Here is a 54725-nt window from a genome sequence, read left to right as displayed (position 1 = left end):
ACATCGAAGACAAGGTCTGGGACCACTCCACTTTCAGCGCCAACCGCGAACGTCTGTTCAACGAAGACCTCGCCCGCACCTTCTTCGAGCGCGTCAAGCTCAGTGCCCAGTGGGGCAAGCTCGCCAGCGACGAGCACTTCAGCGTGGACGGCACGCTCATTGACGCCTGGGCCTCGCACAAGAGCTTCAAGCGCAAAGATGACGACAGCGGCACGCCGCCTGGGCGCAACCCCGAGGTGGACTTCAAGGGGCAGGAGCGCTGCAACGACACCCACAAGAGCACCACGGACGCCGATGCCCGGCTGTTCAAGAAGAGCCGGGGCGACAAATCCCGCCTGTGCCACATGGGACACATCCTCATGGAGAACCGCAACGGGCTGATCGTGGATGTCGAGATCACCCATGCCAGCGGCACGGCCGAGCGCGAGGCGGCACTGGCCATGTTGGAGCGTCGGGGCAACAGGAACAAACGGGCCACGGTCGGTGCCGACAAGGGCTACGACAGCAAGGCCTTCATCAAAGGCTGTCGCAAGCTCAAAGTCACGCCCCACGTGGCGGCCAAGGACAGCCGCTCTATCTCGGCCTGCTCAGGCTTCATCACGCCCTTGCCGGGGAATGCCTGCCGCGAGTCAGCTTTCAGCTCGCGCATCCATGCCCTCAGCCGCGTCTCGTGCACATCTAGGTCGCGCGCAGCTTGCGCCACTGCAACGCCTCGCTCGGTCACCAGCTTGACCGCTTCAACCTTGAATTCCCGGCTGAACTGCCGTCTCGTTCCCATAAACCACCTCCGGTTTCATCTTCCACCTTAACAAGGTGTCTTTGAAACCGGCAGCAGCCCATCCCCATTCAATGCAGACAGGAGGCACCATGACCGACCCCACCCAGCCGAGCCAGCCCACCTTGCCGATCCGCAGGATCGTCCAGGGCAAGAACCCCCGCGAATACTTCGACCCCGCCGAGATGGCGGAACTGGAGGAGGGCACCGGTGCCGCTGGAATGTGGCGGAAGGCGGGGCGCCTGCGCGGGCCTGCCTGCTGGACCCACTGCATTTCTACCCATCCACCGGCGCTGATCTGGTGGTCATGAGTACCTCCGCGCGACAAGCGCTTCCCGCGCAATTCCCGATAGACGACATGGCCATGATCGCCAACGGGGTGGCGACGGTGGAGCGCCCGCTGCGCGTAGAGATCGGCAAGCCCATCGCACCAGAGGTGTTCGAGGTTCCGGCGGATGCCAAGGCGTTTCCCCTCAGGGGCGTGTCCGAATTTTTGTGTAAACGGGTCGGACTTCAATTGACGGAGATGCGGTCTCCGAACTGAATGGTAAAGCGGGTCAGCGCGGCCTTCCAATCCCGGATGGGCATGGTCCACTTCTGGCTGATGTTGCGCAGCGCCAGGTAGAACAGCTTGGTCAGCGCCTCGTCGCTGGGGAACGAGCCCCGGTTCTTGGTCAGCTTCCTCAGGCTCATGTTCACCGACTCGATGGCATTGGTGGTGTAGATGACCTTGCGGATTTCCGGCGGGTAGTCAAAGAACGGGGTCAAGCGGCTCCAGTTCCTGCGCCAGGACTGGCCGATGGGCAGGTACTCGGCATCCCATCGGGCCTCGAACTCTGCGAGCATCAGTTCGGCCTCCTCGGCGGTGGCGGCCGTGTAGATACGGCGCAGGTCGGCCGCCACTTCCTTGCGGCGCTTCCATGAGACGTAGTTCAGGCTGTGACGCACCATGTGAACGATGCACAGTTGCACCACCGCCTTGGGGAAGACTGCCTCGATGGCGTCAGGGAAGCCCTTGAGCCCATCGACGCAGGCGATGAAGATGTCCTGCACGCCCCGGTTGCGCAACTCGGTGACCACCTGCAGCCAGAACTTGGCGCCCTCGGTCTGGGCCAGCCACAGGCCCAGCACCTCCTTGTCGCCCGTCATGGTGATGCCGATGGCCAGGTACGCCGCCTTGACCCGCACCGCGCCCTCGCGCACCTTCACATGGATGCAGTCCAGATAGACGATGGGATAAATCGGCTCCAGCGGTCGGGCCTGCCAGGCCTTGACCTCGTCGGCCACGGCATCTGTCACCGAGGAAATCAGGCTGGGTGAGACCTCGGTGCCGTACATCTCTTCGAGGTGGGCCTGTATCTCGCGCACCGTCATGCCACGGGCGTACAGCGAGATGATTTTGTCGTCGAAGCCGGCCCAGCGGGTCTGGTGCTTGGGGATGAGCTGAGGCTCGAAGCTGCCATGGCGGTCGCGTGGCACTTCGATGGGCAATTCGCCGAACTCGCCCTTGAGGGTCTTCTTGCTCTTGCCGTTGCGGGTGTTGCCAGCGGGGTTGGCCACCGCCTCGTTGCGTTCATGGCCCAGGTGCTCAGTCAGCTCAGCGTCCAGGGCTCGCTCGACCAGCAGCTTGGTAAGTTGCTTGAGCAGACCGTTCTCGCCGATGAGGTCTTCGGGCTTCTTGTAGTTGGCCAGCAGGCCAGACAGCAGTTCTTCGGGTACGTCGTGTTTCTTGGTGTTCATTGTGCTTACGGACAGGCCGGCTTACGCCGGCGGTGGATTGTCCGTTTACACAAAATTCTGCACACCCTCCCCCTCAGCGACGGCAGGGGCTGACGCGGCATGTCTTTACCCGTGATGCGACAAGCACTCTCATGATCATCACCGCACCAAACCGGCAGCGCGGCCAGGCGACGACGGAGTTCATCGTCAGCCTGTTCGTGCTCATTCCTCTGTTCTTTGGTGTGTTCTATTTTGCGCGGTATGCCGATGTGAAGCACTCTGCCATTCAGGCCAGCCGCTATGTGGCTTTCGAGCGCAGTTGGGATCCCTACAGCCGCGCCAAGACCGCGGGTCAACTGGCAGAGGAGACGCGCGCGCGGTTCTTCATGTCCGTGGAGCGCAATGGTGGGCAGATCAAATACCGCGATAGCACGATGGGGCAGGACGCCACGGCGAAGGGCAACCGTGTGCCCTTGTGGAGCGACGCCGCCTACCAGCCGCTGCTGCAAAGCTATGCGGATGTGAGCATCCGCGAGGTCGATACCGGCCCGCTGGCCACGGGGCTGGTCGGTAAGTTGCAGCAAACCGTGGCGACGCCCGTGTTCAAGCTGCCGACCAGCGGCATCGTCAAGGCCGAAGTGACGGTGCCTCTCAGCAATATTGCGCATTACGACGCGCTGCGCGATGTCAATGTGGGAATGCCGGGTGCGACGGCGCTGGGCGCTGGGGTCTGGAACGCTAGCGGTGCGAACAACGGCAGCGAAAGCGTTTGCGCTCGGGTAAAGCCGACCGTGTTGGGTTCTTATATCAAGCCGGTGGCGGATGTGTTGGGAATGCTCATGTCCCCGTCCTTCGAAAAGAAGGCGCCCGACGTGGGGCTCATCCTGCCTGAGTACGACATCCCGGGCAGTGTGCGCGACAAGGCGGACAACGCCGTACCTTACAGCCGCCAGGCGCGCACGCGCTGCTGAGTCCCGTCATGTTCGTCCGACTGATTGCCCTGCTGCTGACCATGACCTGTGCGACCGTATTGGCGCAGGAGTCGTTCACGCGCACCGCCACGCCTTGGCCCGATGTGCCGCCGCCGCCGAGGGCTCAGGTGCAGTGGGTGTCGGACGACATGCGCGTCAACGGCGTGCCTATGAAGGTGCAGGCGTTCCAGAGCCGAGCTTCCAAGGACGAGGTGGTGGCGTTCTACATGGCGCATTGGCGCATTGCGGTCAATGCGGTGCCGGATCCGGCCAAACCCCCCGCATCTGTCACTGCCCACGGACCGGACACCCTGGTGGCGCGTGCGCATGGGCCGTATTACAGCCTGGTGAAGGTGCGTAGTGCCTCCGATGGAGGCTCCGAAGGCACGATTTCTACCTCGCTGCTGCTGGGCGTGGAGCCGCGTATCGATGCCAGCGGCATTCCGGCGCCACGCAGCGCCACGCCTGTCAATGTGGTCGAGTCGATCGATAACGGCAAGCGCAACAAGCAGGTGATGTTGGTGAGCCGCGAGCCGCTGGACAGCATTGCCAGCTACTACCAGACGCAGCTGGCGGCCAGCGGCTGGTCGTTGCTGCAGGAGCAGAACGCTAGCGCGAAGGGGAGCCAGGGGCCCGCCATCGTACGGATGTACGGACGTGACAAGCAGCAACTCGATGTGGCAATGGGGGTGGACGCAGAGCGGCGCCTGACCATCGTCACGGTCAATCTGGTGAAGTTCTGACTGCAAGGCGCACAGACATGCAACGCTCCGCACGCATCGTTTTTTCAGTTTCCCGTGGCTTTGCAACGGTGGAGTACTGCATCGTCTGCGCGCTGGTGGTGATGGTGCTCTTCGCGGCACCGAATACGCCCCAGATGCTGGTGGATGCCGTCAAAGCCTTCTATCGCACGCTCACTTTCTTCGTTTCACTTCCTTGAGGCTTTTTCCGTGGCTGTATCACTCAACAAAAATTGGCTGCTGCTCGCAACGGCACGCAGATCAACTATGAAGTGACGGTGAGCGCGGACCACCATGCCAAGACGGCCATGGAACTGCGCCAACTGCTGAGCCATGACAAGGGCATCAACGTTAGTGCCGTTGGCGACAAGGTCGTGCTGGACGGCATGTATGCGAACCAGGACTCGGCCGCCAAGATCCAGAAGATCGTCAAGGCTTATCCGCAGGTGCTCAATCTGGTGCGCGAGCGGCCCGAGGATCAGTTGGTGGTGCCCGAGCAGATGGTGCAGTTGGACGTGAAGGTGGTCGAGGTGCGCAAGCAGGCGCTCGACAACATCGGCGTGAAGTGGAGCAACCTGGGCGTGGCTGGCCCGACGTTTGCCACGTCGGGATACTTCTATGCCAACTCGGCCAACTTCCGGGGACTGAACCAGGAGGGATACCCCATCACTACGCCGGCGCGACCCTTCATCTCCTATCTGGGGCTGGCCACGCAGATCACTTCAGTACTGAACTTCTTGGAGTCCAACGGAGACAGTTGGACGTTGGCAGAGCCGCGCATCAGCAGTGTTAGCGGTGGATCGTCAAAGGTGCAGGTGGGTGGCGAGATACCCATCCCGGTAAGTTCCGGTTTCGGCCAACTGTCGGTGGTCTACAAACCGTATGGCGTGATTTTGGAGTTCAAGCCGGTGATCGACAAGGCGGGCAACGTGCGCTCGTCCATCGTGGCGGAGGTGAGCCAGCCGGATCGCAGTGCAGGGCAGGGGCAGTTCGTAGCGTTTACTACCAACCGCACTGAGACCGAAGTCAGTCTGAAGCAAAACGAAACGCTGGTGATTTCCGGCCTGCTCAAAAGCGTGGGAGCGCGTAACAAGGAAGGCATTCCCGTCATCGGGCGTGCGCCGGTGCTGGGCCGGCTGTTTTCCACGCAGGAGATGACCAACGAACAGACAGAGATGCTCGTGGTCGTGACGCCGCGCATCCATACGCCGGCGGCAGACCGTGCCCAGGTGCTGGCGAGCGAGAACGCTTACCAGCGCTTGAATGAAGTCAAGGACATGATCGAAAGCAAGCTGGCACGCTGATCCCACGGAATAACCACGATGCTGCATCTGCAAGTCATGACCGCCGAAGGACCCGCCGATACCCGGGTCATCAATGCCACGCGATGCATGGTCGGGCGCGGCGAGAGAGCCGACGTCACGCTTTCCGGCTGGAAGGTGCACAAGGAACACGCGGAGATTTTTGTCTCCAATGAACAGGTGTTCGTGCGCGACCTGGGCTCGATGTTTGGTACTTATGTGGACGACACCAAGGTGACCACCTTCGGGCCGCTCAAACCCACCGATGCCATCCGCATCGGCTCGCACCAGTTGCACGCGCGCTGGGCGCGCATGCGAGAAGGCGGAGGTGAAGAGCCTGCCGACCCGCCACGCGCGACCCAGGCGATGCCTGCTGCTCCCGCGTCGGCTGCCAGTGCGCACACGGCGACTCGCATGCCTGCACCGGTAACCCAGCGCATGGCATCAACGCCCGAGCGGACCAGGGAAGAGCCAGTGCACAGCGGGGCACCCATTGCTCCCTCGGAGGTGCGGACGGCCAGTGTGCAGATCGACCAGGACTGGCTGGGCTACCGCCGACTGATCCAGGAAAAATTGATCGAATCCTTCGACATGCGCCGCACCGACGTGCACCGCATGGGCGACAAGGAGTTGCGCGAGCATACCGAGCAGGCCATCCGCGAGATTTTCCTCCACATGCCGGCGGGCATCCCCGCCGACGTGGACAAGCAGCGTCTGCTGGAGGAGGTGCGGGATGAGGCCATTGGGCTGGGCCTGCTGGAGCCGCTGCTGGCGGACCCTACGACCACTGAAATCATGGTCAATCGGGTGGACGAAATCTTCGTCGAGCGCGCCGGCCGACTGGTGCGAGTGCCGCTAGCGTTCTCCAGTGAGAAGGCCATGATGGGGGTGATCGAGCGCATTGTGGCCCCGGTGGGCCGGCGCATCGACGAAAGCTCTCCGCTGGTGGATGCGCGGCTGAAGGACGGGTCGCGCTTCAACGCCATCATTCCGCCGCTGGCCCTGAAAGGGCCGTCGATGACGATTCGCAAGTTCTCCAAGCGCAAGCTGGGCGCCGAGGATTTGATCAAGTTCGGCTCCGCCAACGCGCAGATGGTGGAGTTCCTGCAGATGGCCGTGAAGCAGCACAAGAACATCATCGTTTCGGGTGGCACCGGCTCCGGCAAGACGACGCTGCTCAATATCCTGAGCAACTTTATTCCTGAAGGCGAGCGTATCGTCACCATTGAGGATGCGGCCGAGCTGCAACTGCACCACGAGCATCTGGTGTCGCTTGAGTCGCGCCCGGCCAATGCCGAGGGCAAGGGGCAGATCGCCATCCGTGAACTGGTGAAGAACTCGCTGCGCATGCGGCCGGACCGTATCGTGGTGGGCGAATGCCGTGGCGGAGAGGCGCTGGACATGCTGCAGGCCATGAACACCGGCCATGATGGATCGCTGACCACCGCCCACGCCAACAGCCCGCGCGACATGCTGGCACGCCTAGAAGTGATGGTGCTGATGGCCGGTATGGATCTGCCCGTGACGGCTATCCGTGAGCAGGTGGCATCGGCCGTGGACATCATCGTGCAGCAAACGCGCTTTGCCTGCGGCAGCCGCAAGATCACTCGGATCACCGAGGTCACAGGGGTGGAGAGCGGCAAGATCCAGTTGCAGGATCTGTTCGAATTCGTCGAGACCGGTTTCACAGCGGAGCGCAAGACCGACGGCTACTTCACCGGCTGCGACGCCGTGCCCGAGTTCTACGAGAAGCTGCGCCAGATCGGAGTGGCGGTGGATCTCGAAATCTTCAAACGGGCGAAGTAAATGAACCCCTCCCTGCTTGTCTCCTTCGCGGTTGCGGTCAGCGTGGTGATGTTGGTGTTCTTCGTTGCACGCTCGTGGGGCCACTACCGCGCGCGCTTCACCTCGGACGCACGGGTATCGCTGGAGGATATGTTCCTGTTCATCGATCCGCAGCGCCTGTTCTTCATCAACGTGGGCGTGGTGCTGGTGCTGCCGGCGCTGGTGCTCCTGCTGACGGGAGCCGTGCCCCTGGCAGTATTGGCGGCGGTGGGCATCTTCGTGCTGCCACGCATGGCCTATGGCTATCTGAAGCGTCGGCGCGAAGCCAAGCTGATCGAGCAGATGCCTGATGCACTCAACATGCTGGCGGGGTCGCTGCGTTCGGGGGCCAGCCTGGCCATTGCGATGGATCTGGTCGCAACGGAGACGCCGCCGCCGTTCAGCCAGGAGCTGTCGCTGGTGCTGCGCGAGCAGAAGCTGGGCGTGTCGCTGGAAGACGCCTTCGAAAGTTTCGCCAAGCGGGTCAACTTGGAAGACGTGAACCTGCTGGTTTCCGCCATCACCATCTCCAAGGATGTGGGCGGCAACCTGTCCGAGGTGCTGGAGCGTCTGGCAAGCACGCTGCGCGCCAAGGCCGCCATGGAGGGCAAGATCCGGGCGCTGACATCGCAGGGCAAGCTGCAGGGCATCGTCGTCGGCCTGTTGCCGGTGTTCCTGGGGTTCGTATTGTTCCAGATGGAACCCGAGGCCATGGCGCCGCTGTTCAGCACGTATTACGGCTGGGCCGTCATGGCCGTGGTGGCTGTGCTGCTGATCATGGGGGGCGTCTTCATCAAGAAGATCGTGACCATCGATGTGTAACCCCCTGATCACGGAGCGGCCATGCTGGGCCTGATTTCTTCTCTGGTATTGGCGCTGGCCATTCTGGTCGGTCTGTGGTCGGTCTACAGCCTGTTTCGCCAGGCGCCTACCGAAGACCGTACCTACAAGGACAAGCCGCCGCTGCTGTTCCGGGTGCTGTGGCCGTTGATCAATCTGCTGGCCAACAGTCTGGGCTGGGCGCTATCGACCAAGGCCGAGGAGCGCTACACCACCGCACTGCGCCGTGCCGGTCAGGACTACGCCCTGACACCCCGACAGTTCTTTGCGGGCAAGGTGGTGTCGGCCGTGGCGGGCGCGCTGCTGGGGGTGATGCTGTCGGGCATGCTTGAGGGCGGTCTGTCCATCATCGTGGTGATTGCCATGCTGGCGTTCTTCTACCCGGATTTGTGGCTCAAGGAAACCACCAAGCAGCGCAATCTGGCCATCCTGAAGGCCCTGCCGTTCTTCATCGACCTGTTGACGCTGTCGATCGAGGCGGGCCTGAATCTGTCGGGCGCGATGCAACAGGCCGTGGCCAAGAGCGCCGGCGGGCCGCTGATGGTGGAGATCAACCGCGTACTGCGTGACGTGCGTGCCGGCAAGGCGCGCATCGATGCCTTGCGAGATTTTTCCGCACGCCTGGATTTCACGCCCATCACCAGCTTCGTGAGTGCGCTCGTGCAGGGCGAGAAAACCGGCTCCAGCCTGGGCCCCATCCTGCGTGCGCAGGCCGAGCAGCGCCGCACCGAGCGTTTCCTGCGTGCGGAGAAGCTGGCCATGGAGGCTCCCGTGAAGATGCTCGGTCCGCTGATTTTCTTCATCTTCCCTTGCACCTTCATCGTCATCGGCTTTCCGATCGCGATGAAATTCCTGGCGTCGGGCTTGTAAGGAGGGATGGTCGTGGGCAGTGCTTTCCATGCGGGTGCCTTGTATGCCGATGGCCGCGACATGGGTTGCGACGTGGCGGTGGCACGCAGCTTTCTGCAGCGCGCCTTGGGCTTACTGGCGCGCCCGCCGCTCACGCCGCGCCAGGCCTTGTGGATCACGCGTTGCAACAGCGTGCACACGGTAGGCATGCGCTACGCGATCGATGTGGTGTTCCTCAGCCGCAGCGGCCAGGTGCTGCGTGTGGTGCACGCGGTACCGCCGTTGCGGTTCCGGCTGTGCCGCGGAGCAGCTGCGGTCGTGGAACTGCGTGCGGGCGCGGCGCATGCGCTGGGCATTTTGGCCGGGCAGGTGCTGGCGGTCGTGCCACCAGACGGGGTGACGCGCACATCTGCCGCGTCCTCGCCGGGTGGTGGCGCCGCCAGCGCAGCCACCCGTTTCATTGTTTGATGGGTTGACTACACCATGTATCCATACCGCACGTTCCTCGCTCCGCTGGCCGCCGTGCTGGCGGCATCTGCTTTGGCGGGCTGTGCTGCGCCTGTCGCAGTCCCCACCGACCCGCTGAGCGGGATGCCCGGCGTGCTGGGCGCCCCTGCGCAGGCGCTGCCAGCGCCCCAACCCAGTGCCACGGCGGCGCCGGCACTTTCACAGGAAGCCGTGCAGCAGGCTGCTGCGGCCGCCAGGGCTTCGGCCGACGCGCAGGGGGCCTTGCGCTCGGCCGAGAATGCTTACGCCCGGGGCGATTGGGTGACGGCAGCGCGCGAGTTCAAGGCGCTCACCAACAGCTACCCGCGTAATAGCCAGGTGTGGTTTGGCTATGGCGCGGCGGCGGCCCTGTCGGGTAGCCTGGAGGATGCCGCGCAGGGCTTCGAGGCGGTGCTGCGCATCGATCCGCAGGATGCGCGTGCTGCATACAACCTTGGCCTGGTTCGCTTGTCACAGGCCGAGCTCGCCCTGAACGCGGCGCGCAGCCACAGCGCCGCGGCACCTGCGGATATTCAGCAGGAGATTGCCCGCCTGTCCCGCGACCTGGCGCCCGTGTTCAGCCGGCCCGCAGCATCGGCGCCACAGGCGCAACTGCCTGCGATCCCTGCGGCGGTGCAGCAGGGCTTTCGCACCCAGGACCCAGCGCGTGCTGGGGCGGGCGGCGCGCGTTCGGGCGCCTTGCTGGGCATGCCACCGTCGGAAGTGCGCGTGCAACTGCCCACTGCTTCTGTGACCCCGCCGCAGCAATGACGGGCCGCGCCGTGTGCTTCGCCAGTCCACAACCGCCTCGGAGAACCTAGCCATGGCTATCGCTGCACGCAATACCCGCCGGCCGCAACGCCAGCGCCAGAGGGGAGCGTCGCTGACGGAGTTCGTGATCGTCGGCCCGCTGGCGATCCTGATCACCTTCCTCATCATCCAGGCGGGCATGCTCTACATGGCCAAGCTCACCCTGAACAACGCAACGTTCATGGCGGCGCGCCACGGCTCCATGGCGAATGGCAATGCGCAGTCGATCCGTTTGTCGCTGATCAAGGGGCTGGTGCCGTTCTATCAGAACGCCTTCGACACGAACGATGTGAGCCGCCTCACGGCCGCGGCGGCCAAGGCTGCTGTGGACACCTCGCTGGGGAATCTGAAGCTGGAGGTGCTCAGCCCATCCGAGGAGGCCTTCCGGGTGTATGGCATCCGCAAGGGGGGAACGACCTACATCCCGAATGACAACCTGGAGTTCCGCACCCCCACGCCGATGGGGGGCGCCGGCATCTCGATCCGCGACGCCAACATCCTGCGCATCAAGGTCACCTATGCGTACGAGCTCAAGGTGCCGTTGATGCAGGCCATCATGAAGCGCGTGATGTGTCCCGGCGTGGCGGACTCCGACGTGCGTGCCTGGAGCCGCCCCAGCCTGCTGCCGCTGGGTAATGTGTCGGACTGCATCTACTACCTGCGGGGGCGCGTGCCCATCGTGTCATTCGCTACGGTCCAGATGCAATCGCGGGCCGAGCGCAGCTAGCCGCGATATGCCTTCTTTACTTACTCCTTTGATATTGCCCATGGAACGCTTTCTGCTCCTACCTCTGGTTCTGTCATGTGCCGCCGTCTTTACCCTGTCGGGCTGTGGAGGGGGCGGCTCCATGGATGATGGCCAGACCCCGCTGTCGGTTTCTCCCGAGACTGTCACGCTGACCAGCTCTACCGATGTGTGTTTGCCAGCGGCGGGGCCTACGGTATTTGCGCTGGGCGGAACGGCCCCTTACAGCCTGCGCAATCCGCTGCCGGATGCCATCGGCCTGAGCAGCGACACGATTGCCCGCTCGGGCGAAGGGGTAACGATCACGTTCAAGGGCGGGTGCATGCAGGCCATCCCCATTGTCATCATTGACAGTATCGGGAACACAGCCACCTTCAAGGTGAATTACGTCGCTGGCCGGTGATGATCGTGAAGGGCTCCGTGCTGCTCGCGCTGGCAGGGGGTGTGCTGGCCGCCTTGCAGCCCAGTGCTGCCGGTGCACAGCTTCGCTGCACTGAGCAGCGGGTGGAATACCTGGTGGGGGGTACGGGGGCTGCAGGTGCGCGCAGCCGGATGTGCGCGCATGCCTCGGCACCAGGCGGTGGCGGACTGCGCAAGGGACGCGCCGTGGACCAGGTGGGCAATGCCGCTTCGCCAGGGCACAGGCCCGTGATCGTGCAGCCCGATGATGATGGGCGCCGCGCGATCCTGAACCACGAACTGGACAAGGAGCGCGACGCCTTGCGGCGCCTGCAGGCGCAGGAGGGGGCGGGTGGTGCGGATGCGCAGCTGGCGGTGAACCGCCACCAGAGCAACATCCGCGCCTTGGCGGCTGAACTGCAGCGCTTGCCTGCGTCCGTGCGCCGCCAGCCCTAACCGCAGTTACTCACCGACTGCGTCCGCATTGGTTTCGTTAAGAAAATATACGAAATCGGGCTCGAACCCAATACAGACAAGCGCAAGGCGCTATCAAAAAATCACTTCGGTGCAAGGCGGATCGCGCCATCCAGACGAATCACTTCGCCATTGAGCATGTCGTTCTCGAAGATGTGGCGCACCAGCTTGGCGTAATCCTGCGGGGTGCCGAGGCGGCTGGGGAATGGGACGCCGGCGGCCAGCGCGTCCTGTACCTCCTGGGGCATGCCGAACAGCATGGGGGTGCCGAAGATGCCGGGGGCAATGGTCATGTTGCGGATGCCGTTGCGTGCCAGGTCGCGAGCGATGGGCAGTGTCATGCCCACGATTCCGCCCTTGGAAGCAGAGTACGCCGCCTGCCCGATCTGCCCGTCATAGGCCGCCACACTGGCGGTGGAGATCATCACCCCGCGCTCGCCGGTGGCTTCGGGTTCGTTCTTGCACATGGCCTCGGCGGCCAGGCGGATCATGTTGAAGCTGCCGATCAGGTTCACCGTGATGGTCTTGGTGAACGAAGCCAGCGCATGCGCGCCGTTCTTGCCAACGGTCTTTTCCGCAGGGGCGATGCCGGCGCAGTTCACCAGGCCCATGAGCTTGCCCATCGATACCGCTGCGGCCACCACGGCTTGGCCATCGGCCTCGCTGCTCACGTCGCAGCGCACGAAGCGCCCGCCGATCTCGCGCGCGACGGCTTCGCCCTTGTCGGCCTGCATGTCGGCAATCACCACCAAGCCGCCCGCTGAAGCCAGCATGCGTGCCGTGCCTTCACCCAGGCCTGACGCGCCGCCGGTGACGATGAACACCTTGCCCTTGATTTCCATGGTCTGTCTCCAAAGTTACGTTAACGTAAACGTTAATTATCACCGAGCGATCCGGCACTCCCTAGAAAAGCAACAGCCCGGCAGGGCCGGGCTGTGCGCAAGGGACAGAGGGCTTACCGGAAACCGACGCGGTCCAGCATCTGCTGCACCTTGACGGTATTGGCGCCGACCGCGCCAATGGGGATGGTTTCACTCTTGAACGGTTGGCCGCCCGTCATGGCCTTGAGGGCCGGGTTGCCCGGATCCACGTCTTTGGCGGCGGGCCATTCGTTGTTGCCGTTGGCAAAGTAGTTCTGAGCCTCAGGGCTGGCCAGGTATTCCAGGAACTTGATGGCGTTGGCCTGGTTCTTGGTGTGGCGGGCCACTGCGCCACCTGCGATGTTCATGTGCGTGCCCCACGATTGCTGGTTGGGGAACACCACCGCCACCTTGTCCACCACGGCCTTGTCTTCGGACTTGTCCGAGCGCATCAGGCGGGCGAGGTAATAGCTGTTGGTCACGGCGATATCGCATTCGCCGGCTGCGACGGCCTTGATTTGATCGGTGTCGCCCCCCTTGGGCGCGCGGGCGAGGTTGTTCACCACGCCCTTGAGCCATGCTTCGGCTTTCTGTTCGCCCACGTGTTCCATCACGGCGCCGAACAGGCTCAGGTTGTAGGGGTGCGAGCCGGAACGGATGCAGACCTTGCCTTTGTTTTTGGGGTCGCCCAACTCTTCGTAGGTGTCCACATCGTCCTTGTTGACCTTGGTCTTGTTGTAGACAACCACACGCGCCCGCGTGGACAGGCCAAACCAGGGAATACCACCGTCGGCGACCGGTGTTGCGCGCAGGTTCGCGGGAATGGCGTCCTCCAGCACCTTCGAGCGCACGGGCAGGAACAGGCCGTCGGCCTCGCCACGGTAGAGGCGGGCGGCATCCACCAGCAAGATCACGTCGGCAGGGGATGCGGCTCCTTCTGCCTTGAGACGGGCCATGATCCCGGCGTCATCAGAATCCACGCGATTGATCTTGATGCCCGTGGCCTTGGTAAAGCCGCTGTACAGCGCTTCATCGGTGGCGTAGTGGCGGGCGGAATACAGGTTGACCACCTGGTCCTGCGCACTTGCAGCGCCTGCAGCGGCCAGAACACATGCAACAACCAAGGATTTCATAGGCATGGACATGAGGCTCAAGTCTTTCTCGGCAATAAGGTGGTGGGATGATAAAGCAAACGAGAATCGTTATTAAGAATCCATCTTCGCGCCGGGAGAATTTCCGTCGTGCAGCCTCGACAATGCGCAGGCGTTCGGTTTGAGACGAAAAAAATGCCCGCGGACGCGGGCATTTGCTTATCGAGCAGCGGCTGGCTATTTCGCCCAACTGTCCTTCAGTCCGGTGATCTTGTTGAACACCGGGCGGCTAGCGCTGTGGTCCACCCGGTCGGCCACGAAGTAACCGAAGCGCTCGAACTGGAACTTATCGTCGGGCTGGGCGGCGGCCAGTGATGGCTCCACATAGGCAGTCACCACCTTCAGGCTGTCGGGATTGAGCAGGGCCAGAAAGTCTTTACCACCCGCGTCGGGTTGGGCGTCGGTGAACAGGCGGTCGTAGAGGCGCACCTCGGCCTGCACGCCGTCCTGCACCCCCACCCAGGTGATGGCGGCTTTTACCTTCACGCTATCGGCGCCGGGCGTGCCGCTCTTGGTGTCGGGCACCACGGTGGCGAGCACGCGGGTGACGTGGCCGCCCGCATCTTTCTCGCAGCCGGTGCATTCGATGACGTAGCCGCCCTTCAGGCGCACGGTGTTGCCCGGGAGCATTTGCCCGTCCGCCCCGAGCCGGGGCGGATAAAGACGCTTGTAGCCCTTGGGTGGCACTTCGGCGAAGTCTTCGCGTTCGATCCAGACCTCGCGGCCCAGGGTGAAGTGGCGCTCGGGAACAGCCTGGCCTTCGTGCGCGTGGGGCAGGGCGGGTAGGCTGCAGGCCTCGACGTGGCCGTCGCTGCCGAAGACTTCGGCCCAGTTGGTCAGCGTGAGCGGGAGCGGGTCGAGCACGGCCATGGCGCGGTGGGCCTTGGATTCCAGGTCCTCCCGCAGGCAGCCCTCCAGCGTGCCGTAGTCGATCCAACTGTAGTCCTTGGTCACGCCAATGCGCTCGCAGAACATCTGGATGGAGGCCGGCGTATAGCCACGCCGGCGCAGGCCCACGATGGTGGGCATGCGCGGATCGTCCCAGCCGCTCACGATGCCGCTGTCCACCAGGTGCTTGAGCTTGCGCTTGCTGGTGATGACGTAGGTGAGGTTCAGGCGCGCGAACTCATACTGGCGCGGCTGGGGGCGGGCGATCAGGCCGCCTTCCCCCAGGCGGTCCAACAGCCAGTCGTAAAAGGGGCGCTGGTCTTCGAACTCCAGCGTACAGATGCTGTGGGTGATGCACTCCAGCGCATCCTCGATCGGGTGCGCGAAGGTGTACATGGGGTAGATGCACCACTGGTTGCCGGTGTTGTGGTGCTCGGCGTGCTTGATGCGGTAGATGGCCGGGTCGCGCAGGTTGATGTTGGGGTGCCCCATGTCGATCCTGGCGCGCAGCACGGCGGCGCCGTCGGGGAGCTTGCCGTCACGCATCTCGCGAAAGCGCGCCAGGTTCTCCGCAGGGGTGCGGTTGCGATAGGGGCTGTCTACCCCGGGCTTGCCGAAGTCGCCGCGGTTGGCGCGCATCTCTTCGGGCGTTTGCTCGTCCACGTAGGCGTTGCCGGTCTCGATCAGGTACTCGGCCGCGCGGTACATGAAGCCAAAGTAATTGCTGGCGTAGTACAGGTTCTCGTGACCGTCGCGGTCTTTCCAGTCGAAGCCCAGCCAGTGCACGGCATCGATGATGCTGTCTACGTACTCCTGATCTTCCTTCTCGGGGTTGGTGTCGTCAAAGCGCAGGTGGCAGACGCCGCCGTAGTCGCGCGCCAGGCCGAAATTCAGGCAGATGCTCTTGGCATGGCCCACGTGCAGGTAGCCGTTGGGTTCGGGCGGAAAGCGCGTGCGGATCTTGGCAGGGTCAACCGCTGCGGCGGCGTGGTGGGCTGCGTCGCCTGGGCTGCCCGCCCAGTGTTTTTGGGCATGCACACCGTGCGACAGGTCGGATTCGATGATCTGGCGCAGGAAGTTGCTGGGTTTTGCGGCTTCCGCAGAAGTGTCGTGATGGACGGGGGTGCTCATGCGGGGGATTTTAGGCGGCATAGATGCGTACTACCGGCGCGAGCGCTTGTTGAGCGGCCGCTGCGGTTACGCATGGAAACGGTGCGGGGTACGTTCGGAAACAACCTGAACATCTGTTCATGCCATCCTTTCACGGTGCTGGCGCGTTAGACGTCCAAACGCCTTGTGTTCAAGCGCCCGGGTGCCGCGGCACCTCTATATAGGAGATTTTCATGATCCAACATCGCTCTTGGTTTGCCGCCGCCGCCTCGGCCGGTGTGGCGCTGGCCCTGTTGGTGGGCACAGGCACCGCCCAGGCACGCAGCGACGTGTACTGGTCTGTCGGCGTGGGCGTGCCCGGCGCCGTCGTGGGGGTGGGCAACGCCGCTCCTGTGTATTACTCGCCTCCACCCGTGTATTACGCCCCGCCGCCCGTGGTGTACGCACCGCCCGTATACAGGGCTCCTCGCCCGGTCTATTACGCGCCACCCGTGGTCGTGGCACCGCCCGTGGGGTATTACCGCGGATACGGGCACGGGTACCGCCACGGCCATCGGCACCATCGCGGCCATCGCGATTGGCGCTGACACGGGCACGCCAGCCGGAGTGCTGGCCGCGATAATGCGCATTCGCGGGTCCGTTGCGGCGGGTAGAACCGCGCTAGCACTCCATGACGAAAACCGTTTACGTTCTCAACGGCCCCAATCTCAACCTGCTGGGCACGCGCGAGCCGCAGGTGTATGGCTCCCAGACTCTGGCGGATGTCGAGCAGCTCTGCACGGCCGCATGTGCACGTCACGGGTTGGCCCTGGTATTTCGCCAGAGCAACCATGAAGGCGCTCTGGTGGACTGGATCCACGAGGCCAGCCGGCTGCATGCGGCGGGCCAACTGGCCGGCGTCGTGCTCAATGCTGCCGCCTACACCCATACCAGCGTGGCACTCCTGGATGCCGTGAAGGGCACGGGAGTGCCCGTTGTAGAGCTGCACATCAGCAACGTGCATGCGCGCGAGAGCTTTCGCCACCACTCCTATCTGGCCGGCGCGGCCCGCGCGGTGATGTGCGGGTTTGGGGTGCAGGGCTACGCCCTTGCCATTGACGGGCTGGCCCAATGGTGAAGGCGCCATCGCTCGCCACGCTGCCCTTGCCTCCTGAAGTCACCGCGTTGCAGCAACGCGCACGGCGCGAGTCCACCCCCTGCGGTACCGGCGACATCGTCTGGCATGTCTGGGGGGCATCCCAGGATGGTGCGCTGCCTCTGGTACTGCTGCATGGCGGCAGCGGCAGCTGGACGCATTGGGTGCGCAACATCCACGATCTGGAGGACAGTGGTCGCGAGGTCTGGGTCCCCGATCTGCCGGGATTCGGAGATTCGGCCGCACCACCCGTGGGGGGCGATGCGGACGCCCTGGTGGAGCCGCTGGCCGAAGGCCTGCGTACGCTGTTCGGGCCACGGCCGTGTGACCTGGTGGGATTTTCCTTTGGTGGATTGACGGCGGGCCTGCTGCTCGCAACCCACCCCGAACTGGCCCGCCAGCTCGTATTGGTAGGAGCCCCGGCGATGGGGGTGGTGCCCCAACGGCAATTCGAGCTCAAGGCCTGGCGCCACCTGCCGCAGGAGGGGCAGATTGCGGCGCACCGCTACAACCTGGCGGCGCTGATGCTCCAGGACACTTCGCTCATCGACGGTTTGGGCGGCCTGGCGTTGAACACGCACGTGGCCAATGTGGTGCGCGACCGCATGCCCCGCCGCCGCCTGGCGCACACCGATGCGTTGGCGCGCGCTCTGCCGCTGGTGCCGTGCCCCGTGCATGCGATCTATGGCCGCAGTGACGCTCTATACAAGGAGTGGATTGGTGCATTAGAGGGCGCTTACGCGGCGGCGGCTCCGGACTTTCGCGGCATGGCGCTGATCGAGGAAGCCGGCCACTGGGTGCAGTTTGAGCGCCCGCAGTGCTTCCTGAAGGCGCTGGACGACGCCCTGCGCGCCGGGGCCGCCTGACGGACGGGCATGGCCTCCGGCAATCCTTCTTCCGGCGTGCGCGTGGACCCGGCCGAGGTTGAACTTACCGCCATGCGCGCCCAGGGGGCGGGCGGGCAGAACGTGAACAAGGTGTCCAGCGCCGTGCACCTGCGTTTCGACATCGCGGCCTCTTCATTGCCTGAAGATGTGAAACAGCGCCTGCTGGCCCTGCGCGACAGCCGCATCACCCAGCAGGGGGTATTGGTCATCAAGGCCCAGCAATACCGCACCCAGGAGGCCAACCGCCTGGATGCGTTGGCGCGCCTGCAGGCGCTGGTGGACAGCGTGGCGCGGCCGCCGCGCGTGCGACGTGCCACGCGGCCCACGCTGGGATCGCAGCAGCGGCGGCTGGAGTCCAAGAGCCGGCGCGGAGGTGTCAAGGCATTGCGCGGGCGGCCCCATCTGGGGGAGTGACGCTGCTTTCACATCGCATTGGTGCGATGGATGGGACGCTGTGATGGGGTCTATGGCGCTTGGCATCAAGCGTGTCGCTCCCACATGATTGCAACCTGGACTGAGGTTTTGCCATGAACACCCCCCATACCCCTTCTGTCACCTCTTCGACGACCGCTGCCGCGCTGCCCGTGCTGTTCGTCTCGCACGGCGCGCCGCTGTTTGCGCTGGAGCCCGGCAGTACCGGCCCGGCGCTCACCCGCTGGGGCGCTGAACTGAAGGCGCAGTACTCCCGTTTGCGCGGCGTGGTCATCATGTCGCCGCACTGGGTGGCGCGCGGCGCCACCGTCATGACCGGGGCGCAGCCCGAGACCTGGCACGACTTCGGCGGTTTTCCTCGTCCGCTCTATGCGCTCCAGTACCCGGCTGCCGGAGCACCCGCCCTGGCACAGGAGGTGTTGGCCCTGCTGGAGCAGGCTGGCATCGACGCGCGAGGCGACGCGGCGCGCCCCTTCGACCATGGCGCCTGGGTGCCGCTGATGCATCTGTTCCCACAGGCCGACGTGCCCGTGGTGCAGGTCGCGCTGCCCGTGGGTGCCGGTCCGGCAGAGGTGCATGCCATGGGTGTGGCGCTGCGCGGTCTGCGCGAGCAGGGCGTGCTGGTCGTGGGCTCCGGCAGCATGACGCACAACCTGGCCGAGTTCTTTGGCGGTGCCGACCAGCCCGCGCCCTATGTGGTGGAATTCAGCCGCTGGATCGAGGCGCAGCTGGAGCAGGGCGACACGGCGGCCCTGCTGGACTACCGCGCCCGTGCGCCGCATGCCCGGCGTGCGCATCCCACGGAAGACCACTTCCTGCCCATCTTCTTTGCGCTGGGCGCTGCCGGCGAAGGCGCCGAGGCGCACTATCTGAGCCGCGAAGTCATGCATGGCATGCTGGCTATGGACGCCTTCGCGCTGCAGGCTGCCTGACACTTCCCCCATCACGACGTTGCCCATGCTCGACCTACCCCTTTCCTTCCTTCACCGCCCCGCGACGCCCGGCTCCGAGCCGTGGCTGCTGGTGCTCATGCACGGCGTGGGCAGCAACGAGCAGGACCTGTTCGGCCTGGCCCCGTATGTCCCCCCGCAATACCACGTGCTGAGCCTGCGCGCACCGTACCGCATGGGGCCGACGGCCAATGCCTGGTTCGAATTCACCGTGGCAGCAGATGGCGCGCGCAGCATCAACGAGCCGCAGGAGGCCGCCAGCCGCGCCCTGGTGGCGCAGACCGTGGACGCCGCGGCGCGCCAGCTGGGTATTCCCGCCGCGCGCGTGGTGGCGGGCGGCTTCAGCCAGGGCGGCATCATGGCGCTGACCCTGCTGCTCACGCGGCCTGAACTGCTGCACGGCGCGATGGTCTGGCACAGCCGGCTGCTGCCGCAGGCGCTGCCCCATGCGGCGCAGCCGGCCGCGCTGGCGGGGCGCCAGCTCTGGGTGAGCCATGGCGTGCAGGACAACGTCATTCCGCTGGCCAGTGCCCAGGCCATACGCGACCATGTCCGGACGCTGCCGCTGGCGCTGAGCTACCGCGAGTACCCGGGCATGCACGAAATCCGCCCGGAGGAACTGCGCGATTCCATGGCCTGGCTGCACGGCCTGGCCGCAGGCGCCGCCGGTTGACCCCGGTGGTAAGCCTCGTAACCTCTGGTGGTTTAACGTGGTTTTATATGAAACAGGGCTGTAGCATAGGCGGGTCAAGCGCTAATAGCTATCAATATTGAAGCGAAGGTGCCTCTTGCACGGTGCGAGGGGGCCTCGTGGAGAAAGGACCGCCATGCCTGTACGAGACCCCGCCGAATTCCATCCCCGGCAGGAGTCCTCGGTCTCTGTCTGGACCGTCATTGCCCTGGTGGCGATCGCCGCCGCGGGCGCCGCCTGGTGGTTCGGGTGGCGCCACACCCAGGCCCCCGAGCCCGCGCCCGCGGCCCCCGCCGTCGAGGCCGCACCCCCCGCCGCCGCGCCGCAGGTACCCGCGTCGGGCCCGCAGAACCCGGTGGAAGTGCTGGAACCCCCGGCCGACGCGCTGCCCGCGCTGGCCGATTCCGACGCCTACGTGGCCCGCGCGCTGGCGGAACTGCTGGGGTCGCAGGCGGCGGCGCTGCTGCAGCCCGAGGGGCTGGTGCGCCGCATGGTGGCGACCATCGACAACCTGGCACGCGCCCAGGCACCCTCGCGCATGTGGCCCGTGCAGGCCACGCCCGGCCGTTTCACGGTGGAAGGGGCGCAGGATGCGCCTGCGCAGACCATCGCGTCTGCCAACGCGGCGCGTTACCAAGCCTTCGTCACGCTGGCCGAAGCCGTGCCCGTGGACGCCGCGGTGAAGCTCTATGCCCGCATGTATCCGCTGTTCCAGGCGGCCTATGAAGAGTTGGGCTTTCCCGGGCGCTACTTCAACGACCGCCTGGTGGCGGTACTCGACCACCTGCGCGCCGCGCCCGAGCCGGCGGGGCCCTTGCAGGTGCGGCTGGTTCCCGTGGTGGGCGAGGTGCCCTCCACCCGGCCCTGGGTGCGCTACGAATTCGTGGACCCCCAACTGCAGGCACTCTCCAGCGGTCAGAAGATGCTGGTGCGCATGGGCCCTGAGAATGCGCGCCGCCTGAAGGCCGTGCTGGCCGAGCTGCGCCGCCGCGTGGCAACCGGAGACATGGCGGCGGGCAACGTCGCGCGCATACCGGCGCAGGCGACGCCGCCTGCCAGCCGCTGACCGCTACGGCGTGGGCAGAGGCAACGCCGTCTTGTAGCGCACCTGCTTGAGCGTGAAGCTGGTGCGGATCTTCTCGATGCCCGGGATGGGCGTGAGCTGCTCGAGAATGAAACGTTCCAGCGCTGCGATGTCGGGCAGCGCCACGCGGATCAGGTAGTCGCTGTCGCCCGTCATCAGGTAGCACTCCATCACCTGGTCATGCTCGGCGATGCGCTGTTCGAAGGCCGAGAGCGCTTCCTTGCTCTGGCTTTTCAGGCTGATGTTGATGAACACATTGAGCCCCAGCCCCAGCGCCGTGGCATTGGCCAGCGCCACATACCGGCTGATGACGCCAGCGGCCTCCAGCGCCTTGACCCGGGCCAGGCAGGGCGAAGCCGACAGGTGCACGCGCCGCGCCAGCTCCACATTGGACAGCGCGCCATCGGCCTGCAATTCGGCCAGGATGCGCAAATCGGTAGCGTCAAGCTTCATATGCTGAAAACCATTCCGTGAACGGCATATTGTGCCGATGAAGGGTGAAACATCGTGTGAATCGGCATCCTATTTCGGTATGCGGGGCCTACAGTGGCGCGATGAACGCCCCCACGCCCCTCGCAACACTGGCTACCCTCGCTGCCGCGGCCAGCCCCGATACCGACCCCCAGGAAACCGCCGAATGGCGCGACGCCCTGCAGGCCCTGGTGGCCACGGGAGGGCCTGAGCGCGCGCGCTTTCTGCTGGACGAGCTGAACCGGCTGGCCGGCCAATTGCGCGTGGACTGGCGCCCCGGCTTGAATACGCCCTACGTGAACACCGTGTCCGTGCAGGAGCAGGGGGTGTTCCCCGGCGACCTGGCGATCGAGGAGCGTCTGGCGTCCATCATGCGCTGGAACGCGCTGGCCATGGTGGTGCGCGCCAACCAGGCGTACGGCGAACTCGGCGGCCACATTGCCAGCTACGCCAGTGCGGCCGACTTGTTCGAGAGCGGCTTCAACCATTTCTTCCGCGCCCGCGAGGGTCTGGGCGAAGGCCAGCACCGGGGCGACCTGGTCTTCTTCCAGCCGCACAGCGCGCCCGGCGTGTACGCGCGCGCCTTCCTCGAAGGGCGTTTAAGCGAGCAGGACCTCATGCACTACCGCCAGGAAATCACCGCCCCGGCGCAGGGCGCGCGCGGCCTCAGCAGCTACCCGCACCCCTGGCTCATGCCGGACTTCTGGCAGTTCCCCACCGGCTCCATGGGCATCGGCCCCATCAGCAGCATCTACCACGCGCGCTTCATGCGCTACCTCACGCACCGCAACCTGCTGGATAGCTCCGCACGCAAGGTGTGGGGCGTGTTCGGCGACGGCGAGATGGACGAACCCGAATCCATGAGCGCCCTCACGCTCGCCGCGCGCGAGGGGCTGGACAACCTCGTCTGGGTGGTCAACTGCAACCTGCAGCGCCTGGACGGCCCAGTGCGCGGCAACGGCCGCATCATCGACGAGCTGGAGCGCCTGTTCGCTGGCGCGGGCTGGAACGTGGTCAAGCTCGTCTGGGGCAGCGACTGGGACGGCCTGTTCGCCCGCGACCTCACGGGCGCGCTGGTGCGCACGCTCGAAGGCACGGTCGATGGGCAAATGCAGACCTTTGCCGCCAAGGATGGGCGCTACAACCGCGACCACTTCTTCGGCCAGAACCCTGCACTGGCCGCGCTGGCGCAAGGCATGACCGACGAGCAGATCGACCGCTTGAAGCGCGGCGGGCATGACCTGGTGAAGATCCACGCGGCCTATGCTGCCGCCGCGCGCCACCGCGGCCAACCCACGGTGATCCTCGCGCACACCAAGAAGGGCTACGGCATGGGCCAGGCCGGCCAGGGCAAGATGACCACGCACAGCCAGAAGAAGCTCGACGACGCCGACCTCATCGAATTCCGAAACCGCTTCAACCTGCCTTTGAGCGACGCGCAGGCCACCGGACTGGCGTTCTACAAGCCGGGGGGCGACAGCCCCGAGATGCAGTACCTGCGCCGCCAACGCCAGGCCCTGGGCGGCTACCTGCCCCGGCGCGAAACGGTGTGCGATGTGCTGCCCGTGCCGCCCCTCGCCAGCTATGCGCAGTTCGCGCTGGCGGCCGATGGCAAGGAAATGAGCACCACCATGGCCTTCGTGCGCATGCTCGGTACGCTGCTCAAGGACGCCACCTTGGGCCCGCGCATCGTCCCCATCGTGGCCGACGAGGCGCGCACCTTCGGCATGGCCAACCTGTTCAAGCAGGTGGGCATCTACAGCAGCGTGGGCCAGCGCTATGCGCCCGAGGACATCGGCTCGGTGCTTTCGTACCGCGAGGCGCTGGATGGGCAGATCCTGGAGGAAGGCATCAGCGAGGCCGGTGCCATCGCCAGCTGGACGGCCGCCGCCACCAGCTACAGCGTGCACGGCCTGGCCATGCTGCCGTTCTACATCTACTACTCGATGTTCGGCTTTCAGCGCGTGGGCGACGCCATCTGGGCCGCCGCCGATCAGCGCGCCCGCGGCTTCCTGCTGGGCGCTACCTCGGGTCGTACCACGCTGGGCGGCGAGGGTCTGCAGCATCAGGACGGCTCCAGCCACCTCGTGGCCGCCACCATCCCCAACTGCAAGGCCTACGACCCGGCCTTCGCGGGCGAGTTGGCCGTGATCGTGGACGCCGGCATGCGCGAGATGGTCACCGAGCAGCGCGACGTTTTCTATTACGTCACGCTCATGAACGAGAACTACGCCCAGCCGGACCTGCCGGCCGAGGCGCATGCAGGGGTGCTGCGTGGATGCTATGTATTTAATAGCTATTTGCGCCCGTCGGAAGGACGTGAGGAGCCGATTCCATCTCAAAAATCGGTGACCCTGCTGGGCTCCGGCGCGATCCTCACCGAGGTCGTGAAGGCGGCGCAACGGCTGGCCGATGAGGGCATCGCGGCCACCGTGGTCAGCGTGACGAGCTGGAGCGAGCTGGCGCGCGACGGCATGGCCTGTGAGGCCGGGCGTGACAGGGGGGATGCAGGCGATGCCAAGCCCTGGCTTACGCAGGTACTGGAGGGAACGAGCGGCCCGGTCATTGCCGCCACGGACTATGTGCGGGCCGTGCCCGAATCGGTGCGCGCCTATGTGCCCGCGGGGCGCCGCTACCGCACGCTGGGCACGGACGGCTTTGGCCGCAGCGACACGCGGGCCGCGCTGCGCGCGTACTTTGGGGTCGATGCCGCCAGCATTGCGCAAGCGGCGCGGGCCGCGCTGACGGGCGGTTGAGGGGCGGTTGAGGGGCGGGAACGAAGCTGCCTCAGCCGGACAGGGGCCGGCCGAAGAACGCATCCAGCACGGGCAGCAGGGTGGGGAATTCCTGCCCGAAACGTTCACGGTGCACGAAGTACGCCTCGCAGGCCACGGCGAAGAACTCCGCGGGCGCGGTGGCGCCGTACGCATCCAGCCACGGCCATGCGCCGCCGAAACGCTCGGCGATGATGACCTGCTCGCGGAACTGCTCGTACGCGGGCTCCCAGGCGTCGCGCCAGGCCGCGTGCGCGGCGCGCGCGCCCCGCGTGCCCATGAATCCCGGAGGCAAGGGCGGGCAGCCGTCGGCCGGGCCGTTGCGCATGTCGATCTTGTGCACGAACTCGTGGATCACCACGCTGGTGGCGACCGGCTGCCCATCCGGTCCGCCCTGGCCAGCCCCGTCCACGGCGGGCCAGCTCAGCATGACGGGGCCGCGCTCCATGGCTTCGCCCAACAGCACCTCGTCGTAGTGGTGCACCACGCCGGCGGCATCCACGGCCTGGCGGCGCGCCACGGCCTCGGCCGGATGCACCACGATACCCACGAAGTCGTCGTACCAGGCCAGCGCACGCTCGGGAGCGCCCCAGTGCAGCAGCGGCAGGCAGGCCTGGGCCGCAATCGAGACCGCCATGGCATCGGTCACCACCAGCCCATGGGCGCCGGTGAACTCCTTGCGGTCCAGGAACAGCGCGCTCAGGGCGCGCAGCTTGCCTTGGTCATGCAGTGGCAGCGCCTGCAGGAATGGGTAGCGCCGCAGGGTCTGCAACCACAGTTGCGCGGAGATGTCGGGGAGGGGGGCCACGGTGGCGCGTACGCGCAGGGCCAGTTGGCGAAGGAAGTGCAGGGGTGCGCGGTTACGTGCCATGCCGCTACGTGGGGACGAGCGGCAGGCGCTGCAAGCCCTCGGCCGTCAGGCGCAGCACGCCGGCGCGCGGCGGGTGGGCGTCCAGGTCCCAGTCCGTGAGCACGTGGCGCGCCAGGCCGGGCGCCAGTACATGGTCTGCCGGCAGATGGGTGTGGCCGTGGATCAGCGCCTGGGCCCCCGCGGCGCGCAGCCACTCGATGGCGGCCGGGCTGTCCACATCGGCATAGACCGCGGCGCCGGCCTGCTTGCGCGCCTCGCTCTCGCTGCGGGCGCTGCGGCCCTGTGCGCGGCGCTCGTGCAGCGGGCGCGCCAGCAACTGGGCCTGCCATTGCGGGTTGCGTGCCAGGATGCGAAAGCGCTGGTATTCCACATCGTTCAGGCACAGCGCATCGCCATGCGACAGCAGCCAGCGTCGGCCAGCGAACGTGAGCACCGTGGGATCGGCCAGCACGGGTATACCCGTGTGGCGCGTGAAGCCCTTACCCACGAGGAAGTCGCGGTTGCCGTGCATGAAATACAGCGGCCTCGCGTGCGTGGCCTGGGCGAGCAGGGCGCAGCAGGCGCCTTCGAAGCTGCCCGGCTCGTCGATGGCGTCGTCGCCCACCCAGACCTCGAACAGGTCGCCCAGCAGGAACACCGCGTCGGCGGGCGTGCTGTGCAGGTACTGCCGCAAGGCCTGCACCGTGGCGGGCTGGGCTGGCTCCAGGTGCAGGTCGGAGATGAAGTCCACCGTGCGCCACGCGGCTGGCGCGGCCAGCTCGTCCATCGGCGGCACGGATGGTGTCATCGCAGGGCTTACAGCGCCACAGCCTTGTCGATCACCACGGCGTCGAAGGGCACGTCGTCGTGGAAGCCCTTGCGCGTGGTACGCACCTTCTTGATGGCGTCCACCACGTCCTCGCCCTTGACCACCTTGCCGAACACGGCGTAGCCCCAGCCCTGGGGCGTGGGGGAGGTGTGGTTCAGGAAGGCGTTGTCCACCACGTTGATGAAGAACTGTGCCGTGGCGCTGTGCGGGTCGCCGGTGCGGGCCATGGCGATGGTGTACTTGTCGTTCTTCAGGCCGTTGGCGGCCTCGTTCTCGATGGGCGCGTCGGTCGGCTTTTGCTTCATGTCGGCCGTGAAGCCGCCGCCCTGGGCCATGAAGTTCTTGATCACGCGGTGAAAGATCGTGCCGTCGTAGAAGCCCTTGTTCACGTAGTTCAGGAAGTTGGCGGTGGACTTGGGGGCGTTCACGGCGTCCAGTTCCAGCGTGATGACGCCTTGGGTGGCCGTTTCGGCGACGTTGATGGTGACGTGCAGTTCGACTTGCGGGTTGCTCATGGCGGGTGTCCTTTCAGGTTACTTGACCAGGGTTGCAGATTGGATGACCACGGGGGTCGTGGGCACGTTCTGGTGCATGCCGCGGTTGCCGGTGGCCACGGCCTTGATCTTGTCCACCACCTCGGTGCCGCTCACCACCTTGCCGAACACGGCGTAGCCGTGGCCGTCGGGTTGGGGCGCGTTGAGCATGGCGTTGTTCGCCACGTTGATGAAGAACTGGCTGGTCGCCGAATTGGGGTTGGCCGTGCGGGCCATGGCGATGGTGTACTTGTCGTTCTTCAGCCCGTTGGCGGCTTCCAGCGGGATCGGGGCCTTGGTGGGCTTTTGCTGCATATCGGCCGTGAAGCCGCCACCCTGGATCATGAAGCCATCGATCACGCGGTGAAAGACCGTGCCGTCATAGTGCTTGTCGGCCACGTAGGCCAGGAAGTTCTCCACCGTCTTGGGCGCCTTGGCCGGGTCCAGTTGCACCACGATGTCACCCAGGCTGGTGGCGAGCTTGACCTGGGGTGCTGCGGCACCGGCGGTCTGGGCATTTGCTACTGTAAAAATAGCTGCTAGCGCACATCCAGCAAGCGTTTGGGTGATATTTCTTCTGGAAATCATGGTTGCTCCTTGATCGAAAGGGATAGGGGACCCGCGGCGCCCGGCTATGCGGGGCTGGGCCGGTGTGCAAGGCAGCGTGCCTCAGCGGCTGGCCGGGGTGGCGGCCTGGGGTGCGGCGGGTTTCGATTCGGCGGCGAACAGCTCGCGCAGCAGCTTGAGCTTGGGCGCCACCGAGGCGGCCGTGGCACGGTCCAGCTGTTGCGCCCGCAGATACGACTGGCTGGCCAGCTTGGCGTGGATGTCGCCCAGGTTCTCGTGGGCGGTGGCGTAGTCGGGCTTGGTGCGGATCGCCGTCTCCAGCGCCGCGCGGGCTTTTTCCAGTTGGTTCTGGCTGGCGTAGAGCACGGCCAGGTTGTTGTAGGGCTCGGGCAGCTCGGGGTAGTCCTCGGTCAGCTGCACGAAGGCATCGATGGCTTCGGTAGGCTTGCCGGAATCGGCCAGCGCCACGGCGCGCAGGAAGCGCAACTGCGGATCGCGCGGGGTGGCGGCCAGGCGCTGGTCCAGCTTCACGATGGCTTCGGCGGGCTTGCCCAGCTGGAGCAGGCGGGAAATGTCGGCGTACTCGTCCGCCTGGGCCCATGAAGCTGCGAGCAGGGCCACAGTGGCGGCAAGCAGATGCAGGCAGCGGAGGGCGGGTCGGCGTGCAGGAGTCATGGAGGAGGGGCTGGAGAGACGGAGCAGCGCGGTCGGGCCGCGGTGCGGGCTTATACTGCGGCCGATTGTAGCGGAGGGGTTTTGTCATGCCGGTACGCTGTTGCCGCTCCTGATGGCGGGCCCGCCGCCCTTGCGGCAGACCGCCTGCACGCCCCGCGGCAGCGCCCATCGCGCGCACCCGCCGAGTCGCGCGCGCTGCACCGGGCGCGCACCGCACCCATCCGCCCCCACCGATTCCCTGGACCCGTCATCCATGAGCTTGCGTATCTACAACACGCTGTCGCGTGCATTGGAGGAGTTTTCCCCGATCGAACCCGGCCATGTGCGCATGTACGTGTGCGGCATGACCGTGTACGACCTGTGCCACCTGGGCCATGCGCGCTCCATGATCGCCTTTGACGTAGTGCAGCGCTGGCTGCGCGCATCCGGCCTGGCAGTGACCTACGTGCGCAACATCACCGACATCGACGACAAGATCATCAAGCGCGCGGTGGAGAACGGCGAGACCATTCGCAGCCTGACCGACCGCATGATCGACGCGCTGCACCAGGACGCCGACGCGCTGGGCATTGAGCGTCCCACGCACGAGCCCCGCGCCACCGCCTATGTGCCTCAGATGCTGGACATGATCGGCACGCTGCAGGGCAAGGGCCTGGCCTACCAGGCGGGCAACGGCGACGTGAACTATGCGGTGCGCAAGTTCCCCGGCTACGGGAAGCTGTCGGGCAAGTCGCTGGACGAGCTAAATGCCGGCGAGCGTGTGGCCGTGCAGGACGGCAAGCACGACCCGCTGGACTTCGTGCTGTGGAAGTCCGCCAAGCCCGAGGAGCCGGCCGATGTGAAGTGGCGCAGCCCCTTCGGCGAGGGGCGCCCGGGCTGGCATATCGAATGCTCCGCCATGGGCTGCGCGCTGCTGGGCGAGAGCTTCGACATCCACGGCGGTGGCGCCGATCTGCAGTTTCCGCACCACGAGAACGAGATCGCCCAGAGCGAGGGCGCCACGGGCAAACCGTTCGCGCGGCTGTGGATGCACAACGGCTTCATCAACGTGGACAACGAGAAGATGTCCAAGAGCCTGGGCAACTTCTTCACCATCCGCGACGTGCTCAAGGAATACGACGCGGAGACTGTGCGCTTCTTCGTGGTCCGCAGCCACTACCGCAGCCCGCTGAACTACAGCAACGTGCATCTGGACGATGCGCGTGCCGCGCTCAAGCGCCTGTACACCGCGCTGAGCCTGGTGGCACCGGCCCCGGTCGAGGTGGACTGGGCCGAAGGCTACGCCGCCCGCTTCAAGGCGGCCATGGACGAGGACTTCGGCACCCCTGAAGCGGTGGCCGTGCTGTTCGACCTGGCCGGTGAGGTGAACCGCAGCAAGTCGCCCGCCGCGGCGGGCTTGCTCAAGGCGCTGGGCCGCCACCTGGGGCTGCTGCAGGCGGATCCGCAGGACTTTCTGAAAGCAGGCGCCGGGCTGGACGAGGCGGCCATCCAGGCGCAGATCGCCGCGCGCGCCGCCGCCAAGGCGGCCAAGAACTTCGCCGAGGCCGACCGCATCCGCAATGATCTGCTGGCGCAGGGTATCGTGCTCAAGGACTCCGCCACGGGCACGACCTGGGAGGCGGCTCAGTAAATGGGTTTCGATTCAAATTGGCATGTAGGGCTTGTGGGGTAAGCGGTGGCAGCTACTAAAAAAATAGCGGATGCACCTCCGTCCCTCACGCCCCCCAGCTATTGGGAAGAGGCCTGCCGGCATCTGACCAAGAAGGACCGCGTGATGCGTCGCCTGATTCCCCAGGTGGGCAACGTGGCCCTGAGCCAGCGCGGCGACGCCTTCACCACGCTGGCGCGCTCCATCGTGGGCCAGCAGGTGTCGGTGGCGTCGGCGCAGCGGGTGTGGGACCAGTTCGCCGCGCTGTCGCGCAGCATGACGCCGCGCAGCGTGCTCAAGCTCAAGGTGGACGACATGCGTGCGGCCGGCCTGTCGGCACGCAAGGTGGAGTACCTGGTGGACCTGGCGCTGCACTTCGACAGCGGCCGGCTGCACGTGAAGCAGTGGGACGAGATGGACGACCAGGCCATCGTTGCCGAGCTGGTGGCGATCCGCGGCATCAGCCGCTGGACGGCAGATATGTTCCTCATCTTCCATCTGGCGCGGCCGAACGTGCTGCCGCTGGACGATGCCACGCTGATCCAGGGCATCAGCCAGCATTATTTTTCGGGCGATCCGGTCAGCCGCAGCGATGCGCGCGAAGTGGCTGATGCGTGGAAACCCTGGTGCAGCGTGGCGAGTTGGTATATTTGGCGGTCGCTCGCCCCCCTGCCGGTGGACTACTGAACAACGCAGGGCGGCCGGTACCGGGCACCGCCCCGAGGAGAAAACAAGTTGGCGAAAAAGACCTTTCTGGACTTCGAGCAGCCCATTGGCGAGCTGGAATCCAAAATCGAAGAACTGCGCTATGTGCAGAACGAGAGCGCAGTGGACATCTCCGAAGAGATTGACCAGCTCAGCAAGAAGAGCCTGCAGCTCACCAAGGACATCTACAGTGACCTGACCCCCTGGCAGATCACGAAGATCGCGCGCCATCCGGAGCGCCCGTACACCATGGACTACGTGCGCGAGATCTTCACGGATTTCGTGGAAATGCACGGCGACCGGCACTTCGCGGACGACCAGTCCATCGTGGGGGGTCTCGCGCGCTTCAACGGCCACGCCTGCATGGTGCTGGGCCACCAGAAGGGCCGCGACACCAAGGAGCGCACCGCGCGCAACTTCGGCATGAGCCGGCCCGAGGGCTACCGCAAGGCCCTGCGCCTGATGAAGACGGCCGAGAAGTTCAAGCTGCCCGTGTTCACTTTCGTCGATACGCCCGGTGCTTACCCCGGCATCGACGCCGAGGAGCGCGGCCAGTCCGAAGCCATCGGCCGCAACATCTACGAGATGGCCCAGCTGGAAGTGCCGATCATCACCACGGTGATCGGCGAAGGCGGATCCGGCGGTGCGCTGGCCATCAGCGTGGCCGACCAGGTCATCATGCTGCAGTACTCGATTTACTCGGTCATCAGCCCCGAGGGCTGCGCGTCCATCCTCTGGAAGACCAGCGACCGCGCGCAGGACGCCGCCGAGGCCATGGGCATCACGGCGCACCGCCTGAAAGCCCTGGGTCTGGTGGACAAGATCGTGAACGAGCCGGTGGGGGGCGCACACCGCGACCACAAGCAGATGGCCTCCTTCCTCAAGCGTGCCCTGGGCGACGCCTACCGCCAGCTGTCGGACCTCAAGCCCAAGGAACTGCAGGACCGCCGCTACGAGCGCCTGCAGAGCTACGGCCGTTTCACGGACACCAAGGCGGACAGCCGCTAAGGCGGGAGGCGCGCGCTCAGCGTCGCGCCGATCCTTGAAAAAAGGTGGGGGAATCCCCGCCTTTTTTTGTGACTTACTTGTATCAAAACGTATTATCTTTCCTCGTGCGGACGCGCATCGCCGCAGGAAAAAGGGTTACGTATGTCTCTGTGGAAATCTCTCAAGGGCCAGATTCTGCTGGTGTCGCTGGCATGCCTGGTGGTGGCGTTGGTCGCGCTCTCGGCGGCGAATCTGTGGACTGCCCGCTCGCACGCCCATGCGTCGCTGGCGTCCGAAACGCAACTGCTCGCGCACAGCCATGTGGAAACGCTGCGCACCTGGGCCAACGCCAAGGCGGCCGTCGTGGAGGCTGCAGGCGCGTCGCTGGATGACGAGCAGCCTCCCAAGGCGCTGCTGATGCTGTCCAAGGCGGGGGACTTCCTGGTCAGCTATTTTGGCTACGCCGACAAACGGACGGCGTTTTCGTCGCCCCAGAACCTGCCGCCCGATTACGACCCGACCACGCGGCCCTGGTACCAGCAAGCCGCCCAGGCCAGCGGGAGCGTTCTCACCGCCCCGTATGCGGACGCGGGCGGCAACGGCCTGGTGGTGACTTTCGCGCGCGCCGCCCGCGAAGGGGGCCGCGTCAAGGCCGTGATGGCCGGCGACGTTTCGCTGGCTGCGGTGATTGCCAACGTCACCTCCATCAAGCCCACGCCGTCCAGCTACGCCTTTCTCGTCGGAGGCGACGGCGCCATCATCGCCCACCCCGACGCCAAGCTGGCGCTGAAGCCGGCGACCGACATCGCCCCCGCGCTGTCGGCGCAGGGCCTGGCCGGCATTGCGCAAAGCGGTGCGCTGCAGGCCATGGAACTGCAGGGCCGGCCCATGCTGCTGCATGTCTCCAAGGTTCCGGACACCCCTTGGATGCTGGTGATTGCCCAGGACCGTGACGAGGCGCTGGCCGCCATCTCCAGCATGCTGCGCGTTTCGCTGGTGGCCGGCATTGTGGTACTGGTGATCGCCACCCTGCTGCTGGCTGGTGTGCTGGCGCGGCGCCTGCGCCAACTCACCCAGGTGCGCGACGCCATGCACCAGATTGGCGAGGGCGACGGCGACCTGTCGCGCCGCATCGACGCGCAGGGCGAGAACGAACTCGCGCAGATCGCGGGCAGTTTCAACAACTTTGCCACCAAGCTCTCGGGTGTGCTGGCGCAGATCCGGGATGCGAGCCAGTCGGTGCGTCTGGCGTCGGAAGAGATCGCCACGGGCAACCAGGACCTGTCCAGCCGCACCGAGCTGACGGCCTCCAGCCTGCAGCAGACAGCCGCCTCGATGCAGCAGCTCACCGAGACGGTGCGCCACAACGCCGACGCGGCCCGCCAGGCCAACCAACTGGTGGCGCAGGCGGCGGGGGTGGCCCAGCACGGCGGCACCGTGGTGGGCAACGTGGTCAGCACCATGGAGCAGATCAATGCGGCGTCGCGCAAGATCAACGACATCATTGGCGTGATCGATGGCATTGCCTTCCAGACCAACATCCTCGCGCTGAATGCGGCCGTCGAGGCCGCGCGCGCGGGCGAGCAGGGCCGGGGCTTCGCCGTGGTGGCGGGCGAGGTGCGCAACCTGGCGCAGCGCAGCGCCGAGGCCGCGCGCGAGATCAAGGCGCTGATCGGCTCGTCGGTGGCACAGGTGGAACAGGGCTCGCGGCTGGTCAACGATGCGGGCACCACCATGGCAGACATCGTGCAGTCGGTGCAGCGCGTCACGGACATCATGGCCGAGATCACCGCCTCCACGAACGAGCAAAGCACCAGCATTGGCGAGGTGGGCCAGGCCGTGGCGCAGTTGGATCAGATGACCCAGCAGAACGCCGCACTGGTGGAAGAAAGCGCCGCAGCGGCGGCCAGCCTCAAAGACCAGTCTGTGCGCCTGTCCGACGTGGTGGGCACCTTCCGGCTGCACGACGAGGCCGCAAGCGCCGGTCGGGCGGCGCCGCTGGCACTGCAGCGCTAGCGTGGCGGGGCGCTGGCGCGCGCCGATAATCGGGCCGCCATGCCTGCCCATACACCACCGCGCCCGCACTGCCGCTGCAGGAGGGACGCTTGACCCAGTCGTTCGACGCCGCAGTCGCGGCCTTCCGGCCCCGTCTGCCCCTGGCCGTGGCCCTCAGCGGCGGAGCAGATTCGACGGCACTGCTGTTGGCCTGCGCAGCGCGCTGGCCGGGGCAGGTGGTGGCTTTCCACGTGCACCATGGACTGCAGGCGGCGGCCGACGGGTTTGAGCAGCATTGCGTGGCCTTGTGTGAGCGGCTGGGCATACCGCTGTGGGTGCGCCGCGTGGATGCGCGCCACGCCGCCGGACAAAGCCCCGAAGACGCGGCACGCCAGGTGCGTTACAAGGCTTTTGAGGCGTTGGCGCTTGACTGTCAAGCGCAGGCAGCTATAAAAACAATAGCGCTGGCGCAGCATGCGGATGACCAGGTCGAGACATTGCTGCTCGCCCTATCGCGGGGCGCTGGCGTAGCCGGGCTTGCCGCCATGCCGGCGCAGTGGCAGCGCGCGGGCATGGACTGGTGCAGGCCGTTGCTGCGCGTGGCAGGCGCCGACGTGCGCGCCTGGCTGGTCGCGCGTGACGAACGCTGGGTGGAAGACCCGACCAACGCCGACGAGCGCTTCACGCGCAACCGCATCCGCCGCCAGTTGCTGCCGGCGCTGCAGCAGGCGTTCCCGCAGTTTCGTGACACCTTTGCACGCAGTTGCGAACACGCGGCGCAGGCCAGCGAGCTGCTGCAGGAACTGGCCGCCGCCGATGCAGCGGCCATCGGCCAGCCGCCCCGCATCGCGGCGCTGCGTGCGTTGGGAAGGGCGCGCCAGGCGAACGTGCTGCGCCACTGGCTACGCGTGCACCACGCCACCACGCCTACGGCCGCACAGCTGAACGAATTGCTGGACCAGTTGGCCGCATGTGCCACGCGCGGGCACCGCATTCACCTGAAGGTGGGCGGGGGCTATGTGGTCCGCGAGGCAGAGGTGCTCGGTTGGTACAATCAACAGGTTTTGGTCCCCATTTCCGCACGGGACGGCGGCGCGCCAGAACAGCTTTTGCAATAGCGCCGCGCATCTGCGTCCCTGCCATTCTAGAAATTCCATGGCACTGATCGTTCATAAATACGGCGGCACCTCGATGGGCTCCACCGAGCGCATCCGCAATGTCGCCAAGCGCGTGGCCAAGTGGGCGCGGGCCGGCCACCAGATGGTGGTGGTACCCAGCGCCATGAGTGGCGAGACCAACCGCCTGCTGGGCCTGGCCAAGGAGCTCACGCCCTCGCGCATTACCTCCGCCTACCACCGCGAGCTCGACATGCTGGCCGCCACGGGTGAGCAGGCCTCGTCGGCCCTGCTGGCCATCGCGCTACAGGCCGAAGGCATGGAGTCGGTGAGCTATGCCGGCTGGCAGGTGCCCGTGCGCACCGACAGCAGCTACACCAAGGCGCGCATCGAGTCCATCGACGACAAGCGCGTGCGCGCCGACCTGGACGCGGGCAAGGTCGTCATCGTCACGGGCTTCCAGGGCATCGACGAGGGCGGCAACATCACCACGCTGGGCCGTGGCGGCTCCGACACCTCGGCCGTCGCCATCGCCGCCGCGATGAAGGCGCACGAATGCCTGATCTACACCGACGTGGATGGCGTGTACACCACCGACCCGCGCGTGGTGCCCGAGGCGCGGCGCCTGACGACGCTGAGCTTCGAGGAAATGCTGGAGATGGCCAGCCTGGGCAGCAAGGTGTTGCAGATCCGTTCGGTGGAATTTGCCGGCAAGTACAAGGTGCCGCTGCGCGTGCTTTCCAGCTTCACGTCCTGGGACATCGACATCAACGAGGAAGCCAAGTCCGGCACCCTGATCACCTTTGAGGAAGACGAACAAATGGAAAAAGCCGTCGTATCCGGCATCGCTTTCACCCGCGACGAAGCCAAGATCTCTGTGATCGGCGTGCCCGACACCCCCGGTATCGCCTACCAGATCCTGGGCGCGGTGGCCGACGCCAATATCGATGTGGATGTCATCATCCAGAACATGGGCAAGGAAGGCAAGACCGACTTCAGCTTCACGGTGAATCGGAATGACTACCAACGCACCATCGATCTGTTGAAAGACAAGGTGCTGCCCCAACTGGGCGCCGAGGAAATCGTGGGCGATGCCAAGATCGCCAAGGTCAGCATCGTTGGCATCGGCATGCGCAGCCATGTGGGCGTGGCCAGCAAGATGTTCCGCGCGCTGAGCGAAGAGGGCATCAACATCAAGATGATCTCCACGTCGGAAATCAAGACCTCCGTGGTGATCGACGAGAAGTACGTGGAACTGGCCGTGCGTACGCTGCACAAGGCGTTCGAGCTGGACCAGGCTGCCGCCTGAAGTTTCGCCGAAATGGCCTTGAAATGAGGCTACAATAGCGGGATTGGAAACGTGACCGAGTGGCCGAAGGTGCTCCCCTGCTAAGGGAGTATGGGGTGTAGAGCCTCATCGAGGGTTCGAATCCCTCCGTTTCCGCCAAATAAAAAACGCGCCTTCACGGCGCGTTTTTTTATGCCGGCGGCGTTGTGGTGCCGCCGCGCGTCTCACATCAGCAGCGTCAGCACCACAATCACTACGCCGATGAGCAGGTTCACGCCAACCCAGGTGCGGATGCTTGCCAGCGCCAGGCCGCCTGCCGGCCAGTCGGAGGCGGCGACGGCCTGCTCCAGGCGGCTGAGCAGCGCGAAGTAGATGTAGGCGAAGATGCCCATCATCACGATGCCGAGGGTCGCCATGATGGTCCAGTCCAGCGGCATCGAGAAGGCGCCGCCCGCGCCGATGCTCACCGCGCCGATCATGCCCAGCCCGCTGGTCAGCACGGCCACGATGGCGATGGCGACCGCGCCCAGGAAGCGTTGCAGCACGCCGTGCATCAGCGCCACGCGCTGCGGCGGCTCCAGCATCTGTACGGCGGGGCGCAGGAAGAAATGGGCGAAGACCATGCCGCCGATCCAGACGATGATCGACAGCACGTGGGTGAGCTTGAGGGCGTTATAGAGCATGGCGGCGCATTGTGCCGCCATGCCGGTCGATGCGGGCCATGCACTGACGCGGCGCAGGGTTGATGGTTGCCCGCCGTCAAGCGGAGGCCATGGCGGAGCGCAGTGCCCGCGCGGCCTGCACCATGTGGCGCAGCGCGGCCTCGGTCTCGGGCCAATTGCGGGTCTTGAGGCCGCAGTCAGGATTGACCCAGAGGTTGCCTGCGGGCACCACCTCGGCCGCCTTGCGCAGCAGGCGCGCCATCTCCTGCGAGCCGGGTATGCGTGGCGAATGGATGTCGTAGACGCCGGGGCCGATCTCGTTGGGGTATTTGAAACTGCCGAAGCCACGCAGCAGCTCCATGTCGGAGCGGCTGGTCTCGATGGTGATGACGTCGGCGTCCATGGCGGCGATCTCGGGCAGGATGTCGTTGAACTCGCTGTAGCACATGTGGGTGTGGATCTGCGTCGTGTCCTGCACGCCGCAGGCACTGATGCGGAAGGCCCGCGTGGCCCAGTCCAGGTACGGTTTCCAGCCTGTGCGGCGCAACGGCAGGCCTTCGCGGATGGCGGGCTCGTCAATCTGCACGATGGCGATCCCGGCAGCCTCCAGATCCACCACCTCGTCCCGAATGGCCCAGGCAATCTGCTCGCAGGTGCGGCTGCGCGGCTGGTCGTCGCGCACGAAGGACCACTGCAGGATGGTCACCGGCCCCGTGAGCATGCCTTTCAGGGGTTTGTCCGTGAGGCTTTGGGCGTAGACGGTCCAGTCGACCGTCATGGCATGCGGGCGGGCCACGTCGCCGTAAAGCACAGGGGGCTTGACGCAGCGCGAGCCGTAGCTCTGCACCCAGCCATTGGCCGTGAAGGCGAAGCCGTCCAGCTGCTCGCCGAAGTACTCCACCATGTCGTTGCGCTCCGCCTCGCCGTGCACCAGCACGTCCAGGCCCAGTTCCTCCTGCTTGCGCACGGCGTGTTCGATCTCGGCGCGCATCTGTGCCTGGTATGCGGCCTCACCCAGTACGCCACGACGGTGGGCCGCACGTGCGGCGCGGATGGCCGGGGTCTGCGGGAAGGATCCGATGGTGGTGGTGGGCAGCGGCGGCAGACGCAGGCGCGCGCGCTGCGCCTGCTGGCGTGTGGGGTGGGGCGAGCGGCGCCGGTCGCAGCCCTCGGGTGCCGCCTCCAGGCGGGCGGCCACGGCGGGGCGGTGCACGCGCGGGCTGGCGCGGCGGCTGGCGATGGCGGCGCGCGCGGCGGCCAGGCGCGGGTCGTTGACGGCCACGCGGCCGTCCAGCAGGCCGGCGATCAGGGCCACCTCGTCCAGCTTCTCGGTGGCGAAGGCGAGCCAGCCGCGCAGCTCGAGGTCCAGCGCATCCTCGCCCGCCAGGCTGACGGGCACATGCAGCAGCGAACACGAGGGCGCCACCCACAGCGGTCCGGTGTGTTTGGCGGCCACGGGGCGCAGCAGGGCCAGGGCCGCGTCGGGGTCGGTACGCCAGATGTTGCGACCGTCCACCACGCCCACCGACAGCACCTTGTAGGCCGGCAACCAGTCGGCCACGCCCGTCAGCTCCTGCGGGGCGCGCACGGCGTCCACGTGCAGGCCGGCCACGGGCAACTGGCAGGCCAGGCGCAGATGGTTCTCCAGTGGCGAGAAGTAGGTGGCCAGCAGCACCTGTGGGCCAGCCTTGCCGAGCTGCCAGTACGCGGGCTCGAAGGCCTGCGTCCAGCTGGCAGGCAGGTCCAGGCCCAGGATGGGCTCGTCGATCTGCACCCACTCCACGCCCTCGGCCTTCAGGCGCGCGAGTATCTGCGCGTACACGGGCAGCAGGCGGTCCAGCAGGTCCAACCGGTCGAATGGGGCTTCGCCTTTCTCCTTGGACAGCCAGAGGAAAGTGAGCGGCCCCACAAGCTGCGCCTTTACGCGGTGGCCCAGCGCCTGGGCTTCGGCCACTTCGGCGAACAGGCGCTCGCTGCCCAGGCGGAACGCAGTGTCGGCGTGCAGTTCGGGCACGAGGTAGTGGTAGTTGGTGTCGAACCACTTCGTCATCTCCAGCGCCGGCTGGCCTTCGCCGGGATGCGGCGCGTGCGCACAGCCTGCGCCGCAGGTGCTACCGGGGGCGTGGTCGCCATGGCCCGACAGCGTCTGCACGCCCCGCGCCATGGCGAAGTAGCGTGCCAGCTCCGGCGTGCCGGGGGTGAAGCCAAACCGCGGGCTTTCGCAACCCAGCAGTTGGATGTGGTGGGCCATGTGGTCGTAGTAGGCGAAGTCGCCCACGGTCGCGAAGGCCAGGCCTGCGTCGCGCTGGGCCCGCCAGTGGCGTGCGCGCAGTTGGGCGCCCACGGCTTCGAGCGCGGCGGCGTCGATCTCGCCGCGCCAATGGCGCTCCAGCGCCAGTTTCAGTTCGCGCTGCGCGCCCATGCGGGGAAAGCCCAGCGTATGGGTGAGGATGGGGGAAGCGGCCATGGTGCGGAAGTCCTTGTGCAAGAGAAAACCGCGATGGTCGGCTAAGCGTGTTTATGATTCAAACGAAAGTTTTGTCTTTTCAACTTGAATAGTTTTAATGATGCAATCCATCCTGGAGATCCGCCATCTGCGCACGCTGCAGGCCCTGCGTGATAGCGGCAGCCTGGTGCGGGCGGCGCAGCTGCTCAACCTCACGCAATCGGCGCTGTCGCACCAAATCAAGCTGCTGGAGGACCGCTACGGCACGCCGCTGTTTGAGCGCAAGTCCGTGCCGCCGCAGTTCAGCGCCACCGGCGCGCGGCTGCTGCAACTGGCCGACGCCGTGCTGCCGCAGGTGGAAACGGCTGAGCGTGACGTGGCACGCCTGTCCCAAGGGCAGGGTGGGCAGATGCGCATCGCCGTGGAATGCCATACCTGTTTTGACTGGCTGATGCCCGCCATGGACGCCTTCCGCGCACGCTGGCCCGAGGTGGAACTGGACATCGTGAGCGGCTTCCACGCCGACCCCGTGGGCCTGCTGCACCAGAGCCGGGCGGACCTGGCCATCGTCTCCGAGCTGGACGCCGGGGAGGCGGGCGCCGTGGACTACCACCCCCTGTTCGGCTTCGAGATCCGCGCGTTGCTGGCCCACGGCCACCCGTTGCTGGACAAGCCCTTTCTGCAGGCCCAGGACTTCGCGGACCAGACCCTCATCACCTATCCGGTACCCGACGAGATGCTGGACCTCGTGCGCCAGGTGCTGGAGCCCGCCGGCGTGCGACCGCCCCGGCGCACCACCGAGCTGACGGTGGCCATGCTGCAGCTCGTGGCCAGCGGCCGAGGCGTGGCCGCCCTGCCACTGTGGGCGGTGCAAGGCTACCTGGACCGGGGCTACGTGGCCGCGCGCCCCATCGGCGCGCGGGGCCTGCGCGGCGAACTGCACGCGGCCTGCCTGCCGCAGCTCTCGCCCAGGCCCTTCCTGCAGGACTTCGTGCGCGTGACGCGCGAGACGAGTTTCGTCACGCTCAAGGGGGTGGAGTTGCTGTAGTTTTGATAGCTACTTGCGCTTGTCAGGTAAGCGCTAGCGCCTGATTTCATGCGTATTTCTTTTCGAGCGCATCCCAGAATGGTTTACCCACCAGCCGCTGGCGCTCGGCGAACGGGGCGACCAGCGTGGGGTCTTCGCGCACCTCGCGCGCGTCGCGCAACTGGGCCAGCACTTTTTGCATGCCGGCCACGGCGCCTTGCAGCGCAGCGTTGGCGTACAGCACGAAGCCGTAGCCGAGCCGGCCCAGTTCGTCGGCGCCCACGATGGGTGTCTTGCCGCCGATCACCATGTTCATGAGCTGGGGCACTTGCAGGCGCTGGGGCAGGGCGCGCACATGCTCGGCCGTGGTGACGGCCTCCACGAAGAGGATGTCGGCGCCCGCCTCGGCGTACGCCTGCGCGCGCTCCACGGCGGCGTCGAAGCCGTGCACGGCGGCGGCGTCGGTGCGCGCCATGACCAGCAGGCCGTCGCGCCGCGCATCCACAGCGGCGCGGATCTTGCTCACCATCTCGCTGGTCTCGATCACGGCCTTGCCGCTGAAGTGGCCGCAGCGTTTGGGGCTCACCTGGTCTTCGAGCTGGATGCAGTCGGCGCCGGCGCGCTCCAGGGTGCGCACGGCGTGGTAGGTGTTGAGGGCGTTGCCGAAGCCCGTGTCCGCGTCCACGATCAGCGGCAGCTCCACCGCGTCGCGGATGCGGGCCGTGTGGTCGGCGATATCGGTCAGGCCCATGAAGCCCTGGTCGGGCAGGCCGAACCCCATGTTGGTGACGCCCGCGCCGGTGACGTAGAGGGCCTCGTAGCCCAGATCTTCGATGACCTTGGCCGACAGTGCGTTGAACGCGCCCGGCACGATGACGCCGCGCCGGGCTTCGGCCAGGGCCTTGAGTTGTTGCTTGGTGGACTGCATGGATGTTGCCTTCAGGGAGGGTGCTCTGCGCGCGCATGGAACGCATTGCTGAAATCGGGTGCGCCCCCGGCCGGGGCTAGCGGCCGCGGCGCGAGGGCCTGTGGCGGCCGCGCCGCCCAGCCGCGCTGGCGGCGTCCCCCATGCCGCGCGAAGCGTGGGAGAAGGGGGATATGACGAAGTTGCTCACGGGGTTGGCGGCACTCTCACCCAGCCTTCCATCAGGGTGCGGGCGCTGCGGCTCATGAGGGCCTTGGTGACGCGCCACTGGCCGTTCACCAGCGCGGCCTCGGCCCCCACGCGCAGCGTGCCCGAGGGGTGGCCGAACCGCACCGATCCCGGCACGGCGTTGCGCGGGCCCCCGCCGGCCGCCTGGTGGACCAGCGTGCCGGGGACGGCGGCAGCGGCGCCGATGGCCACGGCCGCCGTGCCCATCATGGCGTGGTGCAGCTTGCCCATGGACAGTGCGCGCACCAGCAGGTCGATGTCGGCCGCGCGCACTGCCGTGCCGCTGGAGGCGACGTAGTCCGCCGGCGGCGCGACGAAGGCGAGTTTGGGCGTGTGCTGGCGCGTGGCGGCCTCTGCCACGTCGTGGATCAGGCCCATCTTGACTGCGCCCCAGGCGCGGATGGCCTCGAAGCGGGCCAGGGCCGCGGCATCGCCATTGATCGCGTCCTGCAGCTCGGTGCCGGTGCAGCCGACGTCCCTGGCGTTCAGGAAGATGGTCGGGATGCCCGCGTTGATGAGCGTGGCCTGCAAGCGGCCCACGCCTGGCACGTCCAGCGTATCGACCAGCTGGCCGGTGGGGAACAGGGCACTGCCGCCGCCTTCGCCTCCTTCACCGCCATCGGCCGGGTCAAGGAATTCGAGCAACACCTCGGCGGCGGGGAAGGCCACGCCGTCCAGCGCAAAGTCGCCCGTCTCCTGCACCTGGCCACCTGCGACGGGTACGTGGGCGACGATGGTCTTGCCGATGTTGGCCTGCCAGATGCGTACGGTGCACACGCCGTCGTGCGGAATGCGCCCGGGCGCGACCAGGCCGCTGGCGATGGCGAACGGCCCCACGGCGGCCGACAGGTTGCCGCAGTTGCCGCTCCAGTCCACGAAGGGGCTGTCGATGGCGACCTGGCCGAACAGATAGTCCACGTCGTGCCCGGGCCGGGTGGAGGGCGAGACGATCACCGCCTTGGACGTGGACGAGGTGGCGCCGCCCATGCCGTCGATCTGTTTGCCGTAGGGGTCGGGGCTGCCGATCACGCGCAGTAGCAGCGCGTCGCGCGCTGCGCCGGGCTGCTGCGCCGCCGCGGGCAAATCCTGCAGGCGAAAGAACACGCCCTTGCTGGTGCCGCCGCGCAGGTAGGTGGCGGGGATCCTGATCTGTGGTGCCATGTTTGCTCTTGTTTCAATAGCTGGTTGCGCTTGTCAGACGGGCGCTGGAAGCTGATTGGGCCAGAAAGTCCTGGGCGAAGCGCTGCAGCACGCCCCCCGCTTCGTAGACCGAGACTTCCTCGGCAGTGTCGAGCCGGCAGGTGACGGGCACCTGCTGCGTCTCGCCCTGCGCGCGGCGGATGGCAAGGATGACGGTGGCGCGCGGCGTGAGGGCACCGGCCACGTCGTAGGTTTCGGTGCCGTCCAACTGCAGCGTGTGGCGGTTGGTGCCGGGCAGGAACTCCAGCGGCAGCACCCCCATGCCGATGAGGTTGGTGCGGTGGATGCGCTCGAAGCCCTCGGCCACCACCGCCTCCACCCCCGCCAGCCGCACGCCCTTGGCGGCCCAGTCGCGGCTCGACCCCTGGCCGTAGTCGGCCCCGGCAATGATGACCAGCGGCTGGCGGCGGTGCAGGTAGGTCTCGATGGCCTCCCACATGCGCGTCACGCGGCCCTCGGGCTCGATGCGGGCGAGCGAGCCCTTTTGCACCTGGCCGTTCACCACCGCCATCTCGTTGACGAGTTGCGGGTTGGCGAACGTGGCGCGCATGGCTGTGAGGTGGTCGCCCCGGTGCGTGGCGTAGGAGTTGAAGTCCTCCTCGGGAACGCCCATGCGGGCCAGGTATTCGCCCGCCGCGCTGGCGGGCAGGATGGCGTTGGACGGCGAGAGGTGATCGGTGGTGATGTTGTCGCCCAGCAGCGCCAGCGGGCGCATGCCCTGGAGGGTGCGCGGGTAGGCGGCCAGCGCGCCCACGCCTTCGGCGTCCCAGTAGGGCGGGCGGCGGATGTAGGTGGACTGCGGGCGCCAGTCGTACTGCGGCGCGGCGCGCTCGCCATCGCCCTTGCGCAGGGCGAACATGGGTTGGTACACGGCGCGGAACTGTGCGGGCTTCACGGCGCTGGCGACGATGGCGTCGATCTCTTCGTCGCTCGGCCACAGGTCGTCCAGGCGGATTTCGCGGCCCTCCACCACGGCCAGCACGTCGCGCTCGATGTCGAAGCGCACCGTGCCCGCGATCGCGTAGGCCACCACCAGCGGCGGCGATGCCAGGAAGGCTTGGCTCGCATAGGGGTGGATGCGCCCGTCGAAGTTGCGGTTGCCCGAGAGCACGGCGGTGGCGTACAGGTCGCGGTCGATGATCTCCTGCTGGATCTTGGGGTCGAGCGCGCCGCTCATGCCGTTGCAGGTGGTGCAGGCGAAGGCGACGATGCCGAAGCCGAGCTTTTCCAGGTCGCCGAGCAGGTTCGCTTCCTTCAAATACAGCTCCACGGCCTTCGAGCCGGGCGCCAGCGAGGTCTTGACCCAGGGCTTGCGCACCAGGCCCAGGCGGTTGGCGTTGCGCGCCAGCAGCGCGGCCGCGATGACGTTGCGCGGGTTGCTGGTGTTGGTGCAGCTGGTGATGGCGGCGATGACGACGGCGCCGTCGGGCAGCAGGCCCCTGGCTTCCTCGGCGCGGGCCCTCTCCAGCATGCTGGCATCGGCAATGCCGCGCTCCACCAGCGCGGTGGTGGGCAGGCGCCGGTGCGGGTTGCTGGGGCCGGCCATGTTGCGCACCACGCTGGACAGGTCGAAGTGCAGCGTGCGCTCGTACCGCACCTCGCGCAGGGTATCGGCCCACAGGCCGGCGGCCTTGGCGTAGGTCTCCACCAGCCGCACCTGGTCTTCCGCGCGGTCCGTCAGGCGCAGGTAATCGCTGGTCTGCGCGTCGATGTAGAACAGCGCGGCGGTGGCGCCGTATTCGGGGCACATGTTGCTGATGGTGGCGCGGTCGCCGATCGAGAGGCTGTCCGCGCCCTCGCCGAAGAATTCCACATAGGCGCCCACCACCTTTTGCTGCCGCAGGAACTCGGTCAGCGCCAGCGCGATGTCGGTCGCGGTAATCCCCGGCTGGCGCTTGCCGGTGAGCCTGACGCCCACGATGTCGGGCAGGCGCATCCACGAGGCGCGGCCCAGCATCACGTTCTCGGCCTCCAGCCCGCCCACGCCCACGGCGATCACGCCCAGCGCATCGACGTGCGGCGTGTGGCTGTCGGTGCCCACGCAGGTGTCGGGAAAGGCCACGCTGCCCTGTTCATCGTCCTGCACGTGCACGACGGGCGACATTTTTTCCAGATTGATCTGGTGCATGATCCCGTTGCCCGCCGGGATGACCTGCACGTTGGCGAAGGCCTTCTTCGTCCACTCGATGAAGTGAAAGCGGTCCTCGTTGCGGCGGTCCTCGATGGCGCGGTTCTTGGTGAACGCCTCGGGGTCATGGCCGCCGCACTCCACGGCCAGCGAGTGGTCCACGATGAGCTGTACCGGCACCACCGGGTTCACGGCGGCGGGGTCGCCGCCCTGCTGGGCGATGGCGTCGCGCAGGCCCGCCAGATCGACCAGCGCGGTCTGGCCCAGGATGTCGTGGCACACCACGCGCACGGGGTACCAGGGAAAGTCCAGGTCGTGCCGGCGTTCGATCAGCTGGCGCAGGTAGTCCGGCAACTGCGCCGGGTCGGCGCGGCGCACCAGGTTCTCGGCGTGCACGCGGGCGGTGTAGGGCAGCGTGGCCCAGGCGCCGGGGCGGAGCTGCTCGACGGCCTCGCGCGCGTCGTAGAACTGCAGCGCCGTGCCGGGCAGGGGTTTGCGGTGGGCGGTGTTCGTGGTCATCGTGGTGCTCTTGTTGTGATAGCTGCTGGCGCTTGCCTGTCAACAGATTTCATGCAAAAAGTGCTGGAAATCCAGTAAAGACAAGCGCTGCCAGCTATGGTTTTTGTCAAACGCGTTCCTCGATGGGCACGAACTTCTGGTCGTCGGGGCCGGTGTAGTGGGCGCTGGGGCGGATGATCTTGTTGTCCGCGCGCTGCTCGATCACGTGCGCCGCCCAGCCGCTGGTGCGGGCGATGACGAACAGCGGCGTGAACATGGCGGTGGGCACCTGCATCATGTGGTAGCTCACGGCGCTGAACCAGTCCAGGTTGGGGAACATCTGCTTTTCCTGCCACATCACGCGCTCCAGCCGCTCGGCGATGTCGTACATCTTGGTCGAGCCGGCGGTATCCGACAGGCGCTTGGCCACGGCCTTGATAACCCCGTTGCGCGGGTCGCTCACGGTGTAGACCGGGTGGCCGAAGCCGATCACCACCTCCTTGGCCTGCACGCGGCGGCGGATGTCGGCCTCGGCCGCGTCGGGCGTGTCGTAGCGCTTCTGGATCTCGAAGGCCACTTCGTTCGCGCCGCCGTGCTTGGGCCCGCGCAACGCACCGATGGCGCCGGCGATGCAGGAATACAGGTCGCTGCCCGTGCCGGCGATCACGCGCGCGGCGAAGGTGCTGGCGTTGAACTCGTGCTCGGCGTACAGGTTCAGCGACGTGTGCATGGCGCGCACCCAGCCGTCCGAGGGCTTGTCGCCGTGCAGCAGGTGCAGGAAATGCCCGCCGATGGAGTCGTCCTGTGTCTCCACCGCGATGCGCCGGCCCGAGTTGCTGAAGTGGTACCAGTACAGCAGCATGCTGCCCAGCGATGCCAGCAGCCGGTCCGCGATGTCGCGGCTGCCGGCCAGGTTGTGGTCGTCTTTCTCGGGCAGGGCGCAGCCCAGGGCGGATACGCCGGTGCGCATCACGTCCATGGGGTGGCTGGCCGCGGGCAGTTGCTCCAGAGCGGCCTTCACGCTGCCGGGCAGGCCGCGCAGCGCACGCAGCCGGGCCTTGTAGGCGCGCAGTTCGGCGCGCGTGGGCAGCTTGCCGTGCACCAGCAGGTGGGCGATCTCCTCGAACTCGCAGACCTCGGCGATGTCCAGGATGTCGTAGCCGCGGTAGTGCAGATCGTTGCCGCTCCTGCCCACGGTGCACAGCGCGGTGGTGCCGGCGGCCACGCCCGAGAGGGCGACGGATTTCTTGGCCCGCGGAAGGGCGGCTGCGGTGTCGATGGTGCTCATGGAGTCTCCTGTCGGAAGGGGTGTGGCGGGGTGTTCAGGTAGGTATGCGCGATGGCTGTGGGCCGCCCGTGGGCGTTCACGGCCACCATCTCGAAGACGCCCTGCAGGGCCAGCTCGTCCGGGCAGCCCGGGGCCTGGGCCAGGCCGTGCACGCACACGGTGAGCGAGCTGCGCCCCACGCGGCTGACCCAGGCGCGCAGCGCCAGCGCCCGCCCCACGGGCACGGGGGCGCAGAACTGCACGCCGGTGACGGCGGCCATCACCACGTCGCAGCCGGCGGCGTCGCGCGCGGCCAGGAACGCGGCGCGCGCCATGCGCTCCAGCCCCTGACCGGCGAACAGCGTGCCGTGGTGGTTGGCATGGGCGGGGAAGACCATGTCGCGGGTTTCGAGGGTGCCTGCGGGGCTTGTCATGCTTCGCAATCTACGCACAATGGATGCCCCTCGTAAGCCCTGAATTGGCGAACGATTGCGAAGGTTTGCGGGGTGTTTTGCAAAGTTTGCGAAAGATTGGAATGAAAAAAACCTTCATGGGTGTGCGCTTGCGCCGCCTGCGCGAGGAGAGGGGCCTGACCCAGGTGGCGCTGGCGCGGGCGCTGGAGATTTCCGCCAGCTACCTGAACCAGATCGAGCAGAACCAGCGCCCGCTGACGGTGCCGGTGCTGCTCAAGATCAACGCCGTGTTCGGCGTGGACGTGCAGCACTTTTCAGAGGGCGACGAGGCGCGCCTGATCGCCGGGTTGCGCGACGTGCTGGCCGACCTGCCGCCCGGCGCGCCGGCCGATGCCGTCTCGCTGGCCGAGGTGCGCGAGCTGGCCGCCAACATGCCCGCCGTGGCGCGCGTGCTGCTGGCGCTGCACCGCGGCCGCGCCGAGGCGCGCGAGCGCCTGGAGGCGCTGGCCGCGCACTACGGCGACGAGCGCGGCGGCGCGGTCAGCACGGCGCAGACCCCGCCCATGGCGTATGAGGAGGTGCGCGACTTCTTCTTCGCGCGCCACAACCACATCGCCGAGCTGGATGACGCGGCCGAGCACCTGGCCGCCCAGTGGCGGCTGGTGCCTGGCGCGGCCGGCGCCGCGCTGCAGGCGCGGCTGGAGCAGGCCCACGGGGTGCGTGTGGCGCTGCTGCAGGGCGGCGACGGCGACGAGGCAGGTGAGGGCGCGGCCGTGCAGCGGCGCTTCGATGCCGCCGCACGCGTGCTGTACCTGTCGCCCACGCTGCAGGGCGCGCAGCGCGCTTTCCAGATGGCGACGCAACTGGCCTTTCTGGAAGTGCCGCACCTGCTGCAGCACAGCGTGCAGGGCGCGGCGCTGTCGGGCGAGGCGGCGCGCACGCTGGCGCGCATCGGCCTGGCCAACTACTTCGCGGGCGCGCTGCTGCTGCCCTACGGCGCCTTCTTGCGGACGGCCGAGGCGCTGCACTACGACATCGAGCGCCTGGGCCAGCACTGGGGCGTGGGCTTCGAGACGGTGTGCCACCGCCTGTCCACCCTGCAGCGCCCCGGCGCGCGCGGCGTGCCGTTCTTCTTCATCCGCGTGGACCGGGCGGGCAACATCAGCAAGCGCCAGTCGGCCACGCACTTTCACTTCAGCAAGATCGGCGGCACTTGCCCGCTGTGGAACGTGTACGAGGCCTTTGCCCAGCCCGGGCGCATCGTGCGGCAGCTGGCGCGCATGCCCGATGGGCGCGTGTACCTGTGGATCGCGCGCACCGTCACGCGCAGCACCGGCGGTTGGGGCGCGCCGGGCAAGACCTTCTCGGTGGCGCTGGGCTGCGACGTGCAGCACGCGGGCCAACTGGTCTATGCGCGCGGGCTCGACCTGGCCGACCCCGAGGCGCCGGTGCCCATCGGCATGGGCTGCAAGGTGTGCGAGCGCACCGCATGCCCGCAGCGCGCGTTTCCGCCGGTGGGCCGGCCGCTGGAGGTGAACGAGGATATGGCGGGCTTTACGCCATACCGGGTCAGCGGGGCGGCCAAGGGCGCATGACAGCGCGGAAGCAGGCGCCGGCGCAACGCCGTCAGGCCGGCTGTGTCCTACACCGTGATGCGCCCCTGGCGAACCGGCCCGCCGCAGCGGGCGTGTCTACCATGCGTGCATCTTTTTTCGGCAAACGAGGTGGGATGTGAGCCATTGGTACACGCTGCAACTGGGCAACGAGCAACAGGCCTTCGAGCCCCTGCGGCAGATTCAGCAGGTTTTCATGGCGAGGTTCCTCATGGCGCAGCCCGGCACGGGGCGGGCGCTGTTCTCGCACTTCGATGCGGCCGAGGACCGCGTGGTGCTGTTCTTCTCGCCCGCGGCCGCGGACATTGCCGTGCGCTTTCGCGCATCGCCGTGTGACCGGCCCGCGCAGGACCTGGTACTGCTGGCGGGAGAGGGTGACGCATGGCATGACGCGGCGCAGGATGAACGCCTGGCGGCCTGATCTTTGGGCATAGTGCTTCGGGCATAGCGCGCACGGCCCGTGTGGGCGCGCTGTGCTTTCGCGTCGTGGGGCGGCGGCTGGCTGCCACAGGCTGCGGCGCTGTGCCCAAGCCTTGCCCATCTCAGTCGTCGATGGAGGCGCTCCAGCGGTCGTCCCAGTCATGGCGCAGGTGGTCCATGGAGCGGCGGTCGCGCTTGGTGGGGCGGCCCTCGCGCAGCGCGGCGGCTGGCTCGGGCGCCAGGCGGCGCGCCTCGGCGGCCTGGGCGCGCGCGGCGAGGCTCTCGGGCGTTTCCTCATAGAGCTGCTGCGCCACGGGCGCCGGGCCGCGGAAGTTGCTCAAGGCGCGCACCACGACCGTGCGGGCGACCGCGCCCTGGCGCAGCGCGACGGTGTCGCCCGCGCGCAGCTCACGCGCGGCTTTGGCCGCCTGGCCGTTGACGGTTATGCGGCCTTTGCCGATCTCTTCCACGGCGAGGCTGCGGGTCTTGTAAAAGCGCGCGCACCACAGCCATTTGTCCAGGCGCATTGCATCGGGTGGTGTCGTCATCTGCGTGATTTTGCCTGGGGCGGCGTGCGTGAAAAACGGTTCAGGCGTCGGCCAGTGGCAGCCGCACCACGGCGTCCAGGCCCAGCACGCGGCCGTCCGCCTGGCGATTGGCGAGGGTGATGCTGCCGCCCAGCGCGTGCACGATCTCCTGGCAAATCGCCAGGCCCAGGCCCGAACCCGTGCGCACGTCGCCGGCCGAAAACGGTTGGAACAGCCGCGCCGCGAGTTCTTCGTCGATGCCGGGGCCCGCGTCGGCCAGGGTGAGGACGGCCTCATGGTCATCGCTGTGCAGCGTGACGGCGAGTTCGGTGCCGGGCGGCGCATGGCGTATGGCGTTGTGCAGCAAGTTGCGGCACAGCTCGCGCAGCATCCATTCATGCGCGCGAATGGGCGCGGTGTCGGTGGTGATGCCGAAGTCCAGGTCGCCCTGTGCGATCAGCGGAGAAAGCTCGAGCGCCATCTCGCGCAGCACTGTGTCCAGCCGCGTCACGGGCACCTCGCCCTGCTGGCGCAGCTGCTCCACTTTGGCCAGCGCCAGCATCTGGTTGGCCAGCTGCGTGGCGCGGTCCACGGTGTCTCCAATCTCCCGCAGCGCCTGCGTGGGCGGCAGGTCGCCGCGCAGGGCGGACTGCACCTGCGTCTTGAGCACGGCCAGCGGCGTGCGCAGCTGGTGTGACGCGTCGCGCACGAAGCGCTGCTGGTGGGCGAGCAGGCGCGACAGGCGCTGCATGACCGCGTTGGTGGCGTCGATCAGCGGCTGCAGTTCGCGCGGCGCGGCGGGGGCGGCAAGGGGGGCCAGGTCGCCTTCGGTACGGGCCTGCAGGTCGCTGCTTAGTTGGCGCACCGGTTGCGTGGCGCGCTGCACCACCAGCACCACGATGCCCGCGATGAGCGCCAGCAGCAGCGCCTGGCGTGCCAGCGTGGTGTGCAGGATCTGCAGGGCCGCCGCTTCGCGCAGCTCCAGTGTTTCCGCCACCTGGATCACGGCCATGCCGCGGCCCTCGCTGCTGGCCACGGGCTGCAGCAGCACGGCCACGCGCACGGGCTGATCGCGAAAACGGTCGTCATAGAAGTCCACGAGCGCCGCATAGGGCGGGCGCTGCGGGATGGTGCCGTGCCAGGCGGGTAGTTCGGCAAAGCCGGAAACCAAGTCGCCGCGCAGGTTGGACACGCGGTAGAACATGCGGCTCTGGTTGTCGGCCTCGAAGGCCTCCAGCGCCGCGTAAGGCACGATGGCGCGCAGCTCGGCCATGTCGTCCCAGCCGCGCACGTCCAGCTGCTCGCTGATGGTCTTGGCCGAAGCCAGCAGCGTGCGGTCATAGGCAGTGTGCAGCGCGGCCAGCGCCTGGCGGTGCAGGCTGTAGGTGTTCACGCCCACGAAGAGCAGCGTGGGCAGCAGGATGCCCACGAGCAATTGGCGGCGCAGCGACTGCGGGCGCGTCATGCCGCCACCCGGCTGCGTTGTGCGTGGTGGGGAGCCTGGCGCACAGGCGCGCCGGCTCCTGTCCGGTGGCGGTGGCGGTGGCGCAAACCATGCCAGCGCGCGCCGCGCAGCGGGCCCGGCCGGGCCTGCGGCATCGCCCGCCTGGGGGGGGAAGGCGCGCAGCGACTCACGGGCTGTTTCATGTCTCTGGCTTGAGCAGGTAGCCCAGGCCGCGCAGCGTCATCAGGGCCACGCCGGTGCCTGCGAGTTTTTTGCGCACGCGGTACACCACCACTTCGATAGCCTCGTATTGCACCTCGCTCTGGCCGGGGAAGACCAGCTCATACAGCCGCTCCTTGGCGACTGCGCGCCCCGGCTGGGTCAGCAGGGTGCGCAGCAGCGCCAACTCCCGCGGGGTGAGGTCCATGGGCGCATCGTGCAGATAGATGGCGCCGCTTTCTTTTTCATAGCGCAGGGCGCCCATCACCAGGGCGTTGGAGGCCTGTTTGTCATCTGCCGTATCGCCGCCGCTGCGGCGCAGCAGGGCGCGCAGCCGGGCCTCCAGCTCGTCCAGGTCGAAGGGCTTGGGCAGGTAGTCGTCGGCCCCCGCGTTCAGGCCCAGCACGCGGTCGCCCACGGTGCCGCGCGCGGTCAGCAGCAGCACGGGGGTGCGCAGGCCGCCGGCGCGTGCCTGTTGCAGTACCTGCAGGCCGTCCAGGCCGGGCAGGGTGAGGTCCAGCACCACGGCGTCGGGCGGGTGCGCGCGCCATTCGGCCAGCGCGGCGCGCCCGTCCGCAAGGGCGGTAACGGCCATGCCGCGGCGCGCCAACGAGCGCTGCAGCGTGGCCTGCATGGTGGCGTCGTCTTCGACGAGAAGCAGTTGCATCCGCGGATTAGAACGCGTTTGCGGCGGGTGGCGGTTGGCGCGCGGATCTCGGTGTTAACCCTGGTGCCGTGGACAGCCGTTTGACAGCTTGCGCGCGCATCATCGCGCCGGTCAGCGTTCCCTTTTTCTAACAAGCAAGGAGACAACATGCGTCGCGATACCTTTCTGAAGTCGCTGGCGGCACTGGCCGCCGCGGGCAGCCTGCCGCTGTCGGCCCAGGCCGCCGTGGCCGTCAAGATGATGCTGCCCGCCAACCCCGGCGGCGGTTGGGACACCACGGGCCGCGCCCTGGGCAAGGCCCTGCAGGATGCGGGCGTGGCCTCCAGCGTGACCTATGACAACAAGGGCGGCGCGGCCGGCGCCATCGGCCTGGCGCAGTTCGTGAACGGCTCCAAGGGCGACCCGAACGCGCTGATGGTGATGGGCGCCGTGATGCTGGGCGGCATCATCACAGGCAAGCCGCCGGTCAACCTGAGCCAGGCCACGCCGATCGCGCGGCTGACCAGCGAATACAACGTCTTCGTGCTGCCCGCCAACTCGCCCTTCAAGAGCATGGCCGAGGTGGTGGCGCAGCTCAAGAAGGACCCCGGCAGCGTGAAGTGGGGCGGCGGCTCGCGCGGCTCCACCGAGCACATCGCAGCGGCCATGATCGCCCGTGAAGTGGGGGTGGACCCGGCGCGCATCAACTACGTGGCTTTCCGTGGGGGCGGGGAGGCGACGGCGGCCATCCTGGGCGGCAACGTCACCGTGGGTGGCAGCGGCTACAGCGAGTTCTCCGAGTACATCGCCGCGGGCAAGATGAAACCCATCGGCGTGACCTCGGGCCAGCGCCTGAAGGGCGTGAACGTGCCCACGCTCAAGGAGCAGGGCATCAACGTCGAGATCGGCAACTGGCGCGGTGTGTACGGCGCGCCCGGCATCACGGCCGAGCAGCGCAAGGCGCTGGTGGCAATGGTGGAGAAGGCCGTCAAGAGCAAGGCGTGGGCCGAGGCGCTGGAGAAGAACGGCTGGACGCCCGCGTGGCTGGCCGGCGACGACTTCGCCAACTTCGTGGACAGCGAGTTCGCCAGCCTGCGCGCCACCATGGTGAAGTCGGGCATGGTCTAAGCCTGGCGGCGCCGCAGTGTGCTGCGGCGCTCCTCTTTTGAGAGCTGTCAGCGCTTGATGGATAAGCGCTAGGGCCGTTTTTTGTTTGAAACCTGCGCCGCCGCGGTGCGGCGCCTTCCCGGAGGCCGCAGCCATGTCTGAGCTTTCCTCTTCCCCTCCCTCCACTCCACCCACAAGCGCCGTGCCTTCACCCGGCTGGCAGGCGGCCGTGGGTGCGGGCGTGATCCTGGTGGCCGCGGCCATGGCCTGGGGCGCGCTGGAGATCCCCGGCAACGCCGGTTATGGCGGCGTGGGCCCCAACTTTCTGCCGTGGGCCTGCGCCCTGGTGTTGGCTGTGTGCGGCGGCTGGCTGATCTGGGAGGCTGCCACGGGCGGCTACCGCCAAGCGGCCGACCCGGGCGGTGCGCCGCGCGCGGCGTGGGGGCCCTTTGCGTGGGTGTCGGCGGGGCTTCTGCTGAATGCGGCGCTGATCGTGGAGCTGGGCTTCATCGTGGGCTGCACGCTGTGCTATGCGCTGGCCGTGCAGGGGCTGCGCCGCGCGGGCGGGCAGACGGGCCTGCTGTCGCCGCGCGTGCTGGCCGTGGATGTGGCGACCGGGCTGGCCATCGCCGCGCCGGTGTTCTGGCTGTTCACGCAGTTCCTGGCAATCAACTTGCCGGGCCTGACCGCCACCGGGTGGCTGTAGGCCAGGGCGCGGGAGAGTGCACATGCATGCTGACTTTGGCTGCTTCGATGGCGCCGGCGCAGGCCGCGTTCCAAACAGGGATTGAGTGCTATGGAAATCTTTGACGCATTGCTCGCAGGCTTTGCCACGGCGATCACGCCGGCAAACCTGCTGTGGGCCCTGGTGGGCTGCGCGCTGGGAACGGCCGTGGGTGTGCTGCCGGGCATCGGGCCGGCGGTGGCGGTGGCCATGCTGCTGCCCATCACGGCCAAGGTGGACATGACCGCCTCGATGATCTTCTTCGCGGGCATCTATTACGGCGCCATGTATGGCGGCTCCACGGCGTCCATCCTGCTGAATACGCCGGGCGAGACCGCCAGCATGGTCACGGCCATGGAGGGCAACAAGATGGCCAAGAGCGGGCGCGCGGGCGCGGCGCTGGCCACGTCGGCCATCGGCTCGTTTGTCGCCGGCACCATCGCCACGATGGTGGTGACGCTGTTCGCGCCGGGCGTGGCCGAGTTCGCGGTCAAGCTCGGCCCGCCCGAATACTTCATGCTGATGGTGCTGGCCTTCACCACGGTGAGCGCGGTGCTGGGCCAGAGCAGTCTGCGCGGCATGACGGCGCTGCTCCTGGGCCTGGCGCTGGGCTGTGTGGGCATGGACCAGATCTCGGGGGCCGCCCGCTACACCGTGGGCAAGATGGAGCTGCTGGACGGCATCGACATCGTGCTGGTGGCCGTGGGCCTGTTCGCCGTGGCCGAGGTGCTGTATGCGGCGCTGTACGAGGGCCGGGTGGAAGAGTCGCAGAACCAGATGGGCCGTGTGCACATGACGCGGCGCGACTGGCGCCGGTCCATTCCCGCATGGCTGCGCGGTACCGTGATCGGCACGCCCTTCGGCTGCATCCCGGCGGGGGGGACGGAGATTCCCACCTTCTTGAGCTACGCGACCGAAAAGCGTCTGGCCAAGGGCGAGGATAAGGCCGAGTTCGGCACCCGTGGCGCGATCGAGGGGGTTGCGGGCCCCGAGGCGGCCAACAACGCCACGGTGACCGCGGCGCTCATCCCGCTGCTGACACTGGGCATCCCGACCAGCAACACCACGGCCGTGCTGCTGGGGGCCTTCCAGAACTATGGGCTGAACCCCGGCCCGCAGCTGTTCACCACATCGGCCACGCTGGTGTGGGCGCTGATCGCGTCGCTGTACATCGGCAACATCATGCTGCTGGTGCTGAACCTGCCCATGGTGGGGCTGTGGGTGAAGCTGCTGAAGATTCCGCGTCCACAGCTCTACGCCGGCATCCTGATCTTTGCCACGGTGGGCGCCTACGGCATGCGCCAGAGCACGTTCGACCTGTTCCTGCTGTACGGCATCGGCTTGCTGGGCGTGCTGATGCGGCGCTTCGACTTCCCTACGGCGCCCGTGGTGGTGGGCATGATCCTCGGGCCGCTGGCCGAGGCGCAGCTGCGCAACGCGATTTCCATCGGCGAGGGCAGCTGGATGATCTTCCTGCAGCGCCCCATGGCCGTGACGCTGCTGGTGATCGTGCTGGCCGTGCTCATCGTGCCGCGCGTGCTGCGCCGCTGGGCCGAGCGCAACCTGGCCCATGCGCGCCAGAGCGTGGACGATGTGAGTTGATGGAGCGCTGCGCGTCGGCGCTACCCGCGCCGGCGCGCGCGCGGCCTTAGCGCAGCACCCGGGCCGCCACC

The 54725-nt window shown here is 67.0% G+C and carries 56 protein-coding genes and 1 tRNA gene (2 of these 57 cut by a window edge); 36 read left to right on the top strand and 21 right to left on the bottom strand.

Translation table 11 applies throughout. The features are described from left to right. The 3 genes in view from DTPSY_RS10655 to DTPSY_RS10645 are tightly spaced (at most 58 nt apart) and all read left to right on the top strand, a layout consistent with a single transcriptional unit that may run on beyond the window. Positions 1-809: the 3' portion of an IS5 family transposase gene (locus DTPSY_RS10655; RefSeq protein ID WP_015913600.1), read on the top strand. The gene continues 289 nt to the left of window position 1, outside the view; only the last 809 of its 1098 coding nucleotides appear in the window; the start codon falls outside the window, past its left edge; its stop codon occupies positions 807-809. A gap of 58 nt (positions 810-867) precedes the next feature. Next, on the top strand, positions 868-1086 hold the full coding sequence (locus tag DTPSY_RS10650) for a hypothetical protein (protein ID WP_015913599.1): 219 nt from the start codon (positions 868-870) through the stop codon (positions 1084-1086). Between the two features lie 47 nt (positions 1087-1133). Beyond that, positions 1134-1319, top strand: coding sequence for a hypothetical protein (locus DTPSY_RS10645; protein ID WP_015913598.1), 186 nt, complete (start codon positions 1134-1136; stop codon positions 1317-1319). Here the strand turns inward: DTPSY_RS10645 and DTPSY_RS10640 are convergent. After that, positions 1289-2515 carry an IS256 family transposase gene (locus DTPSY_RS10640; RefSeq protein WP_015913597.1) on the bottom strand — a complete coding sequence of 409 codons (1227 nt, stop codon included), beginning with the start codon at positions 2513-2515 and terminating at the stop codon, positions 1289-1291. The genes DTPSY_RS10645 and DTPSY_RS10640 overlap by 31 nt on opposite strands. A gap of 131 nt (positions 2516-2646) precedes the next feature. On the opposite strand from DTPSY_RS10640, the gene DTPSY_RS17805 reads away from it, so the two are divergent. The 12 genes from DTPSY_RS17805 to DTPSY_RS10585 are packed head-to-tail and all read left to right on the top strand — an operon-like array spanning position 2647 to position 11915. Continuing rightward, positions 2647-3465: a TadE family protein gene (locus tag DTPSY_RS17805; protein WP_015913596.1), complete on the top strand. Its 819-nt coding sequence runs from the start codon at positions 2647-2649 to the stop codon at positions 3463-3465. An 8-nt stretch (positions 3466-3473) separates the two neighbouring features. Next, complete coding sequence (locus tag DTPSY_RS10630; RefSeq protein WP_015913595.1) at positions 3474-4208, top strand: hypothetical protein; 735 nt, start codon at positions 3474-3476, stop codon at positions 4206-4208. A gap of 17 nt (positions 4209-4225) precedes the next feature. After that, positions 4226-4405, top strand: coding sequence for a hypothetical protein (locus DTPSY_RS18405; RefSeq protein ID WP_148061001.1), 180 nt, complete (start codon positions 4226-4228; stop codon positions 4403-4405). A 33-nt stretch (positions 4406-4438) separates the two neighbouring features. After that, positions 4439-5509, top strand: a complete 1071-nt coding sequence (locus DTPSY_RS10625) for a type II and III secretion system protein family protein (protein WP_015913594.1) — start codon at positions 4439-4441, stop codon at positions 5507-5509. A gap of 18 nt (positions 5510-5527) precedes the next feature. Beyond that, complete coding sequence (locus tag DTPSY_RS10620; RefSeq protein ID WP_015913593.1) at positions 5528-7312, top strand: TadA family conjugal transfer-associated ATPase; 1785 nt, start codon at positions 5528-5530, stop codon at positions 7310-7312. After that, the gene (locus tag DTPSY_RS10615) at positions 7313-8152 is read left to right on the top strand and encodes a type II secretion system F family protein (RefSeq protein WP_015913592.1); all 840 of its coding nucleotides are present in this window, start codon (positions 7313-7315) and stop codon (positions 8150-8152) included. It begins immediately after the preceding gene. 21 nt (positions 8153-8173) lie between these two features. Next, entirely contained in the window at positions 8174-9040 is an 867-nt protein-coding gene (locus DTPSY_RS10610) for a type II secretion system F family protein (RefSeq protein ID WP_015913591.1), read from the top strand. A gap of 12 nt (positions 9041-9052) precedes the next feature. Further along, a complete protein-coding gene (locus DTPSY_RS10605) occupies positions 9053-9487 on the top strand; it encodes a DUF192 domain-containing protein (RefSeq protein ID WP_015913590.1) in 435 nt (144 codons plus the stop codon). A gap of 15 nt (positions 9488-9502) precedes the next feature. Continuing rightward, positions 9503-10276 carry a tetratricopeptide repeat protein gene (locus DTPSY_RS10600; protein WP_015913589.1) on the top strand — a complete coding sequence of 258 codons (774 nt, stop codon included), beginning with the start codon at positions 9503-9505 and terminating at the stop codon, positions 10274-10276. Between the two features lie 52 nt (positions 10277-10328). Further along, on the top strand, positions 10329-11042 hold the full coding sequence (locus DTPSY_RS10595; RefSeq protein WP_015913588.1) for a TadE family protein: 714 nt from the start codon (positions 10329-10331) through the stop codon (positions 11040-11042). A gap of 40 nt (positions 11043-11082) precedes the next feature. Further along, a complete protein-coding gene (locus DTPSY_RS10590; protein WP_088886479.1) occupies positions 11083-11463 on the top strand; it encodes a hypothetical protein in 381 nt (126 codons plus the stop codon). Then, entirely contained in the window at positions 11463-11915 is a 453-nt protein-coding gene (locus tag DTPSY_RS10585; protein WP_015913586.1) for a hypothetical protein, read from the top strand. The genes DTPSY_RS10590 and DTPSY_RS10585 overlap by 1 nt, the downstream gene beginning before the upstream one ends. 101 nt (positions 11916-12016) lie before the next feature. On the opposite strand, the gene DTPSY_RS10580 is transcribed toward DTPSY_RS10585, so the two are convergent. The 3 genes from DTPSY_RS10580 to DTPSY_RS10570 form a co-directional block, all read right to left on the bottom strand. Further along, on the bottom strand, positions 12017-12775 hold the full coding sequence (locus DTPSY_RS10580) for a 3-hydroxyacyl-CoA dehydrogenase (protein WP_015913585.1): 759 nt from the start codon (positions 12773-12775) through the stop codon (positions 12017-12019). Positions 12776-12888: 113 nt separating this feature from the next. After that, the gene (locus DTPSY_RS10575) at positions 12889-13938 is read right to left on the bottom strand and encodes a Fe(3+) ABC transporter substrate-binding protein (RefSeq protein ID WP_041838858.1); all 1050 of its coding nucleotides are present in this window, start codon (positions 13936-13938) and stop codon (positions 12889-12891) included. Between the two features lie 183 nt (positions 13939-14121). Further along, positions 14122-15963: a glutamine--tRNA ligase/YqeY domain fusion protein gene (locus DTPSY_RS10570; protein WP_041838857.1), complete on the bottom strand. Its 1842-nt coding sequence runs from the start codon at positions 15961-15963 to the stop codon at positions 14122-14124. 212 nt (positions 15964-16175) lie between these two features. Here DTPSY_RS10570 and DTPSY_RS10565 point away from each other — a divergent pair, with 212 nt between their 5' ends. The 7 genes from DTPSY_RS10565 to DTPSY_RS10535 all read left to right on the top strand — a co-directional run bounded on the left by DTPSY_RS10565 (position 16176) and on the right by DTPSY_RS10535 (position 21103). Beyond that, positions 16176-16529, top strand: a complete 354-nt coding sequence (locus DTPSY_RS10565; RefSeq protein ID WP_011804882.1) for a hypothetical protein — start codon at positions 16176-16178, stop codon at positions 16527-16529. Between the two features lie 83 nt (positions 16530-16612). Further along, entirely contained in the window at positions 16613-17059 is a 447-nt protein-coding gene (gene aroQ, locus DTPSY_RS10560; RefSeq protein ID WP_015913582.1) for a type II 3-dehydroquinate dehydratase, read from the top strand. Then, positions 17053-17943, top strand: a complete 891-nt coding sequence (locus DTPSY_RS10555) for an alpha/beta fold hydrolase (RefSeq protein WP_015913581.1) — start codon at positions 17053-17055, stop codon at positions 17941-17943. The genes aroQ and DTPSY_RS10555 overlap by 7 nt, the downstream gene beginning before the upstream one ends. Positions 17944-17952: 9 nt before the next feature. Then, positions 17953-18378 (top strand): alternative ribosome rescue aminoacyl-tRNA hydrolase ArfB, encoded by a 426-nt coding sequence (gene arfB, locus DTPSY_RS10550; RefSeq protein WP_011804885.1) that lies wholly within the window; start codon positions 17953-17955, stop codon positions 18376-18378. 113 nt (positions 18379-18491) lie between these two features. Further along, the gene (locus DTPSY_RS10545; RefSeq protein WP_015913580.1) at positions 18492-19328 is read left to right on the top strand and encodes a DODA-type extradiol aromatic ring-opening family dioxygenase; all 837 of its coding nucleotides are present in this window, start codon (positions 18492-18494) and stop codon (positions 19326-19328) included. Positions 19329-19353: 25 nt separating this feature from the next. Beyond that, the gene (locus DTPSY_RS10540) at positions 19354-20019 is read left to right on the top strand and encodes an alpha/beta hydrolase (RefSeq protein ID WP_015913579.1); all 666 of its coding nucleotides are present in this window, start codon (positions 19354-19356) and stop codon (positions 20017-20019) included. A 154-nt stretch (positions 20020-20173) separates the two neighbouring features. Continuing rightward, positions 20174-21103: a DUF3014 domain-containing protein gene (locus DTPSY_RS10535; protein WP_015913578.1), complete on the top strand. Its 930-nt coding sequence runs from the start codon at positions 20174-20176 to the stop codon at positions 21101-21103. A 3-nt stretch (positions 21104-21106) separates the two neighbouring features. Here DTPSY_RS10535 and DTPSY_RS10530 read toward each other — a convergent pair whose 3' ends face one another. Beyond that, positions 21107-21574 carry an Lrp/AsnC family transcriptional regulator gene (locus tag DTPSY_RS10530; protein ID WP_015913577.1) on the bottom strand — a complete coding sequence of 156 codons (468 nt, stop codon included), beginning with the start codon at positions 21572-21574 and terminating at the stop codon, positions 21107-21109. Positions 21575-21675: 101 nt separating this feature from the next. On the opposite strand from DTPSY_RS10530, the gene mdeB reads away from it, so the two are divergent. Continuing rightward, a complete protein-coding gene (mdeB, locus tag DTPSY_RS10525; protein ID WP_015913576.1) occupies positions 21676-24348 on the top strand; it encodes an alpha-ketoglutarate dehydrogenase in 2673 nt (890 codons plus the stop codon). A gap of 31 nt (positions 24349-24379) precedes the next feature. On the opposite strand, the gene DTPSY_RS10520 is transcribed toward mdeB, so the two are convergent. From DTPSY_RS10520 to DTPSY_RS10500, 5 genes are all read right to left on the bottom strand, one after another. Further along, positions 24380-25237, bottom strand: a complete 858-nt coding sequence (locus tag DTPSY_RS10520; RefSeq protein WP_015913575.1) for a M90 family metallopeptidase — start codon at positions 25235-25237, stop codon at positions 24380-24382. Positions 25238-25241: 4 nt separating this feature from the next. After that, positions 25242-26024, bottom strand: coding sequence for a UDP-2,3-diacylglucosamine diphosphatase (locus DTPSY_RS10515; RefSeq protein ID WP_015913574.1), 783 nt, complete (start codon positions 26022-26024; stop codon positions 25242-25244). An 8-nt stretch (positions 26025-26032) separates the two neighbouring features. Then, complete coding sequence (locus DTPSY_RS10510; protein ID WP_015913573.1) at positions 26033-26560, bottom strand: peptidylprolyl isomerase; 528 nt, start codon at positions 26558-26560, stop codon at positions 26033-26035. 18 nt (positions 26561-26578) lie between these two features. Next, the gene (locus tag DTPSY_RS10505; RefSeq protein WP_015913572.1) at positions 26579-27166 is read right to left on the bottom strand and encodes a peptidylprolyl isomerase; all 588 of its coding nucleotides are present in this window, start codon (positions 27164-27166) and stop codon (positions 26579-26581) included. Positions 27167-27247: 81 nt separating this feature from the next. Next, on the bottom strand, positions 27248-27820 hold the full coding sequence (locus DTPSY_RS10500; RefSeq protein ID WP_015913571.1) for a tetratricopeptide repeat protein: 573 nt from the start codon (positions 27818-27820) through the stop codon (positions 27248-27250). Between the two features lie 253 nt (positions 27821-28073). Here DTPSY_RS10500 and cysS point away from each other — a divergent pair, with 253 nt between their 5' ends. The 7 genes from cysS to DTPSY_RS10465 all read left to right on the top strand — a co-directional run bounded on the left by cysS (position 28074) and on the right by DTPSY_RS10465 (position 35717). After that, entirely contained in the window at positions 28074-29450 is a 1377-nt protein-coding gene (gene cysS / locus DTPSY_RS10495; protein ID WP_015913570.1) for a cysteine--tRNA ligase, read from the top strand. 45 nt (positions 29451-29495) lie between these two features. Continuing rightward, entirely contained in the window at positions 29496-30155 is a 660-nt protein-coding gene (locus tag DTPSY_RS10490) for a DNA-3-methyladenine glycosylase family protein (RefSeq protein WP_015913569.1), read from the top strand. Positions 30156-30203: 48 nt separating this feature from the next. Then, positions 30204-31181, top strand: coding sequence for an acetyl-CoA carboxylase carboxyltransferase subunit alpha (locus DTPSY_RS10485; protein ID WP_015913568.1), 978 nt, complete (start codon positions 30204-30206; stop codon positions 31179-31181). A gap of 141 nt (positions 31182-31322) precedes the next feature. Next, on the top strand, positions 31323-33176 hold the full coding sequence (locus DTPSY_RS10480; protein ID WP_015913567.1) for a methyl-accepting chemotaxis protein: 1854 nt from the start codon (positions 31323-31325) through the stop codon (positions 33174-33176). Between the two features lie 89 nt (positions 33177-33265). Beyond that, positions 33266-34273: a tRNA lysidine(34) synthetase TilS gene (tilS, locus tag DTPSY_RS10475; RefSeq protein ID WP_015913566.1), complete on the top strand. Its 1008-nt coding sequence runs from the start codon at positions 33266-33268 to the stop codon at positions 34271-34273. A 37-nt stretch (positions 34274-34310) separates the two neighbouring features. Next, a complete protein-coding gene (locus tag DTPSY_RS10470) occupies positions 34311-35579 on the top strand; it encodes an aspartate kinase (protein ID WP_011804900.1) in 1269 nt (422 codons plus the stop codon). Between the two features lie 45 nt (positions 35580-35624). Beyond that, positions 35625-35717: transfer RNA gene (locus DTPSY_RS10465), tRNA-Ser, on the top strand. 65 nt (positions 35718-35782) lie between these two features. Here the strand turns inward: DTPSY_RS10465 and DTPSY_RS10460 are convergent. After that, the gene (locus tag DTPSY_RS10460; RefSeq protein ID WP_187148577.1) at positions 35783-36241 is read right to left on the bottom strand and encodes a CopD family protein; all 459 of its coding nucleotides are present in this window, start codon (positions 36239-36241) and stop codon (positions 35783-35785) included. Between the two features lie 76 nt (positions 36242-36317). Then, complete coding sequence (metE, locus tag DTPSY_RS10455) at positions 36318-38687, bottom strand: 5-methyltetrahydropteroyltriglutamate--homocysteine S-methyltransferase (protein WP_015913564.1); 2370 nt, start codon at positions 38685-38687, stop codon at positions 36318-36320. Positions 38688-38784: 97 nt separating this feature from the next. Here metE and DTPSY_RS10450 point away from each other — a divergent pair, with 97 nt between their 5' ends. Continuing rightward, positions 38785-39714 (top strand): LysR family transcriptional regulator, encoded by a 930-nt coding sequence (locus tag DTPSY_RS10450; protein WP_015913563.1) that lies wholly within the window; start codon positions 38785-38787, stop codon positions 39712-39714. A gap of 46 nt (positions 39715-39760) precedes the next feature. On the opposite strand, the gene DTPSY_RS10445 is transcribed toward DTPSY_RS10450, so the two are convergent. The 5 genes from DTPSY_RS10445 to DTPSY_RS10425 form a co-directional block, all read right to left on the bottom strand. Further along, positions 39761-40621 carry an isocitrate lyase/PEP mutase family protein gene (locus DTPSY_RS10445; RefSeq protein WP_015913562.1) on the bottom strand — a complete coding sequence of 287 codons (861 nt, stop codon included), beginning with the start codon at positions 40619-40621 and terminating at the stop codon, positions 39761-39763. 183 nt (positions 40622-40804) lie between these two features. Further along, a complete protein-coding gene (gene prpF, locus DTPSY_RS10440; protein WP_015913561.1) occupies positions 40805-42007 on the bottom strand; it encodes a 2-methylaconitate cis-trans isomerase PrpF in 1203 nt (400 codons plus the stop codon). 13 nt (positions 42008-42020) lie between these two features. Then, the gene (acnD, locus tag DTPSY_RS10435) at positions 42021-44693 is read right to left on the bottom strand and encodes a Fe/S-dependent 2-methylisocitrate dehydratase AcnD (RefSeq protein ID WP_015913560.1); all 2673 of its coding nucleotides are present in this window, start codon (positions 44691-44693) and stop codon (positions 42021-42023) included. Between the two features lie 106 nt (positions 44694-44799). Further along, on the bottom strand, positions 44800-45960 hold the full coding sequence (gene prpC / locus DTPSY_RS10430; protein ID WP_015913559.1) for a bifunctional 2-methylcitrate synthase/citrate synthase: 1161 nt from the start codon (positions 45958-45960) through the stop codon (positions 44800-44802). Beyond that, entirely contained in the window at positions 45957-46373 is a 417-nt protein-coding gene (locus DTPSY_RS10425) for an acyl-CoA thioesterase (RefSeq protein WP_011804908.1), read from the bottom strand. Before DTPSY_RS10425 ends, prpC begins: the two co-directional genes overlap by 4 nt. A 101-nt stretch (positions 46374-46474) precedes the next feature. Here DTPSY_RS10425 and DTPSY_RS10420 point away from each other — a divergent pair, with 101 nt between their 5' ends. Both DTPSY_RS10420 and DTPSY_RS10415 read left to right on the top strand, forming a co-directional pair. Then, complete coding sequence (locus DTPSY_RS10420; RefSeq protein ID WP_015913558.1) at positions 46475-47947, top strand: short-chain fatty acyl-CoA regulator family protein; 1473 nt, start codon at positions 46475-46477, stop codon at positions 47945-47947. Positions 47948-48083: 136 nt separating this feature from the next. After that, positions 48084-48386 (top strand): hypothetical protein, encoded by a 303-nt coding sequence (locus tag DTPSY_RS10415; RefSeq protein WP_011804910.1) that lies wholly within the window; start codon positions 48084-48086, stop codon positions 48384-48386. Between the two features lie 121 nt (positions 48387-48507). On the opposite strand, the gene DTPSY_RS10410 is transcribed toward DTPSY_RS10415, so the two are convergent. The 3 genes from DTPSY_RS10410 to DTPSY_RS10400 all read right to left on the bottom strand — a co-directional run bounded on the left by DTPSY_RS10410 (position 48508) and on the right by DTPSY_RS10400 (position 51242). Beyond that, the gene (locus DTPSY_RS10410; protein WP_041838856.1) at positions 48508-48933 is read right to left on the bottom strand and encodes an RNA-binding S4 domain-containing protein; all 426 of its coding nucleotides are present in this window, start codon (positions 48931-48933) and stop codon (positions 48508-48510) included. 40 nt (positions 48934-48973) lie between these two features. Further along, on the bottom strand, positions 48974-50377 hold the full coding sequence (locus tag DTPSY_RS10405) for a sensor histidine kinase (protein WP_015913556.1): 1404 nt from the start codon (positions 50375-50377) through the stop codon (positions 48974-48976). Positions 50378-50555: 178 nt separating this feature from the next. Beyond that, the gene (locus DTPSY_RS10400) at positions 50556-51242 is read right to left on the bottom strand and encodes a response regulator (RefSeq protein WP_015913555.1); all 687 of its coding nucleotides are present in this window, start codon (positions 51240-51242) and stop codon (positions 50556-50558) included. 147 nt (positions 51243-51389) lie between these two features. Between DTPSY_RS10400 and DTPSY_RS10395 the strand changes: the two genes are divergently transcribed. From DTPSY_RS10395 to DTPSY_RS10385, 3 genes are all read left to right on the top strand, one after another. Continuing rightward, positions 51390-52349 carry a Bug family tripartite tricarboxylate transporter substrate binding protein gene (locus DTPSY_RS10395; protein WP_011804914.1) on the top strand — a complete coding sequence of 320 codons (960 nt, stop codon included), beginning with the start codon at positions 51390-51392 and terminating at the stop codon, positions 52347-52349. A gap of 133 nt (positions 52350-52482) precedes the next feature. Continuing rightward, positions 52483-53034, top strand: a complete 552-nt coding sequence (locus tag DTPSY_RS10390) for a tripartite tricarboxylate transporter TctB family protein (RefSeq protein ID WP_015913554.1) — start codon at positions 52483-52485, stop codon at positions 53032-53034. Positions 53035-53124: 90 nt separating this feature from the next. Further along, positions 53125-54654, top strand: coding sequence for a tripartite tricarboxylate transporter permease (locus DTPSY_RS10385; protein WP_015913553.1), 1530 nt, complete (start codon positions 53125-53127; stop codon positions 54652-54654). Between the two features lie 46 nt (positions 54655-54700). Here DTPSY_RS10385 and DTPSY_RS10380 read toward each other — a convergent pair whose 3' ends face one another. Then, positions 54701-54725: the 3' portion of a PepSY-associated TM helix domain-containing protein gene (locus tag DTPSY_RS10380; protein ID WP_015913552.1), read on the bottom strand. It continues 1169 nt past the right edge of the window; the window shows 25 of its 1194 coding nt (coding positions 1170-1194); the start codon falls outside the window, past its right edge; it ends in the stop codon at positions 54701-54703.

The organism is [Acidovorax] ebreus TPSY (genome assembly GCF_000022305.1).
In the GTDB taxonomy this organism is placed as follows: domain Bacteria; phylum Pseudomonadota; class Gammaproteobacteria; order Burkholderiales; family Burkholderiaceae_C; genus Diaphorobacter; species Diaphorobacter nitroreducens.
The sequence above is the reverse complement of the archived record's forward strand: the minus strand, read 5'-3'. Positions and strand labels throughout refer to the sequence as shown.

Excerpts from the sequence above, each read along its gene's own strand:
- DTPSY_RS10650 (WP_015913599.1), top strand. The coding sequence starts at position 868 with ATGACCGACCCCACCCAGCCGAGCCAGCCCACCTTGCCGATCCGCAGG.
- DTPSY_RS10645 (WP_015913598.1), top strand. The coding sequence starts at position 1,134 with ATGGCCATGATCGCCAACGGGGTGGCGACGGTGGAGCGCCCGCTGCGC.
- DTPSY_RS10640 (WP_015913597.1), bottom strand. The coding sequence starts at position 2,515 with ATGAACACCAAGAAACACGACGTACCCGAAGAACTGCTGTCTGGCCTG.
- DTPSY_RS17805 (WP_015913596.1), top strand. The coding sequence starts at position 2,647 with ATGATCATCACCGCACCAAACCGGCAGCGCGGCCAGGCGACGACGGAG.
- DTPSY_RS10630 (WP_015913595.1), top strand. The coding sequence starts at position 3,474 with ATGTTCGTCCGACTGATTGCCCTGCTGCTGACCATGACCTGTGCGACC.
- DTPSY_RS18405 (WP_148061001.1), top strand. The coding sequence starts at position 4,226 with ATGCAACGCTCCGCACGCATCGTTTTTTCAGTTTCCCGTGGCTTTGCA.
- DTPSY_RS10620 (WP_015913593.1), top strand. The coding sequence starts at position 5,528 with ATGCTGCATCTGCAAGTCATGACCGCCGAAGGACCCGCCGATACCCGG.
- DTPSY_RS10615 (WP_015913592.1), top strand. The coding sequence starts at position 7,313 with ATGAACCCCTCCCTGCTTGTCTCCTTCGCGGTTGCGGTCAGCGTGGTG.
- DTPSY_RS10610 (WP_015913591.1), top strand. The coding sequence starts at position 8,174 with ATGCTGGGCCTGATTTCTTCTCTGGTATTGGCGCTGGCCATTCTGGTC.
- DTPSY_RS10600 (WP_015913589.1), top strand. The coding sequence starts at position 9,503 with ATGTATCCATACCGCACGTTCCTCGCTCCGCTGGCCGCCGTGCTGGCG.
- DTPSY_RS10595 (WP_015913588.1), top strand. The coding sequence starts at position 10,329 with ATGGCTATCGCTGCACGCAATACCCGCCGGCCGCAACGCCAGCGCCAG.
- DTPSY_RS10590 (WP_088886479.1), top strand. The coding sequence starts at position 11,083 with ATGGAACGCTTTCTGCTCCTACCTCTGGTTCTGTCATGTGCCGCCGTC.
- DTPSY_RS10585 (WP_015913586.1), top strand. The coding sequence starts at position 11,463 with ATGATCGTGAAGGGCTCCGTGCTGCTCGCGCTGGCAGGGGGTGTGCTG.
- DTPSY_RS10580 (WP_015913585.1), bottom strand. The coding sequence starts at position 12,775 with ATGGAAATCAAGGGCAAGGTGTTCATCGTCACCGGCGGCGCGTCAGGC.
- DTPSY_RS10575 (WP_041838858.1), bottom strand. The coding sequence starts at position 13,938 with ATGTCCATGCCTATGAAATCCTTGGTTGTTGCATGTGTTCTGGCCGCT.
- DTPSY_RS10570 (WP_041838857.1), bottom strand. The coding sequence starts at position 15,963 with ATGAGCACCCCCGTCCATCACGACACTTCTGCGGAAGCCGCAAAACCC.
- DTPSY_RS10565 (WP_011804882.1), top strand. The coding sequence starts at position 16,176 with ATGATCCAACATCGCTCTTGGTTTGCCGCCGCCGCCTCGGCCGGTGTG.
- aroQ (WP_015913582.1), top strand. The coding sequence starts at position 16,613 with ATGACGAAAACCGTTTACGTTCTCAACGGCCCCAATCTCAACCTGCTG.
- DTPSY_RS10555 (WP_015913581.1), top strand. The coding sequence starts at position 17,053 with ATGGTGAAGGCGCCATCGCTCGCCACGCTGCCCTTGCCTCCTGAAGTC.
- arfB (WP_011804885.1), top strand. The coding sequence starts at position 17,953 with ATGGCCTCCGGCAATCCTTCTTCCGGCGTGCGCGTGGACCCGGCCGAG.
- DTPSY_RS10545 (WP_015913580.1), top strand. The coding sequence starts at position 18,492 with ATGAACACCCCCCATACCCCTTCTGTCACCTCTTCGACGACCGCTGCC.
- DTPSY_RS10540 (WP_015913579.1), top strand. The coding sequence starts at position 19,354 with ATGCTCGACCTACCCCTTTCCTTCCTTCACCGCCCCGCGACGCCCGGC.
- DTPSY_RS10535 (WP_015913578.1), top strand. The coding sequence starts at position 20,174 with ATGCCTGTACGAGACCCCGCCGAATTCCATCCCCGGCAGGAGTCCTCG.
- DTPSY_RS10530 (WP_015913577.1), bottom strand. The coding sequence starts at position 21,574 with ATGAAGCTTGACGCTACCGATTTGCGCATCCTGGCCGAATTGCAGGCC.
- mdeB (WP_015913576.1), top strand. The coding sequence starts at position 21,676 with ATGAACGCCCCCACGCCCCTCGCAACACTGGCTACCCTCGCTGCCGCG.
- DTPSY_RS10520 (WP_015913575.1), bottom strand. The coding sequence starts at position 25,237 with ATGGCACGTAACCGCGCACCCCTGCACTTCCTTCGCCAACTGGCCCTG.
- DTPSY_RS10515 (WP_015913574.1), bottom strand. The coding sequence starts at position 26,024 with ATGACACCATCCGTGCCGCCGATGGACGAGCTGGCCGCGCCAGCCGCG.
- DTPSY_RS10510 (WP_015913573.1), bottom strand. The coding sequence starts at position 26,560 with ATGAGCAACCCGCAAGTCGAACTGCACGTCACCATCAACGTCGCCGAA.
- DTPSY_RS10505 (WP_015913572.1), bottom strand. The coding sequence starts at position 27,166 with ATGATTTCCAGAAGAAATATCACCCAAACGCTTGCTGGATGTGCGCTA.
- DTPSY_RS10500 (WP_015913571.1), bottom strand. The coding sequence starts at position 27,820 with ATGACTCCTGCACGCCGACCCGCCCTCCGCTGCCTGCATCTGCTTGCC.
- cysS (WP_015913570.1), top strand. The coding sequence starts at position 28,074 with ATGAGCTTGCGTATCTACAACACGCTGTCGCGTGCATTGGAGGAGTTT.
- DTPSY_RS10480 (WP_015913567.1), top strand. The coding sequence starts at position 31,323 with ATGTCTCTGTGGAAATCTCTCAAGGGCCAGATTCTGCTGGTGTCGCTG.
- DTPSY_RS10470 (WP_011804900.1), top strand. The coding sequence starts at position 34,311 with ATGGCACTGATCGTTCATAAATACGGCGGCACCTCGATGGGCTCCACC.
- DTPSY_RS10460 (WP_187148577.1), bottom strand. The coding sequence starts at position 36,241 with ATGCTCTATAACGCCCTCAAGCTCACCCACGTGCTGTCGATCATCGTC.
- metE (WP_015913564.1), bottom strand. The coding sequence starts at position 38,687 with ATGGCCGCTTCCCCCATCCTCACCCATACGCTGGGCTTTCCCCGCATG.
- DTPSY_RS10450 (WP_015913563.1), top strand. The coding sequence starts at position 38,785 with ATGATGCAATCCATCCTGGAGATCCGCCATCTGCGCACGCTGCAGGCC.
- DTPSY_RS10445 (WP_015913562.1), bottom strand. The coding sequence starts at position 40,621 with ATGCAGTCCACCAAGCAACAACTCAAGGCCCTGGCCGAAGCCCGGCGC.
- prpF (WP_015913561.1), bottom strand. The coding sequence starts at position 42,007 with ATGGCACCACAGATCAGGATCCCCGCCACCTACCTGCGCGGCGGCACC.
- acnD (WP_015913560.1), bottom strand. The coding sequence starts at position 44,693 with ATGACCACGAACACCGCCCACCGCAAACCCCTGCCCGGCACGGCGCTG.
- prpC (WP_015913559.1), bottom strand. The coding sequence starts at position 45,960 with ATGAGCACCATCGACACCGCAGCCGCCCTTCCGCGGGCCAAGAAATCC.
- DTPSY_RS10425 (WP_011804908.1), bottom strand. The coding sequence starts at position 46,373 with ATGACAAGCCCCGCAGGCACCCTCGAAACCCGCGACATGGTCTTCCCC.
- DTPSY_RS10420 (WP_015913558.1), top strand. The coding sequence starts at position 46,475 with ATGAAAAAAACCTTCATGGGTGTGCGCTTGCGCCGCCTGCGCGAGGAG.
- DTPSY_RS10410 (WP_041838856.1), bottom strand. The coding sequence starts at position 48,933 with ATGACGACACCACCCGATGCAATGCGCCTGGACAAATGGCTGTGGTGC.
- DTPSY_RS10405 (WP_015913556.1), bottom strand. The coding sequence starts at position 50,377 with ATGACGCGCCCGCAGTCGCTGCGCCGCCAATTGCTCGTGGGCATCCTG.
- DTPSY_RS10400 (WP_015913555.1), bottom strand. The coding sequence starts at position 51,242 with ATGCAACTGCTTCTCGTCGAAGACGACGCCACCATGCAGGCCACGCTG.
- DTPSY_RS10395 (WP_011804914.1), top strand. The coding sequence starts at position 51,390 with ATGCGTCGCGATACCTTTCTGAAGTCGCTGGCGGCACTGGCCGCCGCG.
- DTPSY_RS10390 (WP_015913554.1), top strand. The coding sequence starts at position 52,483 with ATGTCTGAGCTTTCCTCTTCCCCTCCCTCCACTCCACCCACAAGCGCC.
- DTPSY_RS10385 (WP_015913553.1), top strand. The coding sequence starts at position 53,125 with ATGGAAATCTTTGACGCATTGCTCGCAGGCTTTGCCACGGCGATCACG.